Origin of the sequence: Roseovarius amoyensis, from assembly GCF_003260265.1 — a bacterium.
GTDB lineage: Bacteria > Pseudomonadota > Alphaproteobacteria > Rhodobacterales > Rhodobacteraceae > Roseovarius > Roseovarius amoyensis.
In genome coordinates, this window is the sequence record NZ_QITQ01000002.1 from 276,153 (window position 1) to 332,860 (window position 56,708).

Annotated in this window: 51 protein-coding genes, 1 tRNA gene and 2 pseudogenes (2 of these 54 cut by a window edge); 42 read left to right on the forward strand and 12 right to left on the reverse strand. The window is 65.0% G+C overall.

Annotated features, from left to right (window positions below; all coding sequences use genetic code 11):
• From dapE to DL899_RS03350, 4 genes are all read left to right on the forward strand, one after another.
• Window positions 1–279 carry the 3' portion of a succinyl-diaminopimelate desuccinylase gene (gene dapE, locus DL899_RS03335; RefSeq protein WP_111732390.1) on the forward strand. 873 nt of this gene lie to the left of the window's left edge, so 279 of the gene's 1,152 nt are visible here — the last part of the coding sequence; its start codon lies off the left edge, out of view; it ends in the stop codon at window positions 277–279.
• Window positions 280–418: 139 nt separating this feature from the next.
• A complete protein-coding gene (locus DL899_RS03340) occupies window positions 419–979 on the forward strand; it encodes a TIGR04282 family arsenosugar biosynthesis glycosyltransferase (RefSeq protein ID WP_111732392.1) in 561 nt (186 codons plus the stop codon).
• A 90-nt stretch (window positions 980–1,069) separates the two neighbouring features.
• Window positions 1,070–2,242: an MFS transporter gene (locus DL899_RS03345; RefSeq protein WP_111732394.1), complete on the forward strand. Its 1,173-nt coding sequence runs from the start codon at window positions 1,070–1,072 to the stop codon at window positions 2,240–2,242.
• A 164-nt stretch (window positions 2,243–2,406) separates the two neighbouring features.
• Entirely contained in the window at window positions 2,407–4,044 is a 1,638-nt protein-coding gene (locus DL899_RS03350; protein WP_111732396.1) for a DUF4139 domain-containing protein, read from the forward strand.
• A gap of 12 nt (window positions 4,045–4,056) precedes the next feature.
• Here the strand turns inward: DL899_RS03350 and DL899_RS03355 are convergent, their stop codons facing one another.
• On the reverse strand, window positions 4,057–4,707 hold the full coding sequence (locus DL899_RS03355) for a carbonic anhydrase (protein WP_111732606.1): 651 nt from the start codon (window positions 4,705–4,707) through the stop codon (window positions 4,057–4,059).
• A 190-nt stretch (window positions 4,708–4,897) separates the two neighbouring features.
• Between DL899_RS03355 and DL899_RS03360 the strand changes: the two genes are divergently transcribed.
• From DL899_RS03360 to DL899_RS03370, 3 genes are all read left to right on the forward strand, one after another.
• A complete protein-coding gene (locus DL899_RS03360; RefSeq protein ID WP_338049641.1) occupies window positions 4,898–5,236 on the forward strand; it encodes a hypothetical protein in 339 nt (112 codons plus the stop codon).
• A 72-nt stretch (window positions 5,237–5,308) separates the two neighbouring features.
• Window positions 5,309–6,700 (forward strand): leucyl aminopeptidase family protein, encoded by a 1,392-nt coding sequence (locus DL899_RS03365; protein ID WP_111732400.1) that lies wholly within the window; start codon window positions 5,309–5,311, stop codon window positions 6,698–6,700.
• Between the two features lie 70 nt (window positions 6,701–6,770).
• Window positions 6,771–7,520, forward strand: coding sequence for a C40 family peptidase (locus DL899_RS03370; protein ID WP_111732608.1), 750 nt, complete (start codon window positions 6,771–6,773; stop codon window positions 7,518–7,520).
• 16 nt (window positions 7,521–7,536) lie between these two features.
• Here the strand turns inward: DL899_RS03370 and DL899_RS03375 are convergent, their stop codons facing one another.
• Window positions 7,537–9,519 carry a lytic transglycosylase domain-containing protein gene (locus DL899_RS03375; protein WP_111732401.1) on the reverse strand — a complete coding sequence of 661 codons (1,983 nt, stop codon included), beginning with the start codon at window positions 9,517–9,519 and terminating at the stop codon, window positions 7,537–7,539.
• A gap of 126 nt (window positions 9,520–9,645) precedes the next feature.
• Between DL899_RS03375 and dapA the strand changes: the two genes are divergently transcribed.
• Window positions 9,646–10,521 (forward strand): 4-hydroxy-tetrahydrodipicolinate synthase, encoded by an 876-nt coding sequence (gene dapA, locus DL899_RS03380; RefSeq protein ID WP_111732403.1) that lies wholly within the window; start codon window positions 9,646–9,648, stop codon window positions 10,519–10,521.
• A 274-nt stretch (window positions 10,522–10,795) separates the two neighbouring features.
• A complete protein-coding gene (locus tag DL899_RS03385; RefSeq protein ID WP_111732405.1) occupies window positions 10,796–12,883 on the forward strand; it encodes a beta strand repeat-containing protein in 2,088 nt (695 codons plus the stop codon).
• Between the two features lie 65 nt (window positions 12,884–12,948).
• On the opposite strand, the gene DL899_RS03390 is transcribed toward DL899_RS03385, so the two are convergent.
• Complete coding sequence (locus DL899_RS03390) at window positions 12,949–13,986, reverse strand: NAD(P)/FAD-dependent oxidoreductase (protein ID WP_111732407.1); 1,038 nt, start codon at window positions 13,984–13,986, stop codon at window positions 12,949–12,951.
• A gap of 85 nt (window positions 13,987–14,071) precedes the next feature.
• Here DL899_RS03390 and mnmC2 point away from each other — a divergent pair, with 85 nt between their 5' ends.
• The 4 genes and pseudogenes from mnmC2 to DL899_RS03410 all read left to right on the forward strand — a co-directional run.
• Window positions 14,072–14,764: a tRNA (5-methylaminomethyl-2-thiouridine)(34)-methyltransferase MnmC2 gene (gene mnmC2 / locus DL899_RS03395; protein WP_111732409.1), complete on the forward strand. Its 693-nt coding sequence runs from the start codon at window positions 14,072–14,074 to the stop codon at window positions 14,762–14,764.
• A complete protein-coding gene (locus tag DL899_RS03400; RefSeq protein WP_111732411.1) occupies window positions 14,761–15,630 on the forward strand; it encodes a DMT family transporter in 870 nt (289 codons plus the stop codon). Before mnmC2 ends, DL899_RS03400 begins: the two co-directional genes overlap by 4 nt.
• A gap of 85 nt (window positions 15,631–15,715) precedes the next feature.
• A complete protein-coding gene (locus DL899_RS03405) occupies window positions 15,716–16,828 on the forward strand; it encodes an S-(hydroxymethyl)glutathione dehydrogenase/class III alcohol dehydrogenase (RefSeq protein WP_111732413.1) in 1,113 nt (370 codons plus the stop codon).
• 531 nt (window positions 16,829–17,359) lie between these two features.
• Window positions 17,360–17,500 (forward strand): annotated as a pseudogene (locus tag DL899_RS03410) (S-(hydroxymethyl)glutathione dehydrogenase); the annotation flags it as partial.
• A 34-nt stretch (window positions 17,501–17,534) separates the two neighbouring features.
• Here DL899_RS03410 and DL899_RS03415 read toward each other — a convergent pair.
• A complete protein-coding gene (locus DL899_RS03415) occupies window positions 17,535–17,876 on the reverse strand; it encodes a hypothetical protein (protein WP_111732415.1) in 342 nt (113 codons plus the stop codon).
• A gap of 186 nt (window positions 17,877–18,062) precedes the next feature.
• Between DL899_RS03415 and yghU the strand changes: the two genes are divergently transcribed.
• The 3 genes from yghU (at window position 18,063) to murJ (ending at window position 21,375) form a co-directional block, all read left to right on the forward strand.
• A complete protein-coding gene (yghU, locus tag DL899_RS03420; protein WP_111732417.1) occupies window positions 18,063–18,935 on the forward strand; it encodes a glutathione-dependent disulfide-bond oxidoreductase in 873 nt (290 codons plus the stop codon).
• A gap of 97 nt (window positions 18,936–19,032) precedes the next feature.
• Complete coding sequence (locus DL899_RS03425) at window positions 19,033–19,743, forward strand: NYN domain-containing protein (RefSeq protein ID WP_111732419.1); 711 nt, start codon at window positions 19,033–19,035, stop codon at window positions 19,741–19,743.
• An 87-nt stretch (window positions 19,744–19,830) separates the two neighbouring features.
• The gene (gene murJ / locus DL899_RS03430; protein WP_111732421.1) at window positions 19,831–21,375 is read left to right on the forward strand and encodes a murein biosynthesis integral membrane protein MurJ; all 1,545 of its coding nucleotides are present in this window, start codon (window positions 19,831–19,833) and stop codon (window positions 21,373–21,375) included.
• 72 nt (window positions 21,376–21,447) lie between these two features.
• On the opposite strand, the gene DL899_RS03435 is transcribed toward murJ, so the two are convergent.
• Window positions 21,448–22,149, reverse strand: coding sequence for a rhomboid family intramembrane serine protease (locus DL899_RS03435; protein WP_111732423.1), 702 nt, complete (start codon window positions 22,147–22,149; stop codon window positions 21,448–21,450).
• Window positions 22,150–22,223: 74 nt separating this feature from the next.
• Here DL899_RS03435 and trpS point away from each other — a divergent pair, with 74 nt between their 5' ends.
• Both trpS and DL899_RS03445 read left to right on the forward strand, forming a co-directional pair.
• Window positions 22,224–23,243, forward strand: a complete 1,020-nt coding sequence (trpS, locus tag DL899_RS03440) for a tryptophan--tRNA ligase (protein WP_111732425.1) — start codon at window positions 22,224–22,226, stop codon at window positions 23,241–23,243.
• A gap of 100 nt (window positions 23,244–23,343) precedes the next feature.
• Window positions 23,344–23,904: a VOC family protein gene (locus DL899_RS03445; RefSeq protein ID WP_111732427.1), complete on the forward strand. Its 561-nt coding sequence runs from the start codon at window positions 23,344–23,346 to the stop codon at window positions 23,902–23,904.
• A gap of 220 nt (window positions 23,905–24,124) precedes the next feature.
• Here DL899_RS03445 and DL899_RS03450 read toward each other — a convergent pair whose 3' ends face one another.
• Entirely contained in the window at window positions 24,125–25,201 is a 1,077-nt protein-coding gene (locus DL899_RS03450) for a PLP-dependent cysteine synthase family protein (RefSeq protein ID WP_111732429.1), read from the reverse strand.
• A gap of 342 nt (window positions 25,202–25,543) precedes the next feature.
• Here DL899_RS03450 and DL899_RS03455 point away from each other — a divergent pair, with 342 nt between their 5' ends.
• The 5 genes from DL899_RS03455 (at window position 25,544) to DL899_RS03475 (ending at window position 31,179) form a co-directional block, all read left to right on the forward strand.
• A complete protein-coding gene (locus tag DL899_RS03455; RefSeq protein WP_111732610.1) occupies window positions 25,544–26,410 on the forward strand; it encodes a branched-chain amino acid aminotransferase in 867 nt (288 codons plus the stop codon).
• A 225-nt stretch (window positions 26,411–26,635) separates the two neighbouring features.
• Window positions 26,636–28,663 (forward strand): NADPH-dependent 2,4-dienoyl-CoA reductase, encoded by a 2,028-nt coding sequence (locus tag DL899_RS03460; RefSeq protein ID WP_111732431.1) that lies wholly within the window; start codon window positions 26,636–26,638, stop codon window positions 28,661–28,663.
• A 283-nt stretch (window positions 28,664–28,946) separates the two neighbouring features.
• Window positions 28,947–29,852: a LysR family transcriptional regulator gene (locus DL899_RS03465; protein ID WP_111732433.1), complete on the forward strand. Its 906-nt coding sequence runs from the start codon at window positions 28,947–28,949 to the stop codon at window positions 29,850–29,852.
• A 179-nt stretch (window positions 29,853–30,031) separates the two neighbouring features.
• Window positions 30,032–30,571 carry an NADPH-dependent FMN reductase gene (locus tag DL899_RS03470; protein WP_111732435.1) on the forward strand — a complete coding sequence of 180 codons (540 nt, stop codon included), beginning with the start codon at window positions 30,032–30,034 and terminating at the stop codon, window positions 30,569–30,571.
• A gap of 173 nt (window positions 30,572–30,744) precedes the next feature.
• Window positions 30,745–31,179 carry a PACE efflux transporter gene (locus DL899_RS03475; protein WP_111732437.1) on the forward strand — a complete coding sequence of 145 codons (435 nt, stop codon included), beginning with the start codon at window positions 30,745–30,747 and terminating at the stop codon, window positions 31,177–31,179.
• 20 nt (window positions 31,180–31,199) lie between these two features.
• On the opposite strand, the gene DL899_RS03480 is transcribed toward DL899_RS03475, so the two are convergent.
• Both DL899_RS03480 and DL899_RS03485 read right to left on the reverse strand, forming a co-directional pair.
• Entirely contained in the window at window positions 31,200–33,971 is a 2,772-nt protein-coding gene (locus tag DL899_RS03480; protein ID WP_111732439.1) for a [protein-PII] uridylyltransferase, read from the reverse strand.
• 23 nt (window positions 33,972–33,994) lie between these two features.
• A complete protein-coding gene (locus tag DL899_RS03485; protein ID WP_111732612.1) occupies window positions 33,995–35,170 on the reverse strand; it encodes a penicillin-binding protein activator in 1,176 nt (391 codons plus the stop codon).
• 85 nt (window positions 35,171–35,255) lie between these two features.
• Between DL899_RS03485 and rsmI the strand changes: the two genes are divergently transcribed.
• The 4 genes from rsmI to DL899_RS03505 all read left to right on the forward strand — a co-directional run bounded on the left by rsmI (window position 35,256) and on the right by DL899_RS03505 (window position 38,449).
• The gene (gene rsmI / locus DL899_RS03490) at window positions 35,256–36,128 is read left to right on the forward strand and encodes a 16S rRNA (cytidine(1402)-2'-O)-methyltransferase (RefSeq protein ID WP_239494582.1); all 873 of its coding nucleotides are present in this window, start codon (window positions 35,256–35,258) and stop codon (window positions 36,126–36,128) included.
• Window positions 36,125–36,544, forward strand: a complete 420-nt coding sequence (locus DL899_RS03495) for a YraN family protein (RefSeq protein ID WP_111732443.1) — start codon at window positions 36,125–36,127, stop codon at window positions 36,542–36,544. The genes rsmI and DL899_RS03495 overlap by 4 nt, the downstream gene beginning before the upstream one ends.
• Window positions 36,545–36,605: 61 nt before the next feature.
• Complete coding sequence (gshB, locus tag DL899_RS03500) at window positions 36,606–37,541, forward strand: glutathione synthase (RefSeq protein WP_111732445.1); 936 nt, start codon at window positions 36,606–36,608, stop codon at window positions 37,539–37,541.
• Entirely contained in the window at window positions 37,538–38,449 is a 912-nt protein-coding gene (locus tag DL899_RS03505) for an alpha/beta hydrolase (RefSeq protein ID WP_111732447.1), read from the forward strand. Before gshB ends, DL899_RS03505 begins: the two co-directional genes overlap by 4 nt.
• On the opposite strand, the gene DL899_RS03510 is transcribed toward DL899_RS03505, so the two are convergent.
• Window positions 38,415–39,929, reverse strand: a complete 1,515-nt coding sequence (locus tag DL899_RS03510) for a YifB family Mg chelatase-like AAA ATPase (protein ID WP_111732448.1) — start codon at window positions 39,927–39,929, stop codon at window positions 38,415–38,417. The two genes, DL899_RS03505 and DL899_RS03510, sit on opposite strands and share 35 nt — an antisense overlap.
• A gap of 72 nt (window positions 39,930–40,001) precedes the next feature.
• Window positions 40,002–40,457: a GAF domain-containing protein gene (locus DL899_RS03515; protein WP_111732450.1), complete on the reverse strand. Its 456-nt coding sequence runs from the start codon at window positions 40,455–40,457 to the stop codon at window positions 40,002–40,004.
• A gap of 246 nt (window positions 40,458–40,703) precedes the next feature.
• On the opposite strand from DL899_RS03515, the gene leuC reads away from it, so the two are divergent.
• The 6 genes from leuC (at window position 40,704) to DL899_RS03550 (ending at window position 46,345) form a co-directional block, all read left to right on the forward strand.
• Window positions 40,704–42,107, forward strand: coding sequence for a 3-isopropylmalate dehydratase large subunit (leuC, locus tag DL899_RS03525; RefSeq protein ID WP_111732454.1), 1,404 nt, complete (start codon window positions 40,704–40,706; stop codon window positions 42,105–42,107).
• Window positions 42,107–42,712, forward strand: coding sequence for a 3-isopropylmalate dehydratase small subunit (gene leuD / locus DL899_RS03530; protein WP_111732456.1), 606 nt, complete (start codon window positions 42,107–42,109; stop codon window positions 42,710–42,712). Before leuC ends, leuD begins: the two co-directional genes overlap by 1 nt.
• A gap of 375 nt (window positions 42,713–43,087) precedes the next feature.
• Window positions 43,088–43,933, forward strand: a complete 846-nt coding sequence (locus DL899_RS03535; RefSeq protein WP_239494583.1) for a hypothetical protein — start codon at window positions 43,088–43,090, stop codon at window positions 43,931–43,933.
• A gap of 104 nt (window positions 43,934–44,037) precedes the next feature.
• Window positions 44,038–44,988, forward strand: a complete 951-nt coding sequence (locus DL899_RS03540; RefSeq protein WP_204355242.1) for an endonuclease/exonuclease/phosphatase family protein — start codon at window positions 44,038–44,040, stop codon at window positions 44,986–44,988.
• Between the two features lie 100 nt (window positions 44,989–45,088).
• Window positions 45,089–46,195, forward strand: coding sequence for a 3-isopropylmalate dehydrogenase (gene leuB / locus DL899_RS03545; protein ID WP_111732460.1), 1,107 nt, complete (start codon window positions 45,089–45,091; stop codon window positions 46,193–46,195).
• Window positions 46,196–46,268: 73 nt separating this feature from the next.
• Window positions 46,269–46,345, forward strand: a tRNA-Pro gene (locus DL899_RS03550).
• Between the two features lie 114 nt (window positions 46,346–46,459).
• On the opposite strand, the gene DL899_RS03555 is transcribed toward DL899_RS03550, so the two are convergent.
• Both DL899_RS03555 and DL899_RS03560 read right to left on the reverse strand, forming a co-directional pair.
• Window positions 46,460–46,945, reverse strand: coding sequence for a hypothetical protein (locus DL899_RS03555; protein ID WP_111732462.1), 486 nt, complete (start codon window positions 46,943–46,945; stop codon window positions 46,460–46,462).
• Window positions 46,946–47,141: 196 nt separating this feature from the next.
• A pseudogene (locus DL899_RS03560) lies at window positions 47,142–47,648 on the reverse strand (IS3 family transposase); the annotation flags it as partial.
• Window positions 47,649–47,806: 158 nt separating this feature from the next.
• On the opposite strand from DL899_RS03560, the gene DL899_RS03565 reads away from it, so the two are divergent.
• The 9 genes in view from DL899_RS03565 to DL899_RS03605 are tightly spaced (at most 49 nt apart) and all read left to right on the forward strand, a layout consistent with a single transcriptional unit that may run on beyond the window.
• Window positions 47,807–48,313: a MaoC family dehydratase gene (locus DL899_RS03565; RefSeq protein ID WP_111732617.1), complete on the forward strand. Its 507-nt coding sequence runs from the start codon at window positions 47,807–47,809 to the stop codon at window positions 48,311–48,313.
• A 49-nt stretch (window positions 48,314–48,362) separates the two neighbouring features.
• Complete coding sequence (dctP, locus tag DL899_RS03570) at window positions 48,363–49,355, forward strand: TRAP transporter substrate-binding protein DctP (protein WP_111732464.1); 993 nt, start codon at window positions 48,363–48,365, stop codon at window positions 49,353–49,355.
• A complete protein-coding gene (locus DL899_RS03575) occupies window positions 49,339–49,911 on the forward strand; it encodes a TRAP transporter small permease (protein WP_204355238.1) in 573 nt (190 codons plus the stop codon). Before dctP ends, DL899_RS03575 begins: the two co-directional genes overlap by 17 nt.
• A 3-nt stretch (window positions 49,912–49,914) precedes the next feature.
• The gene (locus DL899_RS03580) at window positions 49,915–51,183 is read left to right on the forward strand and encodes a TRAP transporter large permease (RefSeq protein ID WP_111732466.1); all 1,269 of its coding nucleotides are present in this window, start codon (window positions 49,915–49,917) and stop codon (window positions 51,181–51,183) included.
• Between the two features lie 16 nt (window positions 51,184–51,199).
• A complete protein-coding gene (locus DL899_RS03585) occupies window positions 51,200–52,618 on the forward strand; it encodes an MmgE/PrpD family protein (RefSeq protein ID WP_111732468.1) in 1,419 nt (472 codons plus the stop codon).
• 11 nt (window positions 52,619–52,629) lie between these two features.
• A complete protein-coding gene (locus tag DL899_RS03590; protein WP_111732470.1) occupies window positions 52,630–53,790 on the forward strand; it encodes an acyl-CoA dehydrogenase family protein in 1,161 nt (386 codons plus the stop codon).
• On the forward strand, window positions 53,787–54,959 hold the full coding sequence (locus tag DL899_RS03595; protein WP_111732472.1) for a CaiB/BaiF CoA transferase family protein: 1,173 nt from the start codon (window positions 53,787–53,789) through the stop codon (window positions 54,957–54,959). The genes DL899_RS03590 and DL899_RS03595 overlap by 4 nt, the downstream gene beginning before the upstream one ends.
• Window positions 54,956–55,729, forward strand: a complete 774-nt coding sequence (locus tag DL899_RS03600) for a GntR family transcriptional regulator (RefSeq protein WP_111732474.1) — start codon at window positions 54,956–54,958, stop codon at window positions 55,727–55,729. Before DL899_RS03595 ends, DL899_RS03600 begins: the two co-directional genes overlap by 4 nt.
• On the forward strand, window positions 55,726–56,708 hold the 5' portion of the coding sequence (locus tag DL899_RS03605) for an MFS transporter (protein ID WP_111732476.1). Its footprint extends 214 nt past the window's final position; only the first 983 of its 1,197 coding nucleotides appear in the window; it begins with the start codon at window positions 55,726–55,728; the stop codon falls past the right edge of the window. The genes DL899_RS03600 and DL899_RS03605 overlap by 4 nt, the downstream gene beginning before the upstream one ends.

Consider the following 56,708-nt stretch of genomic DNA (forward strand, 5'->3'; position numbering starts at 1 on the left):
GAGATGCAGGTCAAGGTTTCGGGTGAGAGCTTTCTCACCCCGCCGGGGCCGCTGTCCGACCTGGTGGCGCGGGCGGTAGAGGCCGAAACCGGGGTGACGCCGGTGCTGTCGACCTCAGGCGGGACGTCTGATGCGCGTTTCGTCAGGGATCACTGCCCGGTGATCGAGTTCGGTCTTGTCGGGCAGAGCATGCACCAGGTCGACGAACGGGTCGAGATCGCCCAGATACACCAGCTCAAGGCGATATACCGGCGTATCCTGCAGGATTATTTCGCGTGACACTGCGGGCCGGGCCGACAGTACCGGGTTTTTGCGAAAACCCGAGGTTCACACTACTCGGGCCGCAATTCCCGGGTGCTGGCGGCCTGCCCCAACAGGCGATGGAGCGCGCGCTGTGAATCGTCGCCAACTGGTGGTGATGCTCAAGGAACCCCGGCCGGGACGGGTCAAGACGCGGCTGGCGCGCGACATTGGCCCGGTGGCGGCGGCGTGGTGGTTCCGGCATCAGTCGGCGGCGCTGCTTCGCCGGCTCGATGACCCGCGCTGGCGGCTGGTGCTGGCGGTGGCGCCTGACCGCGCCGCGGCGGCGTCGCGCTGCTGGCCCGCGCATCTGCCGCGCATCCCGCAGGGCGGCGGTGACTTGGGTGAACGAATGGCGCGGGTTTTCCGCGCCCTGCCGCCGGGGCCGGTCTGCGTGATCGGCGGTGACATACCGGGGATCGGAAAGCCCCACATCGCACGCGCCTTTGCCGCGCTGGGCCGGCACGATGCGGTGTTCGGACCGGCCCATGATGGCGGTTACTGGCTGGTCGGGCTCAGGCGCAGCGGCGCGGTGCCGGCGGGGTTCCTGCAACACGTGCGCTGGTCGACCCGTCACGCGCTGGCCGACAGCATGGCGACCCTGCCGGGCGCGCGCATCGCGCTGATCGACCGGCTGCGCGACGTCGATACCGCCGCCGACCTGCGGGCGGGCGCCTAGCCGGATATCGGCGCCGACAGATGTTGGCCGCTTGTCATTGCCGCTGTTCCATGTCACCCAATCCGGACCTTTCCCGTGAGGAGTTCAGCCATGCGCGCGGGTCTTGCCCTGCTTTGCCTCGCCTATGTGTTCAGCCAGTTCTTCCGCGCCTTTCTGGCCGTGCTGAGCGGTGATCTGCAAAGCGACATCGGCGCCGGGCCGGATGATCTGGCCTTTGCCTCGGGGCTTTGGTTTATCGCCTTTGCCGCGATGCAGTTGCCGGTGGGCTGGGCGCTGGATCGGATCGGGCCTCGGCGCACCGCCTCGGTTCTGCTGTTGCTGGGGTGTGGCGGTGGGGCGGCACTGTTCGCGCTGGCAACGGGGCCGCTGCAGCTCGGCATTGCGATGGCCCTGATCGGGGTGGGCTGTTCGCCGGTGCTGATGGCGTCTTACTACATCTTTGCGCGCCAGTTCCCGCCGGCGCAGTTCGCCACCCTGGGCGCGTTAATGGTGGGGGTCGGTTCGCTGGGCAACCTGGTGGCCTCCTACCCGATGGCGCTGGCGGCCGAGACCATGGGATGGCGTGCCTCGATGGCCGTGCTGGCCGTGCTGACGGCGCTTGTGGCGCTGGGTATCCATGTCCTTGTCCGTGACCCGGAACGCGCCGAGGACGACGGGCGCGGATCGGTGCTGGACCTGCTGAAAATCCCGGCAATCTGGGCGATCCTGCCGATCATGTTCGTGGCCTACGCGCCGTCAGCGGCGCTGCGCGGGCTGTGGGCGGGGCCGTATCTGACGGATGTCTTTGCGCTGAGCACCGCACAGGTGGGGCAGGCAACGCTGGTGATGGGGGTGGCGATGATCGCGGGTACGCTGGCCTATGGTCCGCTTGACCGGGTTTTTCGCACCCGCAAATGGGTGATCTTTTTCGGCAACCTGATGGCGTTGGTGGCGATCGGCGCGCTGTGGGCCTGGCCGGATGGAGGGCTTGCGATGTCGGTGACATTGCTGGCGATGGCGGGGTTCTTCGGCGCCTCTTTCCCGATGATCGTCGCGCATGGGCGCAGCTTTATCCCCGATCATCTGGCCGGGCGGGGGGTGACAATGCTGAACCTTTTTGCCATCGGCGGGGCCGGTGTGGCGCAGTTTGTGACTGGCCCGCTATACGCCACAGCGTCCAGCGGCAGCATGTTGGCGGGATACAGCGCGATCTTCGGCTTTTTCGGGCTGGCGCTGCTGATCGGGCTTTGCATCTACCTGTTCAGCCGCGACAACCTGGGCTGAGGCCCGCCTCTATCGGCCGCAAGGCGATGCCGGCGGCTTTCTGGCCGAAATCCGCGCAGGTGCGCCGCCCTTTTGCGTGCGATACCGAAACCCCCTTGCGCCGGGGGACGGGGCTGGCGCAGTCTTTAGCGTGCATTTGATTTGCCTTGCCCGGAGTCGCATTGATGTTTTTTCGCCCGCTTCCAATCCTTCTGGCCCTGCTGCCAGCCGCCGCGCTGGCCGACGATATTGCGCTGTCGTCCGATGTGACCACGGTCACGCTGTACCCGCGCGGTGCGACCGTCACCCGCGAGGTACCGTTCGAGATGCCAGCGGGGGCGCACAGCCTGATCCTGACCGACCTGCCGCAAGGCACGCCGCTGGCATCGGTCCGGGTAGAGGTCGACGGCGCGTCGATGGGCAGTGTCAGCACCCGCAACGATTTCGTTCCGCCCCGCACGCCCGACACCGATGCCGCCATCGAGGCCGCCAAGGCCGAGGTCGAGCGGCTGGAGGCGGCGCTGCGCGACGGTGAGGCGGCGGTCGAGGCGATCAGGCTGGATGCCCAGGCGGCGCAAGCGCGCATCAGCTTTCTCAAGGCGCTGGGCGGTGCCGATGGCGTGGCAACCCGCGACCCCGAGGCCCTGCGCGCGCTGGTGTCGATGATCGGGGAGGAAACGCTGTCAGCCCTGCGCACGGCCGAGGACGCCAAGCGCCGCGTGGCAGAGGCCGACCGCGACCTCAAGACCCTGCGCGAAGACCTGAAACGCGCCCGCCAGGCGCTGGCGACGCTGGTGCCCGAGACCGAGCAGCGCGCCATGCTGGCGGTGTCGGTTCTGTCGGACACCGCCGCCGAGGGCCGGCTGCGCGTGACCTACACCATTCAGCAGGCCGGCTGGCAGCCGGTCTATGACCTGCGGCTTGACCGCGACAGCGGCCGGCTGGAAATCGAGCGCGGCGCGCTGGTTGCGCAATCGACGGGTGAGAACTGGCGCGACGTGGCGCTGAAACTGTCCACCAGCCGCCCCAGTCAGCGTACCGAGCCGGGCGAGGTCTGGCCGTGGCTGCGCCGGATCACCGACCCCGACGCCCCGGTGCCGATGCCGCTGGTACGGGCTGAACCAGCGGCCGATTTCGCCGCGGGCGCGGTGATGGAGGAACGATCGCTGGCCGCCAAACCGGTCATGGCTGCGCCGCAATTCGAGGGGCTGTCGGTCAGCTATGTCTATCCCGATCCGGTTTCGGTCGCTTCGGGCGCTGATTCGGTGCGCATCGGTCTTGGCACCTTGACGGCACAGGCCGACCCGGTGGCGCAGGCCGCCCCGCTTTCGGACAGCACCGCCTTTCTGGTTGCGCGCATGACCAACGAAAGCGACGAGCCGATCCTGCCCACGAACGAGGCAAGCTTTTACCTCGACGGGCGCTTCGTCGCTCGCCGCCCGCTGGAGATGATTCCCGCCGGCGGCAGTGCTGATCTGGGCTTTGGGCCCATCGAGGGGTTGCAGGTGACCCGCACCGTTCTGGACCGCAGCGAGGGCGACCGCGGCGTCATCACCCGGTCGAGCGAGGTGAACGAAGAGGTGCGCATCGAGGTCGAGAACCTGACCGCAGAGGCCTGGCCGATACGGCTGATCGACCGCGTGCCCTATTCCGAACAGGAAGACCTGCTGATCAGCTGGAGCGCCGAGCCACGCCCGGCCGAGGAAAACCTCGACGGGCGTCGCGGCGTGCTGGCCTGGCGGTTCGACCTGCCGGCCGGTGAGACCCGCACCGTCACCCTGTCACACCGGCTGAAATGGCCCGAGGACATGGTGCTGCAATAGGGCTGAGTCGCCTCAGAGCGGCTCGAAAGCTCCGCTCTCGGCGTCGTATTGTTCCAGTTCGCCCTCGCCGGTGTGATGCCAGAGCCCGTGCAGCGTGAGCGTGCCGCCGCGCACTGCCTCCGCGACGAAGGGAAAGGTCATCAGGTTTTCCAATGACACCAGGATGGCCTGCTTTTCCAGCGCCCTCTTGCGTTCAAACTGGTCGGTGATGTCTTTCACCCGCTCATAGCCGGGGCGCAGGATATCCATCCAGCGGCCGACAAAGCTGGTCTTTTCCTCCAGTTCGGGCGCATGACCCGAACACATCGCATCGCAGCCAGAGACCCCGCCGCAATCGGAATGCCCGATCACGATCAGGTGCGGCACCTTGAGCGCGGCAACCGCGAATTCCACCGCCGCCGAGGTGCCGTGATGCTGGCCTTCTTCCTCGTGCGGCGGCACCAGGTTGGCGATGTTGCGGTGCAAGAAGAATTCACCCTGGTCGGCGCCGAAAACCGAGGTGACATGTACGCGGCTGTCGCAGCAGCTGATAACCATAGCGCGGGGGTGCTGACCCTCTTTCGCCAGATGGCGATACCAGGCCTCGTTTTCCTTGTACTTCGTAGCCTTCCAGCCGCGGTAACGTTCGATCAGATAGCCTGGTAGCGGGCGTGCTTGGTCCATGTTGTCCCCCGTGGGAGGTGTTTGTTCGTTCGCCGTGATAGTCGCAATTGACAGATAATTCGAGCGAGAATTGACCGCCTTGGAAACCATTTGCGAACCCTGCGGCGCCAGTATGGCGATCATGCTGGGGGGCATTGGGTCGAGGGGTGCGGTTTTGGGACAGGTGACGCGTCTCAGTCAGACGGAATCGGTGCGGTTGGATCCGGATCGGCTGGAAGAGCTTTTCATGCGGTTGGGGCATTGCGCGGCAGAGGATGTGGTCAGCCGCGCGTTGCAGGAACTTTCCGCCCGTCTGGGGCAGCTTGACGGTCTGCACCGGCGGGGCGAAACCGGCGGGATGCGCAAATGCGCCCGCAGCATGGGCGCCATCGCCGAACAGCTGGGGATGCCGGCGCTGGCGCGGGTGGCGCGCGATGTCGCCGCCTGCAGCGAGGGCGACGATGCGGTGGCGCTGGTGGCGACGTTGGCGCGGCTGCACCGCGTGGGCGAGGTGTCGCTGGCCCGGATATGGGATCTGCCGGCGGGCTAGAGGGGCTTGCAGGCGGCGCGCGGGTGGCTAGGCTGGGCCGCGATACGACCCACCCGACAGCAAAGGCATCGCATGACCCCGGACTTCGCCCCCTCCGACAGCACCGCAATACCGCTTTACGTCATCGCCGAGGATGCGCTCGACCCCTGGATCGAGGCGCAGCCAAAGCACGTCGCGGCGTGGCTGCGCGCCAACGGCTTTGCCGCGGGGCTGGGCCGCGTCCTGACCGTGCCGGGCGAGGGCGGGCAACTGGACATGGCGGTGGCAGGTTACGGCAGGCCAGAGGCGCGCGCGCGCGGCCGCTTTCATCTTGCCACCGCGGCCGCGGCCTTGCCCGAAGGTGTCTATCGGCTGGAGGGGCTGCCGTTTGAGCACGCTGAGGAAGAGGCGCTGGGATGGCTGCTGGCAAGCTATGGCTTTGACCGCTACCGCGCGCAAAAACCCGCGCGCGCCCGCCTGATCGCGCCCGAGGGCGTCGATGCCGCGCGGCTGAGCGCCATCGCCGCGGGCGAGTTCCTGACCCGCGACCTGATCAACACCCCGGCGAACGAAATGGGGCCAGAAGAGTTGGAGACCGCCTGCGCCGGGCTGGCCCGCGACCACGGTGCCACGATCGAGGTGATCCGGGGCGAGGACCTGATCGCGCGCAACCTGCCGCTGATCCACACGGTGGGCCGTGCCGCCGCGCGCGTGCCCCGGCTGATCGACATGCGCTGGGGCGATGCAGGCCCGGCGCTGACGCTGGTCGGCAAAGGGGTCTGTTTCGACACCGGGGGGCTGAACCTCAAGCCCGGCAACAGCATGGGGTTGATGAAAAAGGACATGGGCGGCGCCGCGACGGTGCTGGGGCTGGCGCAAATAATCATGACGCTGGGGCTGAATCTGCGGCTGAGGGTGCTGGTGCCGGCGGTGGAAAATGCCGTGTCGGGCGATGCCTTTCGCCCCGGTGACATCCTGAAGGCGCGCAACGGGCTGACCGTCGAGGTCAACAATACCGATGCCGAGGGGCGGCTGGTGCTGGCGGACGCGCTGGCGCTGGGGGCCGAGGAAACGCCGGACCTGATGGTTTCGATGGCCACGCTGACCGGCGCGGCGCGGGTGGCGGTGGGGCCTGACATCTCGCCCTATTTCACCGATGACGGGGCGTTGTCGGTGGCGCTGGATGCCGCCGGGGCGCGGGTGGCCGACCCGGTCTGGCGGCTGCCGTTCCATGCGCCTTACGAAGCGATGATAGAGCCGGGCACTGCCGATCTCGACAACGCGCCTTCGGGTGGTTTCGCCGGCGCCATCACCGCCGCGCTGTTCCTGCGCCGCTTTGCCGGGGACGGGCGCTATGTCCATTTTGACATCTATGGCTGGTCGCCCAAGGACGCGCCCGCGCGCCCCAAGGGCGGTGTCGGCATGGGCGCGCGCGCGCTGCTGGATGCGCTGCCCAAGGCCCTTGGCGACGGGGCAGAGGCATGAGCGATCCGGCATTGACGGTATTTGGTATCAGCGGCGTGTCTGTGCCCGGGTGCACCCCCCGGTGCCGGCCATGACGGTGTTGCGTGTCGCGGTGCCGGTGGCGGATCTGCTGCGCGACCCCGGCGGCGCGCGCGACCGCCAGTTGCTGATGGGCGAGGCGGTGCGCCTGCAAGACGAACGCGACGGCTGGGTGCGGGCCGAGGCGCTGCGCGACGGCTATCCCGGCTGGATGCGGCGCGATGTGCTGGCCGACCTGCCCGAACCCAACCACCGGGTCAGCGCGCGGGCGACCCACCTTTATTCCGAACCCGACCTCAAGTCGCGAGAGCGCGCATCGCTCAGTCTTGGCAGCCTGCTGGAGGTCACTGGCCGTGCGGACGCCTTTGCCGAAACACCGCAGGGGTTCGTCCCCGCCGGGCATCTGGCCCCCCTGGACACCCCCGCCGCCGACCCGGTGGCGGTGGCCGAACGGCTGATCGGCACGCCCTACCTTTGGGGCGGCAACAGCGCCTTCGGCATCGACTGTTCGGGGCTGGTCCAGATCGCCTGCCTTGCCTGCGCCATCGCCTGCCCGGGCGACAGCGACGAACAGGCGGCGGAGCTGGGTCATGCGCTGCCCGAGGGCACGCCGCCACTGCGGGGCGATCTTTTGTTCTGGGCCGGTCATGTCGCCTGGGTCGCGGATGCGGAAACGCTGATCCACGCCAACGCCCGTGACATGGCGGTGGCCTATGAGCCGCTGCAGCAGGCGCTGGCGCGTATCGAGGCCCAGGGCGACGGGTGCATCACCCACCACAAGCGGCTGGAACAAACCCGGTGAATCGCCCGTTTCGTTGCTAATCGAGCGCCATTTTTCGCAGTCCGGCGCCGCTGAGTTCCTGCCCGAAAGGCACCGGCAGTGGCGGCTTGCCCAGCCGGGCGCGGTAGACCGGCAGGCTTTCGGCCACCCGCATGACATAGTTGCGGGTTTCGCGGAACGGAATGTGTTCGATCCAGTCGACGATCTTTTCCTCGCCGCTGCCACGGGGGTCGCCCATCTCTTCCATCCAGCGCAGCGGGCGACCGGGGCCGGCGTTATAGCCCGCCGCCACCATCACCACGTTGCCGTCGAAACGCTCGATCAGCCCGGCCAGGTAAGCCGCGCCCAGCTGCGCGTTGAACTGCCAGTCGTTCAGGGCACGGCCGCGCGGGTTTTCCAACCCCAGCGCGCGGGCCATGTCCGACGCGGTGCCCGGCATCAGCTGCATCAGCCCCTGCGCCCCGGCCCCGCTTTGCACCGCGGCGTCGAATTCGCTTTCGCGCCTTGCGATGGCCAGCGCCAGTTCGGTGGGAACCGGCATATCCATCCGGTGCATAGGGTGCAGCGCATAGTAGGGGCCGGGCACGACGATGCCGCGCCCCGCCGCGGCCTTGCCGACCATCACCTGCAGATGCGGCGCGTCGAGTTCTTCCAGCGCGTGACCCAGGCGGCGCAGATCGTCCTCGTCCAGCGTTTCGGCCAGCGCCACGAAGAACCGTTCGGAAAGAGATAGTTGCCCGGCGGCCAGCAGCAGCACCCCGGCCTGGAACAGGGGCGTTTGCGCAAACCCGGCCTGCCGCCAGCCACCCTCGGGCGGCGTGCCGGCCAGCGTGGGGTCGGGGGCCAGCCCGGCACGCCCGGCGGCCAGCAGCCCGTAAAAGCTGGTCTGGAACTGCCCGCCAGAGGCATAGGACAGCTGTGCTGCCTGCACGTCGCCAATCGCATCTTGTGCGCGACCCAGCCAATACCCCGCCCGGCCAAGCGAAATCGGCCCCTCAACCGCGGCGCGGAACCGCTGGAAATGGTCCAGCGCCAGTTCCGGCGCGTCGAGGTATTTCAGCGCCAAGTAACCCGCCAGCCATTCCAGGTCAGCATAGCTCGACCCGTCGACCAGCTGGTGATTGGCCGCCAGGCGATAGGCGGTATCGGAATTGCCGGCCCGCATTTCGGCCCGCGCAAGGTAACGCCGCCAGCCGGCCCAGCGGCCCGGTTCGCCCAACCCGTCGGGCAGGTTGCTTTGCGCCATGATCCGGTCGATGGCGTCTTTCGAGCGGCCGCTGTCGATGTCGCGGATAAAGAGTTCATAGGTGATGCCGGCATTCGTGGCGCCGCCCTTTGGCAGGTCGTCCTCGTCTATGGTGCCGCCGGCCTTGAGCAGCTGTCGCGCCTTGGCCAGCGCACGGGTTTCATCATCCACCAGCGGCAGCATCTGCCGGGCGTCGCGCAGGCCACGCCACAGCGCCATTTCCAGCCGCGCGGCATGATGCGGTTTAAGCAGTTCCGCGTGCGCGGCGATGAAATCATCATGCTCCTGCTCTGACAGATCGAGCGTGCGCCAGGCCAGCACCACGCCGGCCTCGGCCTCGCCCGCTTCGCCGCGGGTGATCCGTGCGCGGGCGAGGTTCAGCGCGCCGGCTCCGGTCTGCGGGCGGTAGTTCTGATAGAACGCCAGCACGTCGTCGAACCCGGCATTGGTCATGACCTCTTCGTTCTTGCGACGCAGCGCGTCCAGTCCGGGCCAGTCGGGATGGGTGTCGAGAAAGGCCAGCACATCCGCCGGGTCGCCCAGCCCGGCGCTCAGCCGCATCCATTCGATGATTGCCGCCGCCGCCGGTCCGTCGCGGCTGGCAAGATGCGCCGCCGCCTGCCAGCGTCCGGCACGCGCGGCGTCAAGCCCGCTGGCCAGCGGGCGCGGTGCGATCTGCCGAGTGTTTTCGGTGCCGTCCTGTTGCGCCGCGAGCGGTGCCGAGAGGCCGAAAACCACCAAAACGGCATAGAGAAAGCGCAGCATCTCTTGCATTTTCCGTTCGTGCGAAGGATAGACATATCCAGCCTATGCGCGAGGCGCGGCGCAAGTCCACCGGTAATGGTGGAAGATCGGCGGCTTGCCGCCCGCGCCGGCCCCGCAAGATGATGGAGCCCGCCGATGTTCAAAGGATCCTTTCCCGCCCTGGTCACGCCGTTTCGCAACGGCGAGGTGGACTATGAGACCCTCAAGAACCTCGTGGAATGGCATATCGGCGAGGGCAGTGATGGGCTGGTGCCCGTGGGTACCACCGGGGAAAGCCCGACCCTGACCCACGAAGAGCACGAGCGCGTGATCCAGGAAGTGGTGCGCGCCGCATCCGGCCGGGTGCCGGTGATCGCGGGGGCCGGGTCGAACAACACCGTCGAGGGCATCCGCTTTATGCAGCACGCCGAAAAGGTCGGCGCCGCTGCCGCGCTGGTGGTGACGCCCTATTACAACAAGCCCACCCAGCGAGGGCTGATCGCGCATTTCACCGCCCTGCACGATTGCTGCGATCTGCCGATCATCATCTACAACATTCCGGGTCGGTCGGTCATCGACATGAGTCCCGAAACGATGGGTGAGCTGGCCAGATTGCCGCGCATCATCGGGGTCAAGGACGCCACCGGCGATCTGGCCCGCGTCAGCCTGCAGCGGATAACGTGCGGCACGGATTTCATCCAGCTTTCCGGCGAGGATGGGACGGCCCACGGTTTCAACGCCCAGGGCGGGCAGGGGGTGATCTCGGTCACCGCCAATGTCGCGCCCCGGCTGGTGGCCGATGTGCAGGCGGCCTGCCTGGCTGGCGACTATGCCCGCGCACTGGAACTGCAGGACCGGCTGATGCCCCTGCACAAGGCGATCTTTGCCGAGCCGGGGGCCGTGGGCGTCAAATATGCGATGTCCAGGCTGGGACTGTGCAGCGAAGAGGTGCGCTCGCCCCTGACCGGGCTGGCAGAGCCGACCAAGGCGCTGGTCGAGGACGCGATGCGTCATGCCGGGTTGATGAACTGAGGCACCGCAAGAGCCGGTGGCGAATGCCCGGCCCGGGGCACGGTGCCGAGCGTTGCGATCCACCAAAGAAGGCCGATTCCGGCCGACGCGCGTGGCCGGCAGACCGCTAAAAGCGACGGATTACACGCGCGGGCGGAATTGTTCGGCCGGCCGCACGCGGGGCAATACAGCACCCGAAAATAACTGCATTCTTCCCGAAATAGATGTGGACACCCATGAATTGGAGTGGTTCACTCCAATTTATAATGCCTGACTGATTTAGAGGAGAAATAACATGGCGAATTATGTTGGCGGCGGACCTGGCGACGATCCGCTCATTGGAACCCCGGATGACGACCTCATCGAGGGTTTCGGCGGCAACGATGCCCTCAACGGTTTTGGGGGCGCGGACACGTTGGTGGGCGGATCGGGTGACGACCTGATCAACCCCGGCGACAATGACGGCACCGGCGACAGCATCCTGGCCGGAACTGGCAACGACACCATCGACTTTTCGGATATCGTCAACGGCTGGGTCGGTCTGGAGCACTGGGATCTCAGCGGCCCGATTACTGTCAACATCAACGGCGGGTCCAACTTCGCCAACATTGCGACCGCGGCCGAGGGCACAGACACGCTCATCAATGTGGCCAACCCGCTCAATTCCGGCTGGACCACGGGCGGGCTGTCGGTGCGCGGCACCGATGGCGACGATTTTTTCTCCATCCACACCGTGGCTCAGCAATGGGCCGAACTCATCGGCCAGGACGGCAACGACACCTTCAACATCTCCGGCGCCGGCAGTATCCGGCTGGGCTATCATCAGAGCGACGGCGCGGTTGTCGCCGATCTGGACGCCGGCACCATCCAGCAGGACGGGTTCACCGACTCGGTCCACGGCGCGGTCTGGGAACTGCGCACCGGCAACGGTGACGATTCGCTGCTCGGCAGCGACAACGACGAGTCCTTCATCGTGCGTGGCGGCAACAACACCGTCGATGGCGGCGACGGTTTCGATGCCATCCGGTATGACCGCGGCGGGTATGACAGCGGGGTCACCGTGGACCTTTTCGCCGGTACCGCCTCGGGCACATGGGATAGCAGCGCCTTCAGCGACACGCTGAGCAACATTGAATGGGTGCGCGGCAGCAGCCACAACGACAGCATCACCGGCGATGCGGGCGATAACCAGCTCGACGGCAATGGCGGCAACGACACGCTGATGGGCGGCGCCGGCAACGATACCCTTCTCGGCGGTTCGGGTGACGACCTGATCAACCCCGGCGACAATGACGGCACCGGCGACAACATCGTGGCCGGGACCGGCAACGACACCATCGACTTCTCGGATATCGTCAACGGCTGGGTCGGCTTGGCCCACTGGGATCTCAGCCAGCCGATCACCGTCAACATCGACGGCGCGGCCAACACCGGCACCATCGACGCCGGGGTCGATGGCACCGACATGCTCGTGAACGTGGAAAACGTGCTCAATTCCGGCTGGACCACCGGCGGGCTTCAGGTCCAGGGTACGGGTGGCGACGATGTCTTCACCATCAACACCGCGGCCCAGCAATGGGGTGAAATGGTCGGCGGGGACGGCAACGACACCTTCAATATCTCCGGCGACGGCAGTATCCGGCTGGGCTATCATTACAGCGACGGCGCGGTCATGGCCGATCTGGGTGCCGGCATCATCCAGCAGGACGGGTTCACCGATACCGTTAACGGCACGATTGGCACGATCCGTACCGGCAACGGCGATGATTCGTTGCTGGGCGGCGCCGGCGACGATTCGTTCATCGTGCGCGGCGGCAACGACAGCGTCGATGGCGCCGACGGTTTCGACACGATCCGCTATGACCGCAGCGGTTATGACAGCGGGGTCCGTGTAGACCTTGACCTCGACGGCGCGATCGGCACTTGGAACGGCGACGCCTTTGTCGACAGGCTTTACGATGTCGAAGGGGTGCGTGGCACCGATTTCGACGACGACATCTACGGTGACGCCAATGCCAACCGGTTCGAAGGCAACGACGGCGCCGACTGGCTGCAAGGCCGGGGTGGCAACGACACGCTCGAAGGTGGGGCAGGCGACGACACCATGGTCAGCAACAGCGGCGACGATGTGCTGACCGGCGGGGAAGACGCCGATATCTTTGCCTTCGTCATGGGCGGCGACTCCATGACCATCACCGATTTTGAGGCCGGTGTGGACCATCTCGCCTTTGTCGGGCTGCCCAGCGGCTTTGCCGTCGGGAACCTTCTCCCGTTCATCTCGCAGGCGGGCGACGACGTGGTCATCGCAGCCGGCGGGCAGCAGATCATCTTTGAGGATACGCAGCTTTCCGAACTCGGCGGCGGCGACGTGATCTTCGTCTGAGGCAAGAGATACACGCATGACAGCGCCGTCCGGGTCGAACCGGGCGGCGCGTTTCGTTTCAGAGATCAGAGCGACGCCTCGGGGCGCAGCCTTTCGGGGATCGCGTCGATGCCGTCAAGCACCAGGTCCGCCATCACCTGGCCGACCCTGGGCGCCATGCCGATCCCGATCTTGAAGCCGCCATTGGCGATGTACTGGCCGGGGTGCAGCGGGTGTTCGCCCAGCATCGGTGCACGCGACCGCGCCCGCGGCCTGAGCCCGGCCCAGCGCGCGACAACCCGCGCCCCGTGCAGTACCGGCGCGACCTGCATGGCGCGCTCGATCACCTCTTCGAGCTTGCCGTCGGTGGCAAAGGGGTCGTCATAGTCGCGCTCCGATGTCGAGCCGACGCCGGTGGTGCCATCCGCATGCGGCACGACCAGCAGGCCGTCGGCATAGATTTGCGGGCTGTCAGGGGCCGCGAAATGCAGCAGCGCCGCCTGCCCCTTGACGCCGCCGCCAACCGTGCAGCCCAGGGCCTGTGTCAGTTCCAGCAGCCCGGCCACGCCGGTGGCGTGCACCACCTTGCCCTCTGCCGTGCCTTCGCTGACCAGTTCCGCGCCGCGGGCCCGCAATGCCGCCGCCAGCGAGGCGCAGGCGCGGCGCGGATTGATCCTGGCGCTGAGCGTGTCGCGGATCAGCCAGCCGGTGGGCGAGACTGGCGCCCAGCCCTCTGACGGGGTCTCGATCACCTCCCACAGGGCGGCGTCGCCCCAGTATTCGCGCGCGGTTTCTGCCCGCGCCCGGGCCAGCGCCAGCGCCTTGTCGTCGGCGATGGGCTGCAACCGGCCCAGCCGCGCGTAGCCGGGCGTAATGCCCGATACCGCCTCGACCCCGGCCCAGAACCCCTGCGCCATCAGCAGGCTGTCGAACTGGAACGCCTTGAGATCGTTCCATGCCTCGGGCACATGTGGGGACAGCGCCCCCACCAGCCCGCCGGAACAGCCCGCGCCGGGGCCCGCCGGGTCGATCACCCGCACCCGCGCGCCCTTTTGCACGCAGGCCCAGGCCACCGACAGCCCAAAGATGCCTGCCCCCATCACGGTGACGTCGGGCCTTGCCATTGGTCGCGCTCCTTTGCACTCTCTGCTGGCTGTACTATCGCAGGTCATGGCGCGGGTGTAGAGAGCCACAGCCGGAAAGGGCATAATGACGCAGGATGCCAAGGAAAACGCGATTATCGACTGGCGCGGCGCGGTGCCGGTCTCGCGCCGTTTCGACGACCCCTATTTCAGCCTCGAGGACGGGCTGGCGGAAACCGCGCATGTCTTTCTGGTCGGCAACGGGCTGCCGGAACGGTTTTTTGACGGGTTTCATATTGCCGAACTGGGGTTTGGCACCGGGCTGAACCTGTTGGCGGCGCTGAGGCTCTGGCGCGAAAGCGGGCAGGCGGGGGTGTTGCGCTATACCGCTTTCGAGGCCTTTCCGATGACACCGGATGACATGCGCCGCGCGCAGGCCGCCTTTGCCGGGTTGGCCATGCCAGCGGCCGAACTGGCGCCGCATTGGGGGGCGGCGGAGATTGACCTGCCCGACCTGCGATTCCGCCTGGTCGAGGGCGACGCGCGCGCCACCCTGCCGGGCTGGACGGGGGTGGCGGATGCGTGGTTTCTTGACGGTTTCGCACCGGCAAAGAACCCCGAACTGTGGGAGGAAACGCTCTTGTCGCAGGTGTTCGCCCACACCGCACCGGGGGGCACGGCGGCCACCTATACCGCCGCCGGGGCGGTGCGGCGGGGGCTGGCGGCGGTCGGGTTTGAAGTTACCCGCGTTCCGGGCTATGGCCGCAAGCGGCACATGACCACGGCCCATAAGCCAACCCTGCGAAAGCCGATGATATGACCGAGCAGAACACCCGTGCCGGCATCCTGCTGATGGTGGCCACCACGTTCATCTTTGCGGTGCAGGACGGCATTTCGCGCCACCTGGCCAGTGAATACAACGTGCTGATGGTGGTGATGGTCCGCTATTGGTTCTTTGCCGCCTTCGTTATCGCCGTGGCCGGGCGGCGCGCGGGGGGCATTCGTGCCGCCGCCGCAACCTCGATCCCCTGGATACAGGCGTTCCGCGGTGTGCTGCTGGTGGCCGAAATATGTGTCATGGTGCTGGCCTTTACCCTGCTTGGTCTTGTCGAAAGCCATGCGGTATTCACCTGTTATCCGCTGCTCGTCGCGGCGCTTTCCGGGCCCGTGCTGGGCGAGCGGGTGGGCTGGCGGCGCTGGGCGGCGATCGCGGTGGGGTTCGTCGGCGTCATCATCATCCTGGAGCCCGGCTTTGGCGTCTTTCAGCCGGAGGCGGTGGTGCCACTGATCGCCGCGCTGATGTTTGCGCTTTACGGGCTGCTGACGCGATATGCCGGCATCCGCGACAGTGCGGCCACCAGTTTTTTCTGGACCGGGACGACGGGCATGGTGGCGATGACAGCGGTCGGCATCTGGTTCTGGGAACCGATGAGCGCGCCCGACTGGGCATGGATGGCCACGCTGTGCGTGACCGGGGCACTGGGCCATTACACGCTGATCAAGTGCTATGAACTGGCCGAGGCCAGCGCCGTGCAGCCCTTTGCCTATCTCCAGCTGGCATTCGCCAGCGTTCTGGGAATTTCGCTCTTTGGCGAAACGATCCGCCCCAACGTCGCCGCAGGTGCCGCACTGATCGTGGCGGCGGGCCTGTTTACCCTGTGGCGCGAACGTTGGGCGCGGGCATAGGTCGGTAGCTCGCGAATATTGCATCGACGCCTCGTTTCGCCCACAGTCACGCCGACCGGGAACAACGTCAGAGGAGAACCGAGCGATGCGCACAACCGCCGCCGTGGCCCTGGAGCCCGGCAAGCCGATGGAAATCATGGAGGTCAATCTCGACGGGCCCAGGGCAGGTGAGGTCCTGGTCGAGATCAAGGCGACCGGGCTTTGCCACACCGACGATTTCACCCTGTCGGGCGCCGACCCCGAGGGCGCCTTTCCGGCGATCCTGGGGCATGAGGGCGCGGGCGTGGTGCTGGAGGTCGGCCCCGGCGTGACCTCGGTCGAGCCGGGTGATCATGTCATTCCGCTCTACACGCCCGAATGCCGTGAATGCGAATACTGTCTGAACCCCAAGACCAACCTTTGCCAGGCAATCCGCACGACCCAAGGCCAGGGCGTGATGCCCGATGGCACCAGCCGGTTCTCGATGCTCGATGGCACGCCGATCCTGCACTACATGGGCTGCTCGACCTTTTCCAATCACACGGTCCTGCCCGAGATCGCGCTGGCCAAGGTGCGCAAGGACGCGCCCTTTGACAAGATTTGCTATATCGGCTGCGGCGTGACCACCGGCATCGGCGCGGTGATCAACACCGCCAAGGTAGAAATCGGATCGCGCGCGGTGGTCTTTGGCCTGGGCGGTATCGGGCTCAACGTTATCCAGGGCCTGCGGCTGGCGGGCGCAGATCAGATCGTCGGTGTCGATCTCAACGATGACAAGCAGGTGATGGCTGAGCGGTTCGGCATGACCGATTTCGTCAACCCGTCCAAGGTCACGGGCGACCTGGTGGCGTATCTGGTGGACCTGACCGGCGGCGGCGCGGACTATACCTTTGACGCCACCGGCAACGTGGGTGTCATGCGCACGGCGCTGGAATGCGCACACAAGGGCTGGGGTGAATCGATCATCATCGGCGTGGCGCCGGCGGGGGCCGAGATTTCGACCCGGCCGTTCCAGCTGGTCACCGGGCGGGTCTGGCGCGGCACCGCGTTTGGCGGTGCACGCGGGCGCACCGACGTGCCCAGGATCGTCGACTGGTACATGCAGGGCAAGATCGAGATCGACCCCATGATCACCCACACGCTGAAGCTGGAAGAGATCAACAAGGGGTTCGAGATGATGCACGCGGGCGAATCGATCCGCAGCGTGGTGGTCTACTGAGAAGTCTGGCAGCCCGGGTTTCTCGACAACAAGGGAGATGACTTTGAAGTTATTTTGCTTCGCATGTCGCGATACCAAGAATATCCCTCTTGGTATCAGCGCGAGGACTTGGGCCGTCGCCACTGTATCTGACGCAGCAATGCGTGCTCGAACCACGAAAGCAGAGAAATATCTTTGCCCTAGTGATGTCGGGTTGCTCTACTGCAATCCCGCGCACGCGTTCACTACTCCGTTTATTGTCAAGAGCAAGGCTGATCCTCACGCCACGGTTACGGATATTTGGCCCGAGCCTTGGGTGCTACCATTCAAGATTGAACCGCTTTCCGATGGGATGAAACAAGTTTCAAAGGAAATGGCTCGGCAGAAGTGGGCGCTATTGAATCGTATCCCTTGGAAAGGCAGTATTTCCGCTACGTTGAATTTCACGGGTACGACTACGTTCGTACCAATTGAGATTCAAGAATCCGAATGGGAAGAAATAGTTTCAGACCTAACATAGGCATCGCCAATAGACGCGGTGACACGGGCAAGTTTAGAATCGTCGACTGGTACATGCAGGGCAAGATCGAGATCGACCCGATGATCACCCACACGCTAAAGCTGGAAGAGATCAACAAGGGGTTCGAGATGATGCACGCGGGTGAATCGATCCGCAGCGTGGTCGTCTACTGATCTATGCGATGGCGGTGCGCCCTGCGCCGCCGCGCTATTGGCGGTTGCCGTGGTAGTTGTTCCGCAAAACGCTGTCGATGTCATAGCCGGGCCGGTAAAGGCCGCGCATCTGGCGCTCATATTCCGTTTCGCCCCGGCGGCGGTGGCGATAGGTGCCGTCGTCGCGGCGATCCTGCTGCCACTGTTGCTGTCCATACCATTGGCGCTGAACGCGGTTCCTGCGGTCGAGGTTGCGCATGATGCTTCCCGCCTGCGGCACGCGATCCAGCATGTCGGCCAGCGACTGCGCCTGCACCGGCGCCGTGGTGGCAGTTGCAAGTCCGATCGCGGCGGCGAGCAGGGCAAGGACGCGGTTTCGCGGGTGTGGAATTTTCATTGTCGATCCCCCATCAGGGTAGGGATACGGGGGCGCATCCCTGCCTTTCAATATGGGGGCGCAGGCCGCCCCCGGCGGCGGGCGCGTATTCGACGGCATTCGCGCACCGGCACATGTGCGCGCGTGCAGCTTGCATCCGCTTCCGGTAGGGTTAGCTCTGAACCCGGATTACACGGAGGACTTCACGTGAGCGACGACACCTATATCCCGCCCAGGGTCTGGACCTGGGACCAGGAAAACGGGGGCGCCTTTGCCTCGACCAACCGTCCCATCGCCGGGCCGACCCATGACAAGGTGCTGCCGGTGGGCAAGCATCCCTTTCAGCTTTATTCGCTGGCCACGCCCAACGGCGTCAAGGTCACGGTGATGTTCGAGGAACTGCTCGAGGCCGGCCATGACGCCGAATACGACGCCTGGCTGATCCGCATCGGCGATGGCGACCAGTTCGGTTCGGGCTTTACCGAGATCAACCCCAACTCGAAGATCCCAGCGATGCTCGACCGCAGCGGTGACAAGCCGGTGCGCGTGTTCGAGTCGGGTTCGATCCTCATGCACCTGGCCGAAAAGTTCGGCGCCTTTCTGCCTGCCTCGGGGCCGGACCGCACCGAGGTGATCAACTGGCTGATGTGGCAGATGGGCAGCGCGCCGTTCCTGGGCGGTGGGTTCGGCCATTTCTATGTCTACGCGCCGGAAAAATACGAATACCCCATCAATCGCTACGCGATGGAAACCAAGCGTCAGTACGACGTTCTGAACCGTGAATTGGCCAACAGGCCCTATATCGCCGGGGATGACTATTCCATCGCCGATATGGCGATCTGGCCCTGGTACGGAAATGTCGCGCTGGGCCGGGCCTATGATGATGCGGCGAGTTTTCTCAGCCTGCACGAATACGAACACGTGATGGACTGGGCCCGCCGGATCGACGCGCGCCCGGCGGTGCAGCGCGGCAGGATGGTCAACAGGACGTCTGGCGAGCCCCATGAACAGCTGTGGGAGCGTCATTCCGCATCCGATTTCGACACCCGGACCCAGGACAAGATCAGCCAGGACGGCTAAGCCCCGCACGCCGGGGGTATAACGGAGGGGCGGCGCCAATTAGTGGTTTCGCCCCCCGCATCCTTGGGGCATCTTGCGTTCTGAAAGGAGACTGCCAATGCCCGAACGAAACCAGCGTCTTGCCGTGTTCATCGACGCCGACAACGTTCCCTCGAAATTCGCCGAGGCGATCTTGCGAGAGGTCACCAGCTATGGCGAACCGGGGCTGAGGCGCGTCTATGGCGACTGGTCCAACCAGCAGCTTTCTGGCTGGACCAGGACGGCGCAGAAGCTGGGGCTGGTGCAGCACCAGCAGACCGCCAATACAAAAGGCAAGAACGCCAGCGATATCGGGCTGGTGATCGACGCCATGGATATCCTGCATATGGGCCATTTCGACGGCTTCGTTCTGGTCAGCTCGGACAGTGATTTTACCCGCCTTGCCAGCCGCATCCGCGAACAGGGCCTGACGGTGATTGGCATCGGCGAGGCCAAGGCGCCCGATGCGCTGAAGAACGCCTGCAATCGCTTCGTGGCGATCGAAAACCTGATCGAGGACACCGCCCCCGCAAAGACCGGGGCGGCGGTGCTCGATACCGGGCGCATCGCCGAGGCGCGTCGCCTGATCACCGACGCGATGGAAAAGATCGACCAGGACGACGAATGGTTCCCGTTGGGCCGGATCGGCCAGCAGATCCAGGCCGACAAGCCCGATTTCGACACCCGCAGCTATGGCAAGAAAAAGCTGAGTGACCTGGTGAAGGAACTCAAGGTGTTCGAGACCAAGACCGGCCCCGGCAACCAGCTTCTGGTGCGGCGGGTCGACTGAGCCGCCGGCGGCGCGGGGCTTTCCCCGCGTCGCGTGATGCTCTATCCGGTTTTCGTGACCTGATCCGAGGCGAAAGGCACCAACCCCATGCAACCCATCCGCCTGATGTCCGGTGTGCTGACCGTGGGTGGCTGGACGATGCTGAGCCGCCTGCTGGGCTTTGTCCGCGACGTGCTGATCGCGGGTCTGCTGGGGCCGGGCGTCTTGATGGATGCCTATGTCGCCGCGTTCCGCCTGCCCAACATGTTCCGCCGCTTCTTTGCCGAGGGCGCGTTCAACGCCGCCTTCGTGCCGATGTTTTCCAAGCGGCTCGAGGCGGGCGAGGGGGCCGAGGGCTTTGCCAGCCTGGCACTGTCGGGCCTGGCGCTGGTGCTGCTGGCGCTGAGCGGACTGGCGATGGTGTTCATGCCGGCGCTGGTCTATGCCACGGCCGAAGGGTTCTGGGGCGACGAACGCTTTGACATCACGGTGGAATTCGGGCGCATCGTCTTTCCCTACATTTTCTTCATCTCGCTGGCGGCGCTGTTTTCGGGGGTGTTGAACGCGACCGGACGGTTTGCCGCCGCCGCCGCCGCGCCGGTGCTGCTGAACGTGATGCTGGTCACGGCGATGGTGGCCGCCTGGGCGCTGGGGGGCGCCGTGGCGCAGGCGCTGATCTGGACGATCCCCTTCGCCGGCGCGGCGCAACTGGCGCTGGTGTGGGTGGCGGCGGGGCGTGCGGGGCTGCGCATCCGCCCGGTGCGCCCGCGCTGGACGCCAGAGATGGCGCGCCTGGTGCGCATCGCCATTCCCGCCGCGCTGGCCGGGGGGGTGGTGCAGATCAACCTGCTGGTCGGGCAGCTGGTGGCGTCGAACTATGACAAGGCGGTGAGCTGGCTTTATTCCGCTGACCGGCTGTACCAGTTGCCGCTGGGGGTGGTGGGCATCGCCGTGGGCATCGTTCTGCTGCCCGATTTGTCACGCCGGCTGAAGGCTGGGGACGACACCGGCGCGCGCGAAGCCTTATCGCGGGCGGGCGAAATTTCTCTCGCGCTGACGGTGCCTGCCGCGGTGGCGCTGGTGACGATACCGTTGCCGCTGGTCTCGGTTCTCTACGAGCGCGGCGCGTTCGCGTCCGACGATACCGCCGCCACGGCGCTGGCAGTGGCGATCTACGGGCTGGGGCTGCCGGCCTTCGTGCTGCAAAAGCTGTTGCAGCCGCTGTATTTCGCGCGCGAGGACACGAAAAGCCCGTTCCGCTTTGCTGTGGTGGCGATGGTGGTCAACGCGGCGGTGGCTGTGGGGCTGGCCTATGCCGTGGGCTGGATTGCCGCCGCCATCGCCACGACCGCCGCCGGCTGGATCATGGTCTGGCAACTGGTGCGCGGCGCCCGCCCCTTTGGCGAGGTCGCCCGGTTCGATGACCGCTTTCGCCGCCGGGCCTGGCGCATCTGCGCCGCCTCGCTGGTGATGGGGGCGGTGCTGTGGGGCGCCTCGGCGCTGCTGACCCCGCTTTTCGGCTACGGCGGTTGGCGGTGGCTGGCGTTGCTGGCGCTGATCGGCTCGGGGGTGGTCAGCTATGCCCTGGTCGGACAGGCAATCGGGGCGTTCCGTCTGTCAGAGTTCCGCAATGCGCTCAGGCGGCGCAGGTAGGGCGAAGGGCAATCAATCCCGCCCCGAGCGTATGCACTCCGATCAGGAACCTGTTTCGATCCGGGCTGCCGCCTAACGATGCCGGATCTTTGCCCGCAGCCGCGCCCAGCCGCCGGGCACCAATAGGAACGAGACGAGGAACCCGCAGACGAACCCGGCCAGATCGGCCACCCACATCAGCCCGCTGCCGAAGAACAGGCCAAAGACAAGTTGCAGCGCTAAAAGCAGCCCGATCAGCGAAAACGCCCGGTATTGCGGCGCGCCGACCTCGCCCAGCCGCAGCCACAAAAGGCAGGTGAACCCGCCGATCAGCCCGTAGACCCCCGGAAACGCGCCCACCAGGCCGGGGCCGTCCGGCACGACCAGCGCGAATGTCAGCGCCCCCAGAATGGCTGAGGCGAAGAACAGCACCAGCACCGACCATTGCGGCATTCGCTCGCCCACGAACTTGCCCAGCGCCAGCGTCAGCACGGCGGCAAAGATCATCTGGGTGAAACTGGCATGCACGAACGGGTAGGTGACAAAGCGGATCAGGTAGTCAGCCCGCAACACGCCGTTTTCCAGCATCCAGCCGATAGCGCGGTTGGAAAAGCCGTAATCCTGAATCGCCGCCGCGCGCCAGCCCACCGCCTCGGGGCCGCCGATCAGGCCGCGCGCGCCCAGTGTGAACGCGCCCTCGACGATGGCCATGATCGCCACCAGCAGCACCACCGTCAGCGGCAGCGGATTGACGGGACCCTGGGCCTCGGGGCCGGGATTGGCGGGGCGGTTCATGTGGGCTCTCCTTGACGCCATGCGCGGCCACAAGTAAGCGAGGCCGGCGACAAATTCCAGACGGAGTTCCCCAAATGGCCGAGGCGGCTCATTCCCCGCGTGTCTTTTCCGGCATCCAGCCGTCGGGAAACCTGCACCTGGGCAACTATCTTGGTGCGCTCAAACGCTTTGCCGAAACGCAGGAAACCGGCGTTCAGTCGATCTATTGCGTGGTCGACCTGCACGCCGTCACCGTCTGGCAAGACCCCGACGCGCTGCGCCACGCCACGCGCGAGCTGACGGCCGGGTTCATCGCCTCGGGGCTGGACCCGGAACGTTCGATCCTCTTCAACCAGTCGCAGGTGCCTGAGCACACGCAGATGGCCTGGGTCTTCAACTGCGTCGCGCGGATGGGCTGGATGAAGCGGATGACCCAGTTCAAGGACAAGGCCGGCAAGCACGCCGAACAGGCCAGTCTGGGGCTGTTCGCCTATCCGGCGCTGATGGCCGCCGACATCCTAGTTTATCACGCCACCCATGTGCCGGTGGGCGAGGACCAGAAACAACACCTGGAACTGACCCAGGAGATTGCGCGCAAGTTCAACCATGATTTCGGGGTCGAGTTCTTTCCCATCACCGAACCGGTGATCGAGGGTGCAGCGACGCGGGTGATGTCGCTGCGCGATGGGGGCAAGAAGATGTCGAAATCCGACCCCTCTGACATGAGCCGGATCAACCTGACTGATGATGCCGACACGATTGCGAAAAAGATCCGCAAGGCCAAGACCGACCCCGAGCCGCTGCCCGAAACACTCAAGGAATTGGACACACGGCCTGAGGCGCGAAACCTGGTCAATATCTACGCCGCGCTGGCGGGGCAGAGCGCCGAGGCGGTTCTGGCCGAGATGGGCGGGCGCCCGTTTTCCGAGTTCAAGCCGTTGCTGGCCGATCTGGCGGTTGCCCAGCTTGCCCCGATCTCGACCGAGATGGGGCGGCTGATGCAGGACGTGGCCGAAATCGACCGTATCCTGGCGCGGGGGGCTGAACGTGCCCGTGAAATCGCCGCGCCGATCCTGCGTGACACCTATCGCATCATGGGCATGGTCGGGGCCTGATTGCGCGCCCGCGCAGGGCGGCTGTCCGCCTGCGCACGCCCCTGCGCCTTGTCCCAACGGCGGCCCATGCCGATATTTCCCCCAGAAAGGGAGATACGGCATGCAAAGGCTACAGGTGCAGGGCGTGCACCATATCACGCTCATCGGTGCCGACCGGCAAACTTCCATCGACTTCTGGCAGGGGGTGCTTGGCATGCCCTTTGTCTTTGAGCAGCCCAACCTGGACAACCCGGGCGAGGGGCATCTCTATTTCGATCCGGGTGATGGGCGGCTGATCACGGTCTTTACCGACGAGGGGCGCAAGCCGGCGCATGGCAGAACGCCTGCACCCCCGGGTGCCGTGCATCACCTAGCGTTCAACGTCAGCCGCGCCACGTTCGCCCAGGCCGAGGAACGGCTGAAGGCGCGCGGCATCGCCCATTCGGGCCCCAAGGACCGTGGTTTCATGGATTCGCTCTATTTCCGCGAACCGCTGGGCATGCTGATCGAACTTGCCTGCTATCGGTTCGAGCCGCCCACAGGCGTGACCCATGCCGAGGTACTGGCCGAGGCGCACCGCGACGGCGTGGCGCGGGGCGATGCCGCCATTGCCGAGGTGCACCTGGCCAACGCCATCGAGACGCTGACGCATCGTGACCGGCCGGGGCAGGACGGCGCGTGAGGGACGTGAGCCGTGGCAGTGGCGGGCCGCGGGGCGGCGTTCTGCCTGTCGGGGTGAGCAGTTAATGCCAGCCACGCCCTTGCTGGGATTGACCGACGCGCTGATGGCGGTCAAAGCGCCGGCCCGTGGGGGCGGCCCGGCGCTGGCACGGCGGCCTGCGGCCTTGATTCCGTGCCGCCGTTTCGGTCGTCTCAATATCGCAGCGCGACCAGTCCCCGTGTCAGAGCTGATAGCCCGGCGTCGAGCGCGAGATTTCCACCTCTTCCTCGCTCATGTCTTCGGGGATGCCCTCGAACAGCGGCGTCGTCATGTAGCGTTCGCCGGTGTCGGGCAGCATGGCCAGGATGGCGGCGCCGGGTGCGGCGCGTTCGGCGACCTGCATTGCGACGGCAAAGGTTGATCCGCCCGAGATGCCGGTCAGGATGCCCTCGCGCGCGGCCAGCTTGCGCGCCCAGTCGATGCCAACGGCACCGTCCACGGGCATGAGTTCATCGTAATAGCCCTGGTCGATCGCCTCTTGCAGGACGAGCGGGATGAAATCGGGGGTCCAGCCCTGGATCGGGTGCGGCTCGAACGCGAGGTGGCTGGCCGCGGCCTCTCCCGCGTCGTTGCGTGTCTGCGCCGTGCCGCTGGCGATAAGCGCGGCGTTGGCGGGTTCGGCCAGAACGATTTTGGTTTCCGGGCGTTCCTTGCGCATGACCCGGCCGATGCCGGTTACCGTGCCCCCTGTTCCATAGCCCGAAACGATGTAGTCCAGCCGCCGCCCGGCAAAGTCGTTGACGATCTCACGCGCGGTTGTCGCCGCGTGGATGTCGGCGTTGGCCTCGGTTTCGAACTGGTGGGCCAGGAACCAGCCGTTGGCCTCGGCCAGCTCGACCGCCTTGCGATACATGCCAAAGCCCTTTTCGGCCTTGGGCGTCAGCACCACCTTTGCGCCCAGCATCCGCATCAGGCGGCGGCGCTCGATGGAAAAGCTCTCGGCCATTGTCACCACCAGCGGATAGCCCTTTTGCGCGCAGACCATCGCCAGCCCGATGCCGGTATTGCCACTGGTGGCCTCGACCACGGTCTGGCCGGGTTTCAGCGCGCCGGTGGCCTCTGCCCGCTCGATGATCGACAGCGCCAGCCGGTCCTTGACCGAGGCCGCAGGGTTGAACGCCTCGGCCTTGACGAACATCTCGACCCCCTCGGGGGCGAGGGCGTTGATACGGATCACCGGGGTGTCGCCGACCGTGTCCAGCACACTGTCGAAAATCCTGCCGCGGCCGGTGGTGCCGCGAATGCCGTCCTTTGCCATGATGACTGTCCTTTGAGCGGTGCTTTCTGTCGCGCGGATCCTATCATGGCGGCCCGCCGCGTGCTGTCTTTTCTGACTGGCCAGCTTGGAACATCGTTCCGTGCATCCCTGCACATGGCTGGATCGTTTTCCGCCAATTGCCCGGAAAAGCGGGGTCTGCCTACAATCTTTTCCCGAATCCCGCCAGAGGCGGAATGGCCCCGCAACCCACAGCGCAACCTGGCCATGAACAGTGCCCGTTTCGACCTGCGCGCGCTGCTGGCCGAGGCGCGGCAGGCCCGCCTCTGGACCCTGCCGTCGGACGGGCATAACCTGCGCCCGAACACGCACAGGAGACGGACCATGCCCACCGGCACCAATATCAAAACCTATTTCGACGGCAGCTGGCATGACGGCGATATCGCGGTGATGAAGGCCGCCGATCACGGTACGTGGCTAGGCAGCAACGTCTTTGACGGGGCGCGCTTTGCCAATGGGCTGACGCCTGATCTGGACAAGCACTGCGCGCGGGTCAATGCCTCGGCCGAGGCATTGATGGTCACGCCCACGGTCTCGACCGAAGAAATGGTCGACATCGTCCGCGAGGGGCTGAAGATGTATGCGCCCGACGCCGCCGTCTATATCCGCCCGATGTACTGGGCGATCGACGGCGGCATGTCCGCGATCGTGCCCAAGGAGGGGGGCGAAACCGGGTTCGCCATCTGCCTTGAGGAAATTCCGATGGCGGCGCCGGGGGATGCGGCCACGCTGACGCGCACCCGTTTTCGCCGTCCGGTGATGGAGGATGCGGTCGTCAACGCCAAGGCGGCGTGCCTTTACCCCAACAACGCCCGCATGCTGGCCGAGGCTCGCACAAAGGGGTTCACCAATGCGCTGGTGGCCGATGCCCTGGGCAACGTGGCCGAGGCGGCGACGGCGAATGTCTTTGCGGTCAGGGACGGCGAGGTGTTCACCCCTGTTCCCAACGGCACCTTCCTGGCCGGGATCACCCGGGCGCGGCATATAGCCAACTTGCGCGCCGATGGGGTGACGGTGCACGAATCTGTGATGAGCTTCCAGGATTTTCACGACGCCGATGAGGTATTCCTGTCGGGCAACATGATGAAGGTGACGCCGGTCACCGCGTTCGACGATACCCATTATCAGATTGGCCCCGTCACCCGCCGCGTGCGTGATCTGTATTGGGACTGGGCCGCCTCGACGGGATGAGGGGGTGTTGCACCCGGGGGCAAGACGGTTGGCGTAATCTGTACAGAGGGCATGTGGCCGCCCGGGTGGGCGCGAATGCGCCCGCCATGGGGCGGGCGGGCGCATGCCCGGGCCGCAAGCGACCCGGGAAATGCGAACAAGTATCTCTGTCCCCCTGACGCAGCGTCCAGGGTGACAGGCGCCACCCGCCCCGCCATCCTGCGCCGAAACTGACCGGAGACCGCAATGACAGCCTATCCCCACCTTCTTGCCCCGCTTGATCTGGGCCATGTGACGCTGAGGAACCGTGTGCTGATGGGCTCGATGCATACCGGGTTGGAGGAAACGAAGGACTGGAACCGCGTTGCCGAATTCTATGCCGCGCGGGCCCGTGGCGGGGCGGGGCTGATGGTCACCGGTGGCATGGCGCCCAATCGCGAGGGCGGGGTGTTCCCCGGCGCGGCGGGGCTGTTCAATGAACAGGACATTGCCAATCACCGTATCGTCACCGACCGCGTGCACGATGCCGGCGGGCTGATCGCCATGCAGGTGCTGCATGCCGGGCGCTATGCCTTTGGCCCCGATTGCGTCGCGCCGTCGCCGATAAAATCGCCGATCTCGCCCTTTGCGCCGGCCGAGCTGGACGAGGCTGGCATCGAAAAGCAGATTGCCGACATTGTCACTGCCGCCGCCCGCGCCCGCGAGGCAGGCTATGACGGGGTCGAGATCATGGGTTCCGAGGGGTATTTCATCAACCAGTTCCTGGTGCGCCATACCAACAAGCGCCAGGACCGCTGGGGCGGACCTTATGAAAACCGAATGCGCCTGGCGCTGGAGGTGGTGCGCCGGGTGCGCGCCGCGGTGGGCGACGATTTCATCCTGATCTACCGGCTTTCGATGATCGACCTTGTGCCCGATGGCTCGACTTTCGACGAGGTGATCCAGCTTGCGCAGGCGGTCGAGGCGGCAGGCGCCACGATCATCAACACCGGCATCGGCTGGCACGAGGCACGCATTCCCACCATCGCCACCTCGGTGCCGCGCGCGGCCTTTGCCTGGGTGACGAAAAAGCTGATGGGCAAGGTGGGTATCCCGGTCATCACCTCGAACCGTATCAATACCCCGCAGGTGGCCGAGGATGTGCTGGCCTCCGGCGCCGCCGACATGGTCAGCATGGCGCGTCCGTTCCTTGCCGATCCCGATTTCGTCGCCAAGGCGGCGGCGGGCCGGGCAGACACTATCGCCCCCTGCATCGCCTGCAACCAGGCGTGTCTGGATCACACCTTCAGCGGCAAGATTTCCACCTGCCTGGTCAATCCGCGCGCCTGCAACGAGACCGAGATGCCGATAACGCCGGCGGAAAACCCGCGTCGCATCGCGGTGGTGGGCGCGGGGCCGGCGGGGCTGGCGGCGGCGGTCACGGCGGCGCAGCGGGGGCATGCGGTGACGCTCTTTGACCGAGACAGCCGCCTTGGCGGGCAACTCAACATGGCGCGCGTGATCCCCGGCAAGGAAGAGTTCAACGGTCTGGTGGCGTGGTTCGAAACGATGGTGCGCGAACACGGCGTCACCCTGCAACTGGGCCGGGCGGCAAAGGCCGGTGACCTGGCGGATTTCGACGATGTGATCGTCGCCACCGGCGTCGTGTCGCGCGACCCCGGCATACCGGGGCAGGATGGCGCCAACGTGGTCGGTTATGCCGATCTGCTGTCGGGCCGGGGCGAGGCCGGAAAGCGGGTGGCGATCATCGGGGCCGGCGGCATCGGTTTCGACGTGGCCGAGTACCTGGTGCAGGACGGCGAAAGCCCGACCGAGGATTTGGAAGCGTGGAAGCGCGAATGGGGTGTGGGTGATCCGGCCGAGATGCCGGGCGGGCTGGCGCCCGAGGGGCCCGCCCCCGAACCGCCCGCGCGTCAGGTGACGCTGTTGCAGCGCAAGACCGAACGCCCGGGCAAGCGGCTGGGCAAGACCACCGGCTGGATTCACCGCGCAACCCTGCGGATGAAGGGGGTCGAGATGGTGGCGGGCGTGAACTATGAACGCATCGACGCGCAAGGGCTGCATGTCAGCTTTGGCGAGGCGCGCGAAAAACCTCGGCTGATTGAGGCCGACACCATCGTGTTGTGCGCCGGCCAGATGAGCGAACGCAGCCTGGCCGACGCGCTGACGGCGGCAGGCCGGCAGGTGCATGTGATCGGCGGCGCCGATGTGGCCGCCGAACTGGACGCCAAGCGGGCGATTGATCAGGGTGTGCGGCTGGCGGCAACGCTGTAGGTCGCACCAACCCGCCATGGCCTGCTGGCCGTCGTGCCTGAATCTGGCGCTGTGTGTCGTGTAATTAATTGAATATACGGGTAAAACTGACCATGAAGCCCGGCCGGAATGGACCGCCGATAACTGCACCCACCCGGCGGTTTCCGGCGATGTGAGCTGTGTCCGGCTGTTTCCCTGTCACGAACGATCCCAACAAATCCCTGATATTGTCGGCCAAGTGCCGCAGTTGTGCCCATATTGTTCCCGATAAGGTCGCGGGGCACGAAACGCAGAGGTATCGAGTATGGATCGCCTGACCGAGATGGAGGCATTTGCAACGGTGGTGGATCAGGGGGGATTTACCGACGCCGCGCGCAAGATGGGTATTTCGAAATCCGCTGTTTCCAAACATGTTTCATCGCTGGAGGCCCGCCTTGGGGCGCGCCTGCTGAACCGGACCACCCGCCGTGTCAGCCCCACCGAAATAGGGCTGGCCTATTACGATCGCGCGCTCAGGGTGCTCAACGATGCGGGCGAGGCCGACGCGCTGGTCAGTTCGATGCAGTCCGACCCGTCGGGGCTGTTGCGCATTTCGGTGGCCACCGATTTTGGGGTCAACCACCTCAGCCCGATCCTGGGCGAGTTTCTCGATGAATTTCCCGACATCACCGTCAACATGGTGCTTAACAACCGCTACGTCGAACTGATCTCGGAAGGGTTCGACATGGCGGTGCGGATCGGCGATCTGGAGGACAGCACCCTGCGCGCCCGAAAGCTGACCGAGACCACCAAGCGGATGATCGCCAGCCCGGCCTACCTGACCCGGCATGGCCGCCCCGCACGCATTGACGATCTGAACGAACACAAGCTTTTGCATTATTCCAGCCAGGCTGGCGGCTCGGTGTGGAAGCTGACCGCCCCCTCGGGGGAAAAGCGCCAGGTGCGTACCGCCGGCGGGCTGTCGGTCAATGACGGGCAGTCGCTGCTGAATGCCGCGATATCGGGGCTGGGCATCGCCTATCTGCCCAGCTATCTTTACTCCCGCGCGATGAAAGAAGGGCTGGTAGAGGATGTCATCCCCGACCTCCCGGCCGAAACCCAGGGCGTCTACGCGGTCTATCCGCCGGGGCGGTTTACCCAGCCCAAGGTGCGCGCATTCATCGATTTCCTGGTCAATGCCTTTGCCGAAAAAGGCCCGACCGACTGGTGATCCGACCCTCCGCAAGACCCTGTAAAGGCACACACCCCGGCAGACATGTTCTGCCGGGGTGTGTGCGTTCTGCGGTGCAGCCGCTGCACAGGGCTTGTGCGGTGGCTGTAGTTGCCTGATACGGCGACTTGGGCCAAATCGCCCGGCAACAGATGATACCAGTCGAAAGGATATACGACATGGCCCTCCCCCGCATTCTGACGATTTCCGGCTCGCTTCGCAGCGGTTCGTACAACCGCATGCTGCTGCGCGAGGCTGTGCGCGCCTTTGGCCCGGCCGAAATGGCAGAGGCCGACCTGCGCCTGCCGCTTTACGACGGCGATCTGGAGCAGGCCGAGGGCGTGCCCGAGGCCGTCGAGAGCCTGGCCGCGCAGATCCGCAAGGCCGATGCGCTGATCATTTCCTCGCCCGAATACAACAAGGGCATCACCGGTGTGCTGAAGAACGCGCTTGACTGGGTCAGCCGGGTGCCGGGCGGCGCATTCCAGGGCAAGCCGACGGTGGTGATGTCGGCCAACGGCGGGCGAACGGGGGGCGAGACCGGGCAATACATGCTGCTGAGCTGCCTGGTGCCGTTGCAGGCCGATGTGCTGCCGGGGCCGATGCTGTGCGTGGCGGCGGCGGGCAACGAGTTCGACACCGATGGGCGCCTGGCCAACGACCAGTACCAGAAGGTTCTGCAGGGCAAGATGCAGGCGCTGCGCGAACGGATTGCGTGACCGCACCGGTTGTGTGTGCCGAAGCCCGCGATATTATGCCGGCCAAGCGGGGACGACCCCCTCCGATACGGGACGAGCAGCCGGGACGGCCCGGAATTTCATGGCGCGTCGCGTTCGACTGGTCCGGCCCATTTACGGGCCCGAGCGGACGCCGCACACATTGAGGGGGCATCATGCGCGGGTTTGCCGACCGGATACGTCACGCTGTTTGTTTCGAGGTCATCGGCCTGATCCTGGTCACGCCGCTGGGGGCGTGGCTGTTCGATAAGCCGATGTTTGATATCGGGGTGCTGGCGCTGGCCTGCGCCACCATCGCGACGGTGTGGAACTATATCTATAATCTCGGTTTCGACCTGGTGATGCGCCGCGTTCTCGGCCACACCCGCAAGAGTCCCCTCTTGCGGGTCTTTCACGCGGTGCTGTTCGAGGGCGGTTTGCTGGTGGTGTTGATGCCGCTGATTGCATGGTATCTGGGCGTCACCCTGTGGCAGGCCTTCATGATGGACCTGTCCTTTGCCGCCTTCTACCTGATCTATGCGTTCATCTATAACTGGGCCTATGACGTGATCTTTCCGATCCCGGAACAGCGGGCCGGGCAAGAGGGCTGATCGCAGGCGGGACCAGCCGGTCAGGCGCGCGCGCGCTCTGCCCCCTGTTCGATCGCCGCGCGCAGCTTTTTCTCCAGCGCGGCCTGCTTGGCCTTCGAGTGGAATTTCAGCCCGAACATGTCCTTGACGTAAAAGCTGTCCACCACCTGTTCGCCATAGGTCGCGATCACCGCCGAGTTGATATAGACGCTATTGGCCGCCAGCGTCCGCGTCAGGTCATAGAGCAGGCCGGGGCGGTCGCGGGTGTCGACCTCGATGATGGTATAGATTTCCGACCCTTCGTTGTCGAAGGTGATATGGGTGGGCACCCGGAAGGCGCGTTCGCGCTTGCGGATGCGGTCGCGCGACTGGATCGCCTCGCTGGCCACAACCTCGCCCTTCAGCGTCTTGTCGATCGTCTGCCGCAGTCGGGGCAGGCGCGATGCCTCGTAGGGGCTGCCATCGGCATCCTGTATCCAGAAGGCGGCGGTGGCAAAGCCGTCCTTGGACGTATAGGTGCGCGCATCGACCACGTTCGCCCCCGCCAGCGCCAGCGCGCCGGCAAGGCGGGAAAAGAGACCGGGGTGATCGGCCAGCGCAAAACAGACACGGGTGGCGTCGCGGTCCTCGTCCACGGCCAGGTCGACGGCGATGTCGTCGGCCTTGAGCCCGCGCAGCAGCCGCGCAAAGGCTACGTGCGCGGTGACATGCAGCCCCTGCCAGTAGGGGGGATAATGGCGGCCCAGCTCGGCGCGGATGTTGCGCGCGTCCCAGTCCGACAGCGCCTCGCGCAGGTTGCGCTTGGCCTCGGATCCGCGCTGTTCGCGGTTGAGGTCTTCCAGCCCGCCTTCCATCGCGCGGCGGGTCTGGCGATAAAGCGCGCGCAACAGCGATGCTTTCCAGTTGTTCCAGGTCGTGGGCCCCACGCCGCGGATGTCGCAGACGGTCAGCACGCACAAAAGGTCCAGCCGTTCGCGTGTCTGCACTGCCTTGGCAAAATCGCGCACGGTGCGCGGGTCGGCTATGTCGCGCTTTTGCGCCATGTCCGACATCAGCAGGTGATAGCGCACCAGCCATTCGACGGTATCGACCTCGCGCGGTTTCAGCCCCAGCCGGGGCGCCACCTTGCGGGCAATCTGCGCGCCGAGGATAGAGTGATCTTCGTCGCGCCCCTTGCCGATGTCGTGCAAGAGCAGTGCAACATAGAGCACCCGGCGGTTCACCCCCTCTTCGAGGATCGAAGAGGCGATGGGCAGTTCCTCGATCAATTCGCCGCGCTCGATCTTGTCGAGCTGGCTGATGCACTGGATGATGTGCTCGTCCACCGTGTAGCTGTGGTACATGTTGAACTGCATCATCGCGCGGATCGGCTCGAACTCGGGGATGAAGGCCGACAGCACGCCCAGCTCGTTCATGCGCCGCAGGGCGCGTTCGGGGTTGCCGTGTTTCACCAGCAGGTCGAGAAACAGTTTCTGCGCCTTTGGGTCGTTGCGCAGCTTGTCGTCGATCAGGTCGATATTGGCAGTCACCAGCCGCATCGCGTCGGGGTGAATCAGCAGGCCGGTGCGCAGCCCCTCTTCGAACAGCCGCAACAGGTTCAGCCGGTCGGACAGGAACTTGTCGGGGTCGGCGATGGCCAGCCGGCCGTGCACCTGTGTATAGCCGGGCAACAGCCGTCGCTTGCGTTTGAAGAGCCGCTGCAACAGCGGCTCTGACTTCACATGCGCGGCTTCGAGCTTGGTCAGGAAGATGCGGGTCAGTTCGCCGACCGCCGTGGCATGGCGGAAATAGTGCTGCATGAAATGCTCGACCGCGCGGCGCCCGGCGCTGTCGGCATAGCCCATTCGCTGCGCCACTTCGACTTGCAGATCAAAGGTCAGCTGCTCGCTGGCGCGCCCGGTGGCCAAGTGCAGGTGACAGCGCACCGCCCACAGGAAATTATGCGCTTCGGAAAAGGTGGTGAATTCCTCTTCGGTAAAGAGGCCCGCCGCCACCAGCTCGGCCACGTCATCGACGTGGTGGACGTATTTCGCCACCCAGAACAGGCATTGCAGGTCGCGCAGGCCGCCTTTGCCCTCTTTCACGTTGGGCTCGACCCTATAGCGCACGCCCTGTTTGCGGTGGCGTTCGCCGCGCTCGTTCAGTTTGGCCTCGATGAAATCGCGTTCGGTGCCCTCGAACAGATCTGATCTCAGCCGCGCGCGCAGGGTTTCGGCCAGTTCGGCGTCACCGTAGACAAAGCGGTTTTCCAGCAGAGCGGTGCGGATGGTGAAATCCTCGGCCCCCAGGCGCAGGCAATCGGCCACGGTGCGGGTGGACTGGCCGACCTTGAGGCCCAGATCCCACAGGATATAGAGCGTGGATTCGATCACGCTCTCGGCCCAGGGGGTGGTCTTGTAGGGGGTGAGAAACAGCAGGTCGACGTCTGAAAACGGCGCCATCTCGCCCCGGCCATAGCCGCCCACGGCCAGCACCGAAAGGTGCTCGGCGTCGGTGGGGGTGGGCAGGGGATGCAGCCACCGCACCGCCGCGTCGAGCGCGCAGGTGATCGTGCGGTCGGTCAGCCAGCTGTACGAGCGTATGGTGCTGTCGGCAGCGAACGGGCTGGCCGCGAATGTCTCGGCGATGGCGGCGCGGCCCTGTTTCAGCGCCGGGCCGAGGATGCCGAGGATGCGCTTGCGCGCCTCGGTGGGCGAGGTGGCGATGCCGTCCTCGTCCAGCGCGGCGTCGATTGCGATGCTGATGGCGGCGGCGTCGAAAATCTCGGCTGCCGGACGGATCAGTTCTGCCGGTGGGGCGACTTCGTCTTTCATGTCATGGCCGGTCCATCGCGGGGTCAGAGCCCCGCACCCTCAAAGCTGACCGGCGCAGGGCCAATCACAGTAACCTTGCGGTCCTGGACCGTTGCCACAGCGAGGCTGCGTTCGTTGGTTCCGTCGGGCAGCAGGCGGAAGACGCCGTTCACGCCCTGGAAACCCGCCGGCTGGATCAGGTTCTCGCGGCTCAGCGCATCGCGGGCACCGGTGCTGGCCAGCGCCCCCACGGCGGCTATGCCGTCATAGGCAAGCCCCGCCAGCGCATGCGGCGCGCTGCCATAGGCGGCCTCGAACCGGGTCTGGAACTGGGCGCTGCGCTGTGGGTCGGGCAGGGCGAACCAGCCGCCCTGAACGCCCGGCAGTTCCAGCGTTTGCGGCGGCGTGTCCCAGCGCGCCAGGCCGATATATTGCGCCTTGTCCTGGCCCAGCCCGGCCTCTGGCAGAAGCTGGGTGAAGAGCGGCAGCGCCCCGGCGCTGTTGGCGGTGAAGAAGATGGCGTTGGCCTGGTTCTGCTGCGCGGCTTCCTTGATCCGGGGCACGGCCTCGATCACGGCCTTTTGCGAGAACTCGTAGCTGACGCTGCCGGCGGGAATGGCGGCATAGCGGGTGATTGCCTGCTGGATCGCCTGCCGGCCAAGGCGTCCGGCCTCGTTGCTGGCATAGACGGTCAGGATGCGGTCGCGGCCCTGGGTGGCGGCAAAGCTGACCAGCCGGTTGGCGGTGCTCTGGAATGTCTGACCCAGGATGAAGAGGTTGCCGCCGGCGATGGTCGGGTTGTTGGAAAAGGCCAGCACGCTGACCCCGCGCCCGGCAGCGGCCTGGGCGGCGGCACTGGCCGATTGTGCGTGCAGCGGCCCGATGATGATGCGGGCGCCGTCGTTCACCGCCTGCTGCGCGGCTTCGTGCGCCTTGGCGGCGTTGCCGGCGGTGGCGTAGACGCGCAGGTCGATCTGTACGCCGGCCAGGTCCGAGGCCGCCAGCTGTGCCGCGTTTTCAAGGTCGCGCGCCAGCCGCTCCTCGTTGGCGTTGGCCGATCCATGCGGCACCAGCAGCGCCACGGGCACCGGCGACGAAGGGTTGATCGACGGCCCCGACCCGATCACGGGACCACCCTGACAGGCCGAAAGGGCGAGCGCCGCGATGAGCGCGAGCAGGGCGGAGAACGGCTTGCAGAGCCTGTGAAAAACGGCGAACATGAACGGCATGCGCTCCTATATGGCGGCGGGACATGGTCCCTTGCGGGTTTGCGTTCGATAATAGACGTCACACGGGATGGGTCCAGTGGTGAATCCGGACAAGACGGCGCTGACTCCGGGGCTTTACCTGATTGCGACCCCGATCGGGGCCGCGCGCGACATCACCTTGCGGGCGCTCGACATCCTTGGCGCGGCGGATGTTCTGGCGGCCGAGGACACCCGCAGCCTGCGGCGGCTGATGGAAATCCATGGCATCGCGCTGGGCGGGCGACCGCTGGTCAGCTATCACGATCACAGCACCGAGGCGGTGCGGCGGCGCCTGCTGGATGCAATCTCCGAAGGCAAGTCGGTGGTCTATGCCGCCGAGGCCGGTACACCGATGGTGTCCGACCCCGGTTATGACCTCGCGCGCGCGGTCGTGGCCGAGGGGCATGCGCTGATCTCGGCCCCCGGCCCGTCGGCGTCGGTGACGGCGCTGACGCTGTCGGGCCTGCCGGCCGACCGGTTCCTGTTTGCGGGGTTCCTGCCGCAGGCGGCGGGCCGCCGAAAGACGGCGCTGGCGGAACTGGCGGCGGTGCCGGCGACGCTGATCCTTTACGAATCACCCCATCGGGTGGCGGCGATGCTGCGCCAGGCCGCAAAGGTGCTGGGCAGCGGGCGCAAGGCGGTGCTGTGCCGCGAGATGACCAAGAAGTTCGAAGAGGTTCTGCGCGGCAGCCTGCAGGAACTGGCCGACATGGCGTCTGAGCGCACGTTCAAGGGCGAGATCGTCGTGCTGATCGGGGCGGGCGAAGGCGATTCGGAAAACGTTAAGGAAATTGATCTAGACCGGGAACTGACGGAGGCGCTGCAAACGCAGTCGGTGCGCGATGCGGCGGATGCGGTGTCGACACGGCTGGGGCTGAAGCGGCGTGAGGTATACCAGCGCGCGCTGGTGCTGGCGAAAGGAATGGAATGACAAAGCACTTCCGACCCGAACCGACTGCCGCGCTGGCGGTCCCCGCGGCGAACCTGCGCCGGCGGGGGCGGCGCGCCTATCTGTCGGGGCTGAGTGCCGAACGTTCGGTGGCTAGGGAATACGACCATCGCGGTGCCGATCTGCTGGCAACGCGCTGGCGCGGGCAGGCGGGTGAGATCGACCTGATTTTCCTGCACCGCGGGGTTTACGTCTTTTGCGAGGTCAAGAAGGCGCGCAGCTTTGACGAGGCCGCTGAACGGCTGCGCCCTGCGCAGGCGCTTCGCATTCATGCCGCCGCGTCGGAATACCTTGGCCAGACGCCTGATGGCCAGTTGTCCGAGGTGCGGTTCGATCTGGCGCTTGTCGACGATGCCGGGCGGATCGAGATCCGCGAGGGGGCGTTCAGCCATTTCTGAATTGCGCCCCCGGATCGGTTGGCGCATTTAGAGCGCAGACGCAATCGCCCGGGGACAGACCATGAAGATAGCCTTTCAGATGGATCCGATCGGCGCGGTGGATATCGCCGCCGACAGCACCTTTCGGCTGGCCGAGGAAGCGCAGGCGCGCGGGCACGAGCTGTTCTATTATACGCCCGAGCTGTTGAGCTATAACCAGGGCCGGATCGAGGCGCGTGCGTCTTCGCTGGAGGTGCGCCGCGTGCAGGGCGACCATTTCAGCCTTGGCGAAGAAACGGTACGCGATCTGTCTGAAATGGACGTGATCTGGCTGCGCCAGGACCCGCCCTTTGATATGTTCTACATCACCACCACGCATCTGTTGCAGCGGCTTTCGCCGGGCACGCTGGTGGTGAACGACCCGTTCTGGGTGCGCAATTTTCCCGAAAAGCTGTTGGTACTCGATTACCCGGACCTGACGCCGCCGACCGCGATTGCCCGCGATCTGGACACCATCCGCGCCTTTCGTGCCGAACATGGCGACATCATCCTCAAGCCGCTCTATGGCAATGGTGGGGCCGGAGTGTTCCACCTGCCGCAGAGCGACCGCAACCTTTCGGCGCTGCACGAGATGTTCACCAGCTTTTCGCGCGAACCGCTGATCGTGCAGAAATTCCTGCCCCAGATCGTGAAGGGCGACAAACGCGTGATCCTGGTCGATGGCGAACCCGTGGGCGCGATCAACCGTGTTCCCGGCAAGGGCGAGACGCGCTCGAACATGCATGTGGGTGGGCGGCCGGAAAAGGTGGAACTGACCGAACGCGACCGTGAAATCTGCGCCCGGATCGGACCGTTGCTGCGGGATAAAGGGCAGGTCTTTGTCGGCATCGACGTGATCGGCGATTACCTGACCGAAATCAACGTAACCTCGCCCACCGGCATCCAGGAGTTGGAGCGTTTCGACGGGGTCAACGTGGCCGCCCGGATATGGGAGGCGATTGAGGCGCGGCGCGGGTGAGCCTGCGGCGCCGCCTTCTAAACGCCTGGCTGCGGCTGACCGAAAAGCGCGCCCTCGCGCGCGCCGCCACCCCGCAGGAGCTGCGCCGCCCGTTCGAGACCAAGGCGCGGCTGTTTTTTCGGGCACCGGGCGGAACAGTTTATGACCGGGGCGATGTGGCCGGTGTTCCGGTGCAATGGGTCACGGCGCGCGGGGTGTCGCAGGCCGATGCGCCGCTATTGCTGTATTTTCACGGTGGCGGTTATGTGTTCGGCTCATCCGACACGCACCGGGCGATGCTGGGCCGCCTGTCGCATCTGGCGAAATTGCCGGCCTGCCTGCCAGACTACCGGCTGGCGCCGGAGCACCGCTTTCCGGCGGCGGTAGAAGATGCGCTGGCTGTTTACGCCGCCCTTGTCGGGCGTCCGGGGGGCGTGATCCTTAGCGGTGACAGCGCCGGTGGTGGGCTGGTGCTGGCGGTTCTGGGCGAGGTTCTGCGCCAGGGGCTGACGCCGCCGAGGGGTTTGTTTGCCCTCTCGCCGCTCACCGACATGACGTTTTCGGGCGACAGCTTTAGCAAGAATGTCCAGGCCGACCCGGTGCTGCCGGCCTCGCGGGCGCATGAGACAGCCGAGGTGTACCTGCAGGGGGCGGCGTCGGATGATCCGCGCGCCTCGCCCCTGTTCGCCGATTTCACAGGTGCGCCGCCGGTCTGGCTGGCAGTGAGTGATACCGAGATATTGCTCGACGACACCCGGCGGATGGCGACACGTCTGCGCGAACAGGGCGTGGCGGTGACCGAGTGCGTGGCGCACGGCCTGCCCCATGTCTGGCCCTATTTCCAGGGCTGGCTGCCCGAGGCGATGGTGACGCTTCGGCAGTTGAGCGATTGGATCACTGCGTTGCCGCCGCGCTCAGCCGATAGCTGACCGCCTCGGCCACGTGCGGCTGGCGCACGGTTTCGGACCCGTCCAGATCGGCGATGGTGCGCGCCACCCGCAGCACCCGGTGATAGCCACGCGCGGTCAGGCCGAAACGGTCGGCCACGCGGGTGAGCAGGGCGCGCCCCTCGGCATCGGGGGTGGCGATCTCGGTCAGCGCCTCGCCCTCGGCATCGGCATTCAGGTACATGCCGGGCCGGTCGTGAAAGCGTGTTTCCTGCAGCGCGCGGGCCGCCACGACGCGGGCGGAGATATCCGCCGACCCCTCGCCAGAGGCGGGCAGGTCGAGGTCGGTATAGGCCACCGGCGGCACCTCGAGCCGCAGATCGAAGCGGTCCATCAACGGGCCGGATATACGCCCCATGTATTCGGCGCCGCAGGCTGGGGCGCGGTTGCAGGCGCGGGCCGGGTCGGCCAGGTGCCCGCATCGGCAGGGGTTGGCGGCGGCCATCAGCAGAAAGCGGCAGGGATAGGTCACATGCGCGTTGGCGCGGGCGACCACCACCTCGCCCGTCTCGACCGGCTGTCGCAGGGTTTCCAGTACCGCACGGCTGAATTCGGGGAATTCGTCCATGAATAGGACGCCGTTATGGGCAAGGCTGATCTCGCCCGGGGCGGCGCGCCGGCCGCCGCCGACAATGGCCGCCATCGAGGCCGTGTGATGGGGTGCGCGAAAGGGGCGGGTGCGGCTGATGCCACCCTCCTGTATCAGGCCGGCCAGCGAATGGATCATCGAGGTTTCCAGCGCCTCGCGCGGCGACAGCGGCGGTAGGATGCCGGGCAGACGCGCGGCGAGCATGGACTTGCCCGACCCCGGCGGGCCGACCATGATCAGGTGGTGGCGACCGGCGGCGGCGATTTCCAGCGCGCGTTTGGCGCGTTCCTGTCCCCTGACGTCGACAAGGTCGCGCGCGGCGGTGTCTTCGCTCACCTCGCCCGGCTCGGCCGGGGGCAGGGGGGACTGGCCGGTATAGTGGCGCACCACGTCGGCAAGGCTGGCCGCGCCGATCACCTGCGCCGCGCCGGCCCAGGCGGCCTCGGCGCCCGATCCCTTGGGGCAAAGCAGCGTGCGCTGGGCCTCGGCCGCGCTCATCGCCGCGGGCAACGCACCGATCACCGGCAAGAGCGCCCCATCGAGCGACAGCTCGCCCAATGAGCAGGTGCTTTCGACGGCATCGGCGGGGATGATTTCCAGCGCGGCCAGCAGCGCCAGCGCGATCGGCAGGTCGTAATGGCTGCCTTCCTTGGGCAGGTCGGCGGGCGAGAGGTTGATGGTGATGCGCTTGGACGGCAGGGCGATGGCCATCGACCCGAGCGCGCTGCGCACCCGTTCGCGCGCCTCGCTCACCGCCTTGTCGGGCAGGCCGACGAGCGAGATACCGGGCAGCCCGGCGGTGATGGCGCATTGCACCTCGACCGGGCGGGCCTCGACCCCCTCGAACGCGACCGTATAGGCGCGTGCGACCATGACCGCCTCCGTCGGTTGTCACTAATGGTTAACCGATAGCGCGGAGATGGTTGAGGAAGGGTTAACAGCGCCTCAAAGCCGGCCGAATACATCCCTGATGATCGCGCCCAGCCCCTGGGCATCGGCTGCGTCAAAAGCCGCGGCGCGGTTGCTGTCGATGTCCAGCACGCCCAGCAACTGCCCCTGGCTGTCACGCACCGGCAGCACGATCTCGGACCGGGTCGAGGACGAACAGGCGATGTGCCCGTCAAAGGTATCGACGTCATCGACGATCTGAACCTCGCCGGTGCGCGCCGCCGCGCCGCATACGCCGCGCGAAAACGGGATGACGAGGCAGCCATGCCCGCCCTGGTAAGGCCCGATCTTCAGCATCTCGGGGCTGGTGACGCGGTAGAACCCGGTCCAGTCAAAGCGGTCGTCGGCATGATGCATCTCGCAAGCCACGGTCGCCATCAGCGCGATCGCGTCGGTTTCGCCCTCGGTCAGGGCAGCGATGGTTTTCGCGGTGGCGGCGTAGTCGATCCTCATGGCGCGGATATGCCACGCGGGTCGCCCCCGCACCAGCCCCTGCCGCGCCGCAGCAGGGTGCCTGCCACTTGCGGCAGAGCCCGATGCAATATATCTGAAAGCCATGACACGTGTTTTCGACATGGATGACCGCGCGCGCCTGCCATGGCGCTTTTTCGGCGCGACGCTGACGGTGATGTCGCGCCTATGAGCGCGCGCCAAGCCCTGTCACACCCAAACCCCATCTGACAAACCGGAGAATTCCGCATGTCCCCCAAGACGCTTTATGACAAGATATGGGACGCCCATCTGGTGCACGAGGCCGAGGACGGCACCTGCCTGCTTTATATCGACCGCCATCTCGTGCACGAGGTCACCAGCCCGCAGGCCTTTGAAGGGCTGCGCATGGCCGGGCGCGACCTGCGCGCACCTGACAAGACCATCGCCGTGCCCGACCACAACGTGCCCACCACGGCCGACCGGGTCAACGGTATCGAGAACGAGGAAAGCCGCATCCAGGTCGAGGCGCTGGACCGCAACGCGCGCGAATTCGGCATCCATTATTATCCTGTCGACGATATCCGCCAGGGCATCGTGCATATCGTCGGTCCCGAACAGGGCTGGACGCTGCCGGGGATGACGGTGGTCTGCGGCGACAGCCACACCGCCACGCATGGCGCGTTTGGCGCGCTGGCCCACGGCATCGGCACCAGCGAGGTCGAGCATGTGCTGGCCACCCAGACGCTGATCCAGTCCAAGTCAAAGAACATGAAGGTCGAGATCACCGGCAAGCTGCGGCCGGGCGTGACAGCCAAGGACATCACCCTGACGGTGATCGGGCGCACCGGCACCGCCGGCGGCACCGGCCATGTCATCGAATATTGCGGCGAGGCGATCCGCGATCTGTCGATGGAAGGCCGCATGACCGTCTGCAACATGGCGATCGAGGGTGGTGCGCGCGCCGGGCTGATCGCGCCGGACGAAAAGACCTTTGAATACATCAAGGGCCGCCCCCACGCGCCCAAGGGCGCCGAGTGGGAGGTCGCGCTGGCCTGGTGGAAGACGCTGTTTTCCGACAAGGACGCGCATTGGGACAAGGTCATCACCATCCGCGGCGAGGACATCGCGCCGGTGGTCACCTGGGGCACCTCGCCCGAGGATGTGCTGCCGATCACCGACCGCGTGCCCGCGCCGGAGGATTTCGACGGAGGCAAGGTCGAGGCAGTGCGCCGGTCGCTGGAATATATGGAGCTTGCCCCCGGCACGCCGCTGTCGGAGATCGAGATCGACACCGTGTTCATCGGGTCGTGCACCAATGGCCGGATCGAGGATTTGCGCGCCGCCGCCGAGATACTGCGCGGCAAGAAGATCAAGGAAGGGCTGCGTGCCATGGTCGTGCCCGGGTCCGGCCTTGTGCGCGCCCAAGCCGAGGAAGAGGGGCTGGCAGACGTCTTTATCGAGGCCGGCTTTGAATGGCGGCTTGCGGGTTGTTCGATGTGCCTGGCGATGAACCCCGACCAGCTGAGCCCCGGCGAACGCTGCGCCGCCACCTCGAACCGGAATTTCGAGGGTCGGCAGGGGCGCGGCGGACGCACCCACCTGATGAGCCCGGCAATGGCCGCCGCCGCGGCGGTGACCGGCCACCTGACCGATGTGCGGGAGATGATGTAATGGAAAAGTTCGAGAAACTCACCGGCATCGCCGCGCCCTTGCCGCAGATCAATGTCGATACCGACATGATCATCCCCAAGCAGTTCCTGAAGACGATCAAGCGTTCGGGGCTGGGCGTGAACCTGTTCGACGAGATGCGCTATGACGACGACGGCAACGAAATCCCCGACTTTGTGCTGAACAAGCCGCAGTACCGCGAGGCGCAGATCCTGGTCGCGGGCGAAAATTTCGGCTGTGGTTCCTCGCGCGAACACGCGCCCTGGGCGATCGCCGATTTCGGCATCCGCTGCATCATCGCGCCCAGCTATGCCGACATCTTTTACAACAACTGCTTCAAGAACGGCATCCTGCCCATCGCGCTGCCGCAAGAGCAGGTGGACGTGCTGATGAAGGATGCCGAAAAGGGGGCGAATGCGCGTGTCACCGTCGACCTGGAGGCGCAGACCGTGACAACCTCGGACGGTGAAAGCTTTGCCTTCGAGGTCGATGCGTTCAAGAAGCACTGCCTGCTGGAAGGGCTCGACGATATCGGCCTGACCATGGCCAGGGCCGACGCCATTTCGGCGTTCGAGGCAAAGGCATCTACTGAACGCCCTTGGGTTTGACAGACGGGCAGACGCCACAATTCAGCCGTAATTGTGCCCGCCGGTGGTATTCGGCGGGCGTTCTTTCGCGCGAAAGGTTAACGCCAATCCTGCCAGGGGGGGGCGTTTTTATCGTGTCTGTGCCCGCTAAACCACAATATATTGTGGGTAACCACAACATTGCCTAATTTGTGGCACCTTATTGATGCAATCCCGCACCAGTTGGATCATCAATCGGCCCCAAATATTGGCTGATCTGCAGGTGTGCTTGAGCCCGTCCTCGAAAAGGGGCAAAAAATGGTCAGTAATGAGGCAAGTCGCCATAATCGGCGGCAACAAGTTGGGACAAGAATCCGGCATCGTACCGGGTTCGACCAGTTTGAGAGGAAACGGGCAGTGCTTTCTCAGATCGCCGGCGCGCTATTCCGCGCCTGTTGCGTGGCCATGATGGTTGCAGCGCCTTCGCTGCTGTTGCCGGACGTGGCCGCCGAGACGTCGCAGGTGACGCTGGTGATCGCGTTTCTGGTGGCTCTGCTTGTGTTCATGGAATACAATGGCCGCTATCCCAGCATTATCGAATTCCGTTTTGCCCCGCCCTTCAACCGGCTGCGGTTCACCGCCGCCGCGCTGACAGTGATGGCGCTGTCAGTGATCATCGCCGGCATGACCCACCCCACCAGCCTGAGCGTGGTTCTGGGCCATTACGGGGCGAAGCTGGGCAATGTCGCTGATTTCCCCTATTCGCCGGTTCGCCTGATGCTGCTGCTCCTACCGCCCGGCACCGATGCGGTGACGCTTCATAGCGTGCGCACGGCCACGGGTCTGAGCTATATCGTATCGCTGGTCATGGTCGTGATTTTCATCCTGATCGTCAGGTTGCGCAACTGGCCGATCTGCGGGCGGTCCTTTAACGTCTGGGTCAACCTGCCGCTGTTCGATCCGACCCGAGGCGGCGACGTGGTCGAGCGTCTGCGGCGTGATGCCGGCGTTAACGTCGTGTTAGGGATTTTGCTGCCATTCATGGTGCCCGCGATGATTAAGGCCGTGCCGGTTCTGATGGACCCGGTCGCGCTGGGCAATCCGCAAACGCTGATCTGGGTGACCGTGGCATGGGCCTTTTTGCCTGCCAGCATGCTGATCCGGGGTATCGCGCTGTTGCGCGTGGCCCAGCTGATCGCTGCGCGACGCAAGATGCTGGGCAGTGCCGCCGCCGGCGAACAGGCCGTTTTGCCCAACGTCTGACTGCGGCACTCTGCGTCGCGCTGGCCGGAACATTTTCTGCTTTTGCCGAAACCCTGCGCATCGCCACCTATCACACGGAACTGTCGCGCAAGGGGCCGGGGCTGTTGCTGCGCGATATCGAACGGGGTGATGACGCGCAGGTGCAGGCGGTGGCGCAGGTCGTCGCCTTTGCGGCGCCCGATATCCTGCTGTTGCAGGGGGTGGATTGGGACTTGCACCTGCGCACGCTGGGCGCGCTGCGTGACGCCATCGACGGGGCGGGCTGGCGGTTCGATCATCTGTTTGCGCTGCGGCCCAACAGCGGCATGGCCAGCGGGCTGGACCTGGACGGCGACGGGCGGCTGGGAGAACCCGAGGATGCGCAGGGTTTTGGCCGCTTTGCCGGTGCGCGCGGCATGGCGATCCTGTCGCGCTATCCGTTTGAGGCGGATATGGCGCGCGATTTCAGCGCCCTGCTCTGGGCCGATCTGCCCGGCGCGATCCTGCCTGCTGACATGCCCGATAACGTGCGTGCGGCGCAGCGGCTGTCGCGGGTCGGGCATTGGGTGGTGCCGTTGCGGGTGGCGGACACGCGGTTTCACCTGCTGGTCTTTCACGCGACGCCGCCCGCCTTTGACGGGCCCGAGGATCGAAACGGGCGGCGCAACCACGACGAGGTCTTATTCTGGCTGCGTTTCCTCGACGGCGCGTTCGGCCCGCCGCCCGGTGCGCGTTTCGTGCTGCTGGGCGATGCCAACCTGGACCCGGTCGATGGTGACGGGCGCAAGGGGGCGATCCGTGCCCTGCTGGCCGATCCGCGCCTGCAGGACCCGGCCCCGCGCCGCCCCGGACCCGTGCCGCCCGAACCCGGCCATCGGGGCGACCCGGCGCTAGACACAGCCACCTGGCCCGCCCCCGGGCCGGGCAACATGCGGGCCAGCTACATCCTGCCCTCGGCCGATCTGACAGTGGTGGATGCCGGCGTGTTCTGGCCAGCCGGAGATGACCCGCTGGGCGATGTCGCGGAACGCGCCAGCCGTCACCGGCTGGTCTGGGTCGATATCGCCATCGACTGACGGGCGGGCCGGTCACGGCATTGCGCCCGCTTTCTTGACCCTCCCCCGGCTTCGGGCTAGGCGATGGCGCGAACTGCCCATGAACACAAGGATACGCGCCATGACCAATTCCTCGCTTCTCATCCTGCCCGGTGACGGCATCGGCCCCGAAGTGATGGCCGAGGTCAACCGCATCATCGAGTGGTTCGGCGACCGTCGCGGCCTGGTCTTCGATGTCAGCGAGGATCTTGTCGGTGGCTGCGCTTATGACGTGCACGGGGTGCCGTTGGCCGATGCCACCATGGCGCGCGCGCAAGAGGTGGACGCGGTGCTGCTGGGCGCGGTGGGCGGCCCGAAATACGACAACCTGGATTTTTCGGTCAAACCCGAACGCGGCCTTCTGCGCCTGCGCAAGGAAATGGACCTTTTCGCCAACCTGCGCCCCGCCCAGTGTTTCGACGCGCTGGCGGATTTCTCGTCGCTCAAGCGCGACGTGGTGGCCGGGCTCGACATCATGATCGTGCGTGAGCTGACCTCTGGCATCTATTTCGGTGAACCGCGCGGGATTTTCGAAGAAGGCAACGAACGCGTGGGCATCAACACCCAGCGCTATACCGAGTCCGAGATCGACCGCGTGGCGCGCGCGGCATTCGAGCTGGCTCGCAAGCGCGGCAACAAGGTCTGTTCGATGGAAAAGGCCAACGTGATGGAATCGGGTATCCTGTGGCGCGAGGTGGTGCAAAAGGTGCACGACGCCGACTACCCGGATGTCGAACTGTCGCACATGTATGCCGATGCCGGAGCGATGCAGCTGTGCCGCTGGCCCAAGCAGTTCGACGTGATCGTGACCGACAACCTGTTCGGCGACCTCTTGTCGGACGCGGCGGCTATGCTGACCGGCAGCCTTGGCATGCTGCCCTCGGCCAGCCTGGGCGCGCCGATGGCCAATGGCCGGCCCAAGGCGCTGTATGAACCGGTACACGGCAGCGCGCCCGACATCGCGGGGCAGGGCAAGGCCAACCCCATCGCCTGCGTCCTGAGCTTTGCCATGGCGCTGCGGTACTCCTTTGATAAAGGGGACGAGGCCGCGCGTCTGGAGCAGGCGGTGGAAAAGGTGCTGGCCGACGGCGTGCGCACCGCCGACCTGCTGGGCGAAGAGGGCGCCACGCCAGTTTCGACCAGCCAGATGGGCGACGCCATCCTGGCCGCGCTTGACGCCAGCCTCTGAAGCGATGCTGGCGCGAATTCGTCACTCGGCCCTTGCAACTTGTCCGCTTTGGCAGTAATCGGCGCGTCACGGTCGGAGTGTAGCTCAGCCTGGTAGAGCACTGTCTTCGGGAGGCAGGGGTCGGAGGTTCGAATCCTCTCACTCCGACCAATATTTTCAATAACTTACGAGACCTCCACGAATGTGCTTACTGCTACGGTAAGCACATAGTAAGCACGGCGAGGGTAAACTGAGGTCATTTCGGGTCGAATCTGAGCCGTTCGCCTACCGGCTCAGCAGCTTCGGCATGATCGCGGTCATGGCTGAACGGAACTCACCTTGTCGCCCATTGCCCGGAAACGACACCACCTCAAACTGACACGATGTTCCCGACGCTGCAATCGCAGCTTTGACAGGTGCCGCGATACCTTTCATGAAGGCCACAACAAGGGGCGCTTCGTAGTCCTTCAATCGCATTGCCAATGAGGGGATGCTGGCAGAGTGGATCGCCTGTCGCTCCGACCTGGACAGCCAGTTCACCGGTTCCAGCACCAGATCGTCCAGATAGAAGCCCGCTTGCTTGAAAGCGTCGACAAAGGTTGGATTGTCTCCGATGTGCGGCGCGAGGGCTTGGCGAAACTGCCCGTGAACCTGACCGGTCTGCTTGTAGAAGAAAGCGCCCCCGGCGGGCGCGCTTTCTCCGACGAAAAGCACCTTGATCTTCGCGGGCCGATAACTTGCCCTCAATGGCTCGACGTCTTCATAGGTCATCCGCTGCCGTTCCGCCCCCTAAGATAGATAGAGATATACCCTATAGAGAGCTTGTTTTCCTTAGTGAGCTAGAGTGTCAGGAACGCCCAAAGCCCTGTTCAACACAAACCTCGTCCAGACTCGGGACGCCTCCCGATCCGGGGCCGGATGGTATCTGTGAGCTACTCCCCATCGGTTGGGCAGGATCTGGCGTAACTTAAGCTACTCTCTGCACTTGCTGATCGGGTTGGGTTTCGTCCTTTCTCATCCAGTAGACCACGGCGGGTGGTCTGCCGCCAAGGGCCGAGTGCGGGCGTTGGTGATTGTAGAAGGTCATCCATTTTCGGATGCCTGCCTTTGCCTCCGAGCCGGTTTCCCAGGCATGCAGGTAGACGCACTCGTATTTCAGCGTCCGCAACAGCCGCTCGATGAAGATGTTGTCGAGGAACCGGCCTTTCCCATCCATCGAGATGCGCACGCCGGTCCGGCGCAAGCGGTCCGTCCAGGCAAAGGACGTGAACTGAGATCCTTGGTCGGTATTCATTATCTCGGGCGGGCCGAACTTGTGGATGGCCTCGTTCAGCGCCTCGACGCAGAAGTCGGCCTCCAGCGTGTTCGAGATGCGCCAGGCCAGGACCTTCCGGGTATGCCAGTCCATGATGGCGACCAGATACAGGAACCCGCGCCGCATCGGCAGGTAGGTGATGTCCGAGCACCAAACCTGTCCGAAAAGATGGGACCACTTCATAACTGTGCCCCGGTACAATCGGCGCGTGTCATTGCCAAAAGAGCGTCGTGGCCGCCGACAGCGTGGCTTTTCTGATTGACAGATCGTTCGAGCGGCAAATATGTACGGACATACCTACAAAATGGAGAATCGACATGCGGCAGGTGGGACCAAACCGGTTCAGAGGGGAGATAGGTCTCTATTTCGAGGACTTCGAAGTGGGGCACATCTACGAGCACCGGCCGGGTCGCACCCTGACGGATCAGGACAACATCCAGTTTTCGCTCATGACGATGAACTACCATCCTATGCACTGCGACGCGCATTTCGCCTCGCAGAGCGAGTTTGGGAAGTTGCTGATCAATTCCGGCCTGACCGTAGCGACCGTGCTTGGCATGTCCGTTCCCGAAGTCTCGGGCAAGGCCGTGGCCAATCTCGGCTGGGAAGAGATCAAGCTGATGGCACCCGTCTTCGCTGGAGACACGATCTATGCCGAGAGCGAGGTTCTTGAGAAGCGCGAAAGCCGTTCACGGCCCGGGCAGGGCATCGTCCGCGTCCGCACCCTCGGCAAGAAGCACGACGACACCGTCTTCATGAGCTTCGAGCGCAGCGCTCTTATCAAGAGCCGGGCCGCCGACGAGAAGAACCCGACCAACTACTGAACACGACAGGCGCCAGAAGTGACGCCACCGCAGCAAGGAGGAGAAAGTAATGCAATACACTAGACTTACGGCGGCGCTCGCCGCAGCCACGATGATCTCGGGGATCGCCTCGGCAGAGGACCTTGTGCTGCCAAGCGAGGTCGCCGCGACGCACTGGAAGACCGAGTACATGGAGCAGTTCGCCGCGGATGTCGGCGAGGCGACCGGCGGCGAGATCGAGGTCAAGATCTTTCCCGCGGGCCAGCTCTATTCGGATCAAGCCGCGCTCGGCGCGCTTGGCACCGGCGCCGTCCAGATGGTCTGGCCGGTCTCGGTCCGGCTTGAGACGATCGCGCCGGAGACCGGCGTCATCAACCTGCCCTTCGCCATCTCGGACGAGATGATGCAGAACGAGTGCATGAAGTCCGGCGTAACCGAGCTTCTGAGTGACGAGATGACCGAATCCGGTCTGCGCGTCCTCGGGTTGTTGCGCACTGCCGATCTCTACTTCATTTTTTCCGACCGTGAGATCGCGTCGATGGAGGATCTTCAAGGCGCGAAGGTTCGCGTAACGGGCGGCCGCGTGGTGCAGGACACTATGCGCGCGCTCGGCATCTCTCCGGTTTCGATGGCGGCGTCCGAGATGTCCACGGCGCTCAGCCAAGGGGCCATCGATGGCGTCTTTACCTCGCCGGCGGGGTGGTCTGAGATGATCGGCATGACGGGCAAGAACGCCTTTTACGTTCCCGGCTTCTCGCTCCTGACCTATGCCATTGTCGTCGACGACAACTGGTACCAGAACCTGTCGCCGGAGCAGCGGGACGCGATCAAGAACTCGGTGGACGAAATGGCCGCCACACAGTGGAGCGAGGCGATCGAGAAAGACAAGGTATCGATCGAAAAGATGACCTCGCAGGGCGCGAACCTCGTGACCGTCGACGAGGCCGAGATCGCGCAATGGCGCGAGCTGACCGCCGAGACCTCGGCGAACTTCTCGGACCAGTATCCGCAGGTCGTCGAAGCAATGGATAAATTGAAGGCCGAGTGTGACACCGCAGGATAAACACCCCGAGGGCACCGGCGACGAGACGTCGCCGGTGCGTCCTTCACTTTGGGATCGCTTTGAACAAGGTCCGCTGGTCGGTTTCTCGACCTTGCTGCTTCTTGCCGCGACGATTGTCATGCTCTGCGAAGCGGGGGCGCGCGCGTTCTTTTCGCATAGCTACTTCTGGGCCGAGGAGGCCGTGCGCTTCATGATCATCTGGGGGTTCTTCCTGACCCTTGGCGCGGCGGGGCGCGGCGGGTATCACATTCGCACCGACCTCATGACGCAGATGATGTCGCAGCGTCTTCGGATCATCAGCGGCGTGCTGGCCGCCTTGATCGGCCTTGCCTTCGCGGCGATCCTCTTCTGGGGTTCGATCCCGCAGATCCGTCGCTACTACACGATGGGAATGCTGTCGGAGTCGAATCTCGAATTGCCGATGTGGGCGGTCTTCATGGCCATGCCCATCGGCGCTCTCCTATTTGCCGCCTACTATCTTCGCATCTTTATCCGCGCCCTGAAGGGAAACGATCCCTTCGCCGAGGATGCTGACGGCGCGGCCGGAAAGTTCTGATCCATGATCCTGGCCATAGCTCTCGCCCTCATCCTGATCCTGCTGGCGCTCGGCGCCCATGTCGCGGCCGTTCTCGGCCTGGTGACAGCAGCCATCGTGCTCTTCGTCAGCGGCGTGCCCGCCACGGTGATCGCGCAGACCGCGTTCGCTTCGGTCAATTCCTATCCGCTCATCGCGATCCCGATGTTCATCTTGGCCGGCAACCTGATGATGCGCGGTCAGATCGCTCAGATGATGATCGACCTCCTCGGAAGTCTCGTACGCGTTGTGCGAGGTGGCTTGGCGCTGACGGTTCTGGCGGCGTCCGTGTTCTTTGCCGCCGTGTCGGGCAGTTCGGTCGGATCGGCCGCTGCCATCGGGCGCTCGACCGTGGCTGGTCTGCGCAACGAGGAATATCCGGCGCGCTTCTCGGCCGCGATCGTCGCGGTCGGTGGCACGCTCGGACTGATGATCCCGCCTTCACTCGGGTTCATTCTGATCGGGTCCATCGTCGGTTTGCCGATCGACCGGCTCTTCATTGCGGGTCTCCTGCCCGGCATCATGGAGGCGGCCCTGCTCTCGGTTGCGACCTTTGTCCTCGCGCGTCGCGGCGGTTACGGGGCCAGGGCCCGCAAGCCAGACTGGAGCGGGTTTTTCAGGCTGTTGCCCAAGACCCTGCCGGCAATCATGATGCCGGTGCTGGTGCTCGGCTCGATATACACGGGCTGGATGACACCAACGGAAGTGTCCGCATTTGCCGCCGGCTACGCCGCGATCCTGGGGTTCTTCGTCTATCGAACCGTCGATCTGCGCATGTTCTGGAACACCGCGCGCGAAAGCCTTCTGCAAACGACGATGATCTTTGCGGTCGTCATGGGCGGCTCGCTTCTGGGGTTCATCCTGGCGCGCATGGGCGTGTCGCAGCAGCTTGTCCTGGGTCTTCAGGACGCTGGTCTGACATGGTGGCAGTTCCTGATCATCGTGAACCTGGTGATGCTGATCATGGGGATGTTCCTAGACGGGATCGCCCTGATCGTCCTGACCGCACCGCTGCTTTTCCCGATGGCGCAGGCACTCGGAATCGACCCTGTGCATTTCGCGGTGATAATGGTGGCGAATGTCGAGATCGCGACGCTGACGCCGCCTATCGGCCTGAATCTCTTTGTCATGAGTGGAATCGCCCGCATTCCCGTCCATGAAGTCGCGCGGGGCGTGCTGCCCTTCTACGCGGTACGCCTGCTGGGGTTGTCGCTTATTTCCTTCATCCCGGCGATTTCACTTGCCCTCGTCTGACCAAAGGAAGGACACCATGAAAGATAATGTCCCCGAAAACCGGACCGATGAACCGATCGCGCGGCGCCTTGCGGCCTTCGCGACCGAACTTTCTCCCGGTGATGTTCCGGCGCACGTCACCGAGCGCGCCCGCCTCTTGATGCTGGATGCCGTGGGCATCGCACTGGCTTCGACTGGCTATGACTTCGCTCATCGGATGCATGCCGCGGTGACCGAGCTTGGGTCAGGCGGCGACCGCCGTGCGATCGGCTATGGCACCCGGTTGCAACCGCGCGACGCGGCGCTTTTGAACGGGTTCCTGATCCACGGTCTCGACTACGACGATACGCATACTCCCGGTGTCATCCACGCAACCGCGTCGGTTCTGCCGGCAGCCCTGACCATGGCGCTGGAAACCAAGGCTACGGGCGAGGACATGCAGACTGCCTATATCGCCGGGATGGAGGTCGCGACCCGCCTTGGAACCGTCGCGCGCGGCGGTTTCCACCAAATCGGGTTTCACCCCACCGGCATTGTCGGCATCTTCGGCGCGATCATCGCCGCCGGCCGCCTGCGCGGCCTGACCGAAAGCCAGCTTGCCGCAGCGCAGGGCATCGCCCTTTCGATGGCGAGCGGCTCGCTTGAGTTCCTGCAGGACGGCGCCTGGACCAAGCGGATGCACCCCGGTTGGGCTGCGAGCGCCGCGATCATGGCGGTCACGATGGCCAGCCACGGGTTTGTCGCGCCGAAGTCCGTCTACGAGGGGCGCTTCGGCTTCTTCAACCTATATCTCGGCGAGCGTGCGAAGGACGCTGACCTTTCCGTCGCGACCGCCGACCTGGGTCAGACGTGGGAGTTGATGAACGTTGCCGTCAAACCCTTGCCCGCCTGTCACTTCACCCACGCCTGCGCCGATGCCGCCATCGCGCTCCATGAGGCGCATGGTCTGACGATCGACGAAATCGATGAAGTGGTGGCACTGGTGCCCGAAGAGGTGATCAAGACGGTCTGCGAGCCGCGTGAGTTCAAGATTCGCCCGCAGAACTCTTACGACGCGCAGTTTTCTATTCCCTACGCGGTGACAAACGGTTTGATCCGGGGCCGCTTCGGGCTGAAGGAGCTCGAGACCGAGGCCTACACCGATGCTGACGTGCTGGCCTTCATGCCAAAGGTTCGCCACGAGGTCGATCCGAACTCGCGCTTTCCGAAATACTATTCGGGCGAGGTTATCGTCCGCACGAAGGACGGGCGCGAGTTCTCGCACCGCGAGGACGTCAATCGCGGCGCTTCCGACCGCCCCCTGAGTGCCCACGACATCACGGCCAAGTTCACCGAGAATGCCTGCCTGGTCTGGACCGCGGCCCGCGCGGAACGACTGCGCGATGCGGTTCTGGGGCTGGACGACGCTCAGAATCTCGAACCATTCGAACGGCTGCTGGCCGGATACGCAAATTGAGGGGAAACGATATGCATGATATGCACGATATGCAGGAAGAAGACCGCATGATGCTGGATTCGGTGGATCGTTTCTGCGTCACCGAGATCGACCCGGTCGTCCATGATCTTGAGGCGAAGGACGAATACCCGTTCGAAATCGTCGAGAAGATAAAGGAAATGGGCCTCTTCGGCTGCATCATCTCCGAGGAATACGGCGGGCTGGGCCTTTCAACCGAGATCTATTCGCAGATCATTGAACGGATCGCACGCTCGTGGATGTCGGTGTCGGGCATTGTCAACAGCCACCTCATTATGGCATCGGCCGTTCAGCGCGCCGGCACAGAAGAGCAGAAAGCCGAGTTTCTTCCCCGCTTCGCCACCGGCGAACTGCGCGGCGGTATTGGCCTGACCGAGCCCGATTGCGGCACCGATCTTCAGGCGATCCGAACCACGGCGAAACTCGACGGCAACCACTACGTCGTCAACGGCACCAAGACGTGGATCACCAATTCAAAATACGGCAATTGCATCGCGCTGCTGGTCAAGACCGATCCAAAGGCCGACCCGCGTCACCGTGGTATGTCGCTGCTGATCGCTGAAAAAGGCGAAGGGTTCAACGTCACCAGGAAGCTCGAGAAACTCGGCTATCGCGGCATCGACACCTGTGAACTCGAGTTCAAGGATTACCGCGTGCCGGCCGATCGCCTGATCGGTGGCAAAGAGGGTAAGGGCCTTCAGCAGATTTTGTCGGGACTTGAGCTGGGGCGCATCAATGTCGCGTCGCGCGGCGTGGGCGTTGCTCAGGCGGCGCTGGATGAGGCGACGAAGTATTCCCAAAACCGCAAAACCTTTGGCAAGCCGATCTGCGAGCATCAGGCAATCCAGCTTCAGCTGGGCGAGATGGCCACCCGCACCGAGGCCGCGCGCCTGCTGACGCGATCAGCCGCTCGCGCCTACGACCTCGGCAAGCGCTGTGATATGGAAGCCGGCATGGCGAAATACTTCGCTACCGAAGCCGCACTGGAGAACTCCATCGCCGCAATGCGCATTCACGGCGGCTACGGTTATTCCAAGGAATACAACGTCGAACGCCTTTACCGCGATGCACCGCTCCTGACGATCGGCGAGGGTACGAACGAGCTTCAGCGCATGATTATCGCGAAGCACCAGATCGAAAGGAACCCGGCATGAGCCTTCCCCTGGACGGTCTTCGCGTCCTCGCGGTCGAGCAATATGGCGCCGGACCTTTCGGGACCCAGCATCTCGCCGATCTGGGTGCGGAGGTCATAAAGATCGAGAACGCCGAACATGGCGGCGAGGTCGGCCGTCTTGTCGGCCCCTACTTTTTCGGCGAAGGCGACAGCCACTTCTTCCAGGCGTTCAACCGAAACAAGAAGTCCATCACGCTGAACCTCAAATCTGAAAAGGGCCGCGGCGACCTGCGCCGTCTCGTCGAAGGCGCCGACGCAGTGTTCAACAACCTGCGTGGCGATCTTCCGGCGAAGCTGGGGCTGGACTACGCTGCGCTCGGCAAGGTGAAAAAGGACATTGTCTGCTGTCATCTTTCGGCCTACGGGCGCGAAGGCGAACGGGCGGACTGGCCCGGCTACGACTACCTGATGCAGGCCGAGGCCGGGTATCTGTCGGTCACCGGCGAGCCCGGACAGCCGCCCTCGCGTTTCGGCCTTTCGATCATCGACATGATGACCGGTACGATGTCCGCCCTCGCGCTCGTTTCGGCCGTTCTCGGCGCGCGCAAGAGCGGCGAAGGCCGCGATATCGATACGTCGCTTTATGAAGTCGCGATGCATAACCTGAGCTACCTCGCCACATGGTACCTGAACGAAGGCGTGAACACCGGACGTCACCCCCGTTCCGCGCACCCGTCCCTGACGCCCTCGCAACTCTACCAGACGCGCGACGGCTGGGTGTTCATCATGTGCAACAAGGAAAAGTTCTGGGGCGCCCTTTGCGACGCGATCGGCAAGCCCGGGTGGAAAACCGACGACCGCTTCGGTGACTTCAAATCCCGGCTCGAGAACCGCGATGCACTGACCTTGGCGCTTGACGAAGTGCTGTTGCAAGACGACACCGAGGCCTGGATGAAGAAATTCGGCGGCAAAGTCCCGGCGTCTCCCGTTCACGATATCGGATCGGCCCTCGATGCGCCGTTCGCGCAGGCGCGCGGCACCATCGTCGATGTGCCCCATCCTTCGCGCGGGACGATCAAGACTTTGGCCTGTCCGATCCGCTGTCCGGGCGAGACACCGCCGCTGCAACCCGGCCCGGCGCTCGGTGCCCACAACGACGAGTACCTGGGATCGAACCTCGACAAGGAGGAAAGGGAGAGCATCAATTGACTCGTTCCGAAAAGACATCGCGTTTCGGCGGTCGGACACGCTATGCCGTTCTTGCCGAAGCGTTGCTGGAAGACATCCAGGCGGGCCGCTATCCGGTCGGCAGCCTACTGCCGCCCGAGACTGAACTGTGCCGCGAGTTCGATGTTTCGCGCCACACCGTGCGAGAGGCGCTTCGACGTCTTGTTGATCTCGGGCTGCTTCACCGGCAGGCGGGGATCGGTACCACCGTTCGCGCGGACCGGATCGCATCGCGCTATGTCCAGGTGGGCGAGAACGCCTCTGATCTGATGCGCTACGTGCGTGATGTGAAGCTGCGGATCACGCAATCCGAAAAAGTGACTGCCCAGTCCGATCTTGCCGAACTGATCGGATCGCCCGTCGGAAAGAGCTGGCTGCACCTTTCCGGTGAACGATTCCTCGCCAGCAGCCCCGATACGCTGGTCGCCCTGACCGAGATCTGGATTGCGCGGCGCTTCCACGGCATCGCCGACGGTTTGGTAACACCCTCAGAACCGCTCTATTCGCTGATCGAGAAAGAGTACGGCATCACGACTTCCGAAATTCTACAGAACATCGAGGCGGTCTGCCTCAGTGACCAAGCCGCGCGCAGGCTTGGTACAGACCGCGGCGCGCCGGGCCTTCGTGTGTCACGGACCTACGTTTCGTCCGAAGGCGAAAGCTATGAAACGGCGATTTCGCTGCATCCCGCGGACCGGTTCAGCTACTCCACCACGCTGCGCGTCGAGACCCGCGCACCGGAAGAGGCATGAACAGCCCCTGGGTCGTCCTTGGCGTAACGCTCGCCATTCAGGCCATCACTGCCGCAGCAGCGTTGACCGGCCCCGTTCTCGCGCCCGACATCGCCGGGTCGATCGGAATGCGGGCCGCCCTTGTCGGCGTTCAGGTTGGGATCATCTACGGCGCCGCAGCGATTTCCAGCCTGCTTTCGGGCGGCCTGGTGCGCCGGTTCGGCGCCGTCCGTCTCAGTCAGATCGCGCTTATCCTCGTCGCTGCGGGACTGGGTGTGTCGCTCGCCGGGACCGCCCCTGCTATCGCAGCGGGTGCCGGTCTCATAGGGTTCGGATATGGCGTCGTGACGCCCGCCAGTTCACATCTGCTCGCGCAAAGCACGCCCCGCCATCGCATGGGCCTGGTTTTTTCCCTGAAGCAAACGGGCGTGCCGATCGGCGGTGTCCTTGCCGGTCTTGCCTTGCCACCCCTTGCGCTTGTGTTTGGCTGGCGCAGCGCGGTTGGGCTGACCATCGCAGCTTGCATCGGGATGGCCCTTCTGGCGCAGATAGTGCGCAATGGTCTTGATGGCGACCGCAATCCGGGCAAGGGAATGCGGATGCTGCAGGCGCTGAAGGACATCTTCGCAGATCCCGCGCTGCGCCGACTGGCGTTCGTCTCCTTCGTGTTTGCCGCTATGCAGCTGATCCTGACGGGATATCTCGTGACCTTCCTGACAGAGGCGCGCGGCCTGTCGCTTGCGGTGGCGGGAACAATCATGGCGATCTCGCAGGCGGCGGGCGTCGGTGGGCGTCTTGGCTGGGGCTGGTGCGCCGACCGTTTCCTCGGCACCCGTCCGCTGCTTGCCATCATCGCTGCTCTTTCGGCTATTTGCTCGGCCCTTTTCGCGATCGAGGCGGGAAACGGTGCCGTCTTCTTGATCGTCATTACCGCCGCCGTCTTTGGCGCGGCTGCCATTGGGTGGAACGGTGTATTCCTGGCCGAGGTCGCGCGCATAGC

Bases quoted from the DNA above. Each gene is read 5' to 3' on its own strand.
- DL899_RS03340 (WP_111732392.1), top strand. From the start codon at position 419: ATGCTCAAGGAACCCCGGCCGGGACGGGTCAAGACGCGGCTGGCGCGC.
- DL899_RS03345 (WP_111732394.1), top strand. From the start codon at position 1,070: ATGCGCGCGGGTCTTGCCCTGCTTTGCCTCGCCTATGTGTTCAGCCAG.
- DL899_RS03350 (WP_111732396.1), top strand. From the start codon at position 2,407: ATGTTTTTTCGCCCGCTTCCAATCCTTCTGGCCCTGCTGCCAGCCGCC.
- DL899_RS03355 (WP_111732606.1), bottom strand. From the start codon at position 4,707: ATGGACCAAGCACGCCCGCTACCAGGCTATCTGATCGAACGTTACCGC.
- DL899_RS03365 (WP_111732400.1), top strand. From the start codon at position 5,309: ATGACCCCGGACTTCGCCCCCTCCGACAGCACCGCAATACCGCTTTAC.
- DL899_RS03370 (WP_111732608.1), top strand. From the start codon at position 6,771: ATGACGGTGTTGCGTGTCGCGGTGCCGGTGGCGGATCTGCTGCGCGAC.
- DL899_RS03375 (WP_111732401.1), bottom strand. From the start codon at position 9,519: ATGCAAGAGATGCTGCGCTTTCTCTATGCCGTTTTGGTGGTTTTCGGC.
- dapA (WP_111732403.1), top strand. From the start codon at position 9,646: ATGTTCAAAGGATCCTTTCCCGCCCTGGTCACGCCGTTTCGCAACGGC.
- DL899_RS03385 (WP_111732405.1), top strand. From the start codon at position 10,796: ATGGCGAATTATGTTGGCGGCGGACCTGGCGACGATCCGCTCATTGGA.
- DL899_RS03390 (WP_111732407.1), bottom strand. From the start codon at position 13,986: ATGGCAAGGCCCGACGTCACCGTGATGGGGGCAGGCATCTTTGGGCTG.
- mnmC2 (WP_111732409.1), top strand. From the start codon at position 14,072: ATGACGCAGGATGCCAAGGAAAACGCGATTATCGACTGGCGCGGCGCG.
- DL899_RS03400 (WP_111732411.1), top strand. From the start codon at position 14,761: ATGACCGAGCAGAACACCCGTGCCGGCATCCTGCTGATGGTGGCCACC.
- DL899_RS03405 (WP_111732413.1), top strand. From the start codon at position 15,716: ATGCGCACAACCGCCGCCGTGGCCCTGGAGCCCGGCAAGCCGATGGAA.
- DL899_RS03415 (WP_111732415.1), bottom strand. From the start codon at position 17,876: ATGAAAATTCCACACCCGCGAAACCGCGTCCTTGCCCTGCTCGCCGCC.
- DL899_RS03425 (WP_111732419.1), top strand. From the start codon at position 19,033: ATGCCCGAACGAAACCAGCGTCTTGCCGTGTTCATCGACGCCGACAAC.
- murJ (WP_111732421.1), top strand. From the start codon at position 19,831: ATGCAACCCATCCGCCTGATGTCCGGTGTGCTGACCGTGGGTGGCTGG.
- DL899_RS03435 (WP_111732423.1), bottom strand. From the start codon at position 22,149: ATGAACCGCCCCGCCAATCCCGGCCCCGAGGCCCAGGGTCCCGTCAAT.
- trpS (WP_111732425.1), top strand. From the start codon at position 22,224: ATGGCCGAGGCGGCTCATTCCCCGCGTGTCTTTTCCGGCATCCAGCCG.
- DL899_RS03445 (WP_111732427.1), top strand. From the start codon at position 23,344: ATGCAAAGGCTACAGGTGCAGGGCGTGCACCATATCACGCTCATCGGT.
- DL899_RS03450 (WP_111732429.1), bottom strand. From the start codon at position 25,201: ATGGCAAAGGACGGCATTCGCGGCACCACCGGCCGCGGCAGGATTTTC.
- DL899_RS03455 (WP_111732610.1), top strand. From the start codon at position 25,544: ATGCCCACCGGCACCAATATCAAAACCTATTTCGACGGCAGCTGGCAT.
- DL899_RS03460 (WP_111732431.1), top strand. From the start codon at position 26,636: ATGACAGCCTATCCCCACCTTCTTGCCCCGCTTGATCTGGGCCATGTG.
- DL899_RS03465 (WP_111732433.1), top strand. From the start codon at position 28,947: ATGGATCGCCTGACCGAGATGGAGGCATTTGCAACGGTGGTGGATCAG.
- DL899_RS03470 (WP_111732435.1), top strand. From the start codon at position 30,032: ATGGCCCTCCCCCGCATTCTGACGATTTCCGGCTCGCTTCGCAGCGGT.
- DL899_RS03475 (WP_111732437.1), top strand. From the start codon at position 30,745: ATGCGCGGGTTTGCCGACCGGATACGTCACGCTGTTTGTTTCGAGGTC.
- DL899_RS03480 (WP_111732439.1), bottom strand. From the start codon at position 33,971: ATGAAAGACGAAGTCGCCCCACCGGCAGAACTGATCCGTCCGGCAGCC.
- DL899_RS03485 (WP_111732612.1), bottom strand. From the start codon at position 35,170: ATGTTCGCCGTTTTTCACAGGCTCTGCAAGCCGTTCTCCGCCCTGCTC.
- DL899_RS03495 (WP_111732443.1), top strand. From the start codon at position 36,125: ATGACAAAGCACTTCCGACCCGAACCGACTGCCGCGCTGGCGGTCCCC.
- gshB (WP_111732445.1), top strand. From the start codon at position 36,606: ATGAAGATAGCCTTTCAGATGGATCCGATCGGCGCGGTGGATATCGCC.
- DL899_RS03510 (WP_111732448.1), bottom strand. From the start codon at position 39,929: ATGGTCGCACGCGCCTATACGGTCGCGTTCGAGGGGGTCGAGGCCCGC.
- DL899_RS03515 (WP_111732450.1), bottom strand. From the start codon at position 40,457: ATGAGGATCGACTACGCCGCCACCGCGAAAACCATCGCTGCCCTGACC.
- leuC (WP_111732454.1), top strand. From the start codon at position 40,704: ATGTCCCCCAAGACGCTTTATGACAAGATATGGGACGCCCATCTGGTG.
- leuD (WP_111732456.1), top strand. From the start codon at position 42,107: ATGGAAAAGTTCGAGAAACTCACCGGCATCGCCGCGCCCTTGCCGCAG.
- leuB (WP_111732460.1), top strand. From the start codon at position 45,089: ATGACCAATTCCTCGCTTCTCATCCTGCCCGGTGACGGCATCGGCCCC.
- DL899_RS03555 (WP_111732462.1), bottom strand. From the start codon at position 46,945: ATGACCTATGAAGACGTCGAGCCATTGAGGGCAAGTTATCGGCCCGCG.
- DL899_RS03565 (WP_111732617.1), top strand. From the start codon at position 47,807: ATGCGGCAGGTGGGACCAAACCGGTTCAGAGGGGAGATAGGTCTCTAT.
- dctP (WP_111732464.1), top strand. From the start codon at position 48,363: ATGCAATACACTAGACTTACGGCGGCGCTCGCCGCAGCCACGATGATC.
- DL899_RS03580 (WP_111732466.1), top strand. From the start codon at position 49,915: ATGATCCTGGCCATAGCTCTCGCCCTCATCCTGATCCTGCTGGCGCTC.
- DL899_RS03585 (WP_111732468.1), top strand. From the start codon at position 51,200: ATGAAAGATAATGTCCCCGAAAACCGGACCGATGAACCGATCGCGCGG.
- DL899_RS03590 (WP_111732470.1), top strand. From the start codon at position 52,630: ATGCATGATATGCACGATATGCAGGAAGAAGACCGCATGATGCTGGAT.
- DL899_RS03595 (WP_111732472.1), top strand. From the start codon at position 53,787: ATGAGCCTTCCCCTGGACGGTCTTCGCGTCCTCGCGGTCGAGCAATAT.